Source organism: Bacillus cereus, from assembly GCF_002577405.1.
Classification (GTDB): Bacteria; Bacillota; Bacilli; order Bacillales; family Bacillaceae_G; genus Bacillus_A; species Bacillus_A cereus_AU.
On the sequence record NZ_NULR01000019.1, the window covers coordinates 57,672 to 115,342 of the forward strand.

The window sequence follows — 57,671 nt, forward strand, 5'->3', positions numbered from 1 at the left end:
ATGATATTCTGAAGCCGAATTTCTTTCATAAATAGTTTGTAGTATAGGGCGTTTCCTGCAAAATATAAATTTTTTTAATTACTGCTATGTAGCAATTGGAAGCCTTTACTCTTAGTTATTTAGGGAAGGAGCTTTTTGAACCATGGAGTTCCGTATGTTATAATCAAACTTCTGTTTCGAAGACTTTATAGAAATATAAGGTCTTTTGTTTTGCCTTCTTATTTCAAAAAGCTAGTAAATCAAAATAGATAATAAAAAGAGAGGAAGGTTCTTATTTTGGGGAGCTTCCTCTCTTTTTTATGTCCGCTAAAAGTTTAATTGTATTGGTGGGATTTTTCAAAATATATCCATCCCCCTTGACGGTTACCTTATTATTTTTCGATAATAAAGTGAAGCTATAATTGGTGAGGACTTTTCTGATCCACCACTGATTATCAGCCTACATCAACTGGGATAAAACTGACTAAACAAAAAGGAATGAACCACAGATGCTAAATTTAGTACTTATGATGATTGAACGTGTTGGACTTATTGTTATTTTAGGTTTTTTACTCTCTCATATTAAGACATTCAGGCGCTTACTTCATAGGCAGGATGGATATATAGATAAGTTTAAGCTTATTTGTATTTTTTCAGTGTTTACAATTGTAAGTAATTACACAGGAATTGAAATTGCAGGGAATACGATTATGAATGAAAATTGGCTACAAGGTGTTTCTTCATCGAGTACAATTGCAAATACACGTATTATGGGTGTTGGAATTAGTGGATTTCTCGGTGGTCCTATCGTTGGAATTGGAGTAGGATCGATTGCTGGTATTCACCGTTATATGCTCGGCGGGACAACAGCGGTAAGCTGTGCAATCTCGTCAATTTTAGCAGGAGTGATAGCGGGGTATATCGGATACATTTTCCAGAAACGTAATCGTACAATTACACCTAAATTTTCAGCGATTTTAAGTGTGTTTATCGTTTCTTTAGAAATGATTATGATTCTATTAATTGTAGAGGATGGAATGAGTATTGTGAAAACAATCGCGATACCGATGATCCTTGTGAATAGTTTCGGGAGCTTTATTTTACTTTCTATGATCCAAGCTATTTTGCGTCAGGAAGAGAATGCGAAAGCACTGCAAACGCATAAAGTATTACGCATTGCTGATAAAACGTTACCTTATTTTCGCCGGGGTTTAACAGAAGAATCTTGCAAGTATGTGGCACAAATTATCCACCGCTTTACGGGAACAGATGCGGTATCCTTAACAGATACAGAGAAAATTTTAGCTCACGTTGGATTAGCATCGGATCATCATATTCCTTCACACAGTTTAATAACAGGTTTATCGAAAGAGGTTCTACATACAGGGAAAATAATGAAAGCGAAATCGCGTGAAATTATTAATTGCCAACATGATGGTTGTCCATTGCAAGCGGCAGTTGTTATTCCATTAACTTCACATGGGAATACGATAGGAACATTAAAACTTTATTTTAAAAACGCTAGTCAATTAAGTCGTGTTGAGGAAGAGTTAGCGGAAGGGTTAGCTAAAATATTTTCCACACAGCTTGAGTTAGGTGAAGCGGAGTTACAAAGTAAGTTATTACAAGATGCTGAAATAAAAGCGTTGCAAGCACAAATCAATCCGCATTTTTTATTTAATGCAATTAATACAGTATCAGCTTTATGCCGAACAGATGTAGAGAAGGCAAGAAAATTATTGTTGCAGCTTAGCGTCTATTTTCGTTGTAATTTGCAAGGTGCACGTCAATTGCTTATTCCATTGGAACAAGAGTTGAATCATGTACAAGCATATTTATCATTAGAGCAAGCGAGATTTCCAAATAAGTATGAAGTAAAGATGTACATTGAAGAAGAATTAAAGACAACTTTAGTTCCACCATTTGTGCTTCAGTTATTGGTTGAAAATGCATTGCGTCATGCTTTTCCGAAAAAGCAGCCATTGTGCCAAGTTGAGGTGCATGTGTTTGAAAAAGAGGGGATGGTCCATTTTGAAGTGAAAGATAATGGACAAGGGATTGAGAGTGAACGTCTAGAGCAATTAGGAAAAATGGTAGTTCCATCAAAGAAAGGGACTGGAACAGCTTTATATAATATTAATGAACGACTTATCGGGTTATTTGGGAAAGAGACAATGCTTCAAATTGAAAGTGAATTAAACAAGGGGACGGAGATTATCTTTGTAATTCCGAAAAAAGTAGGGGAGGAAGAACCGAGTGTTAAAAGTATTGGTAGTTGATGATGAAATGTTAGCACGGGATGAATTGAAATATTTATTAGAGCGAACGAAAGAAGTGGAGATAGTCGGTGAGGCGGATTGTGTAGAGGACGCTTTAGAAGAATTAATGAAAAATAAGCCAGACATTGTTTTTCTAGATATTCAACTATCTGATGATAACGGATTTGAAATCGCAAATATATTGAAGAAGATGAAAAATCCACCTTCAATCGTGTTTGCAACTGCATATGATCAATATGCACTGCAAGCATTTGAGGTAGATGCGTTAGATTACATTTTAAAGCCATTTGATGAAGAACGCATTGAACAGACATTGAAGAAATATAAAAAACAAAAACAAGCGAAAATAGAAACGAAGCAAGAAGTAAAGGTGGGCGATGTAACGGCAGAGATGCATAAATTAGCATTGCCAATTGAGGAATCAATTGTACTTGTTAATATTGAAGATATTATTTATGTAGGGCTTGTAGATGGAAAAGTAGCTGTAAAAACAATGAAAGAAACGTATGTAACGCATGATACACTTGTGATTTTGGAAAAGAAATTACCGCAAACAAGTTTTATACGTGTTCACCGTAGTTTTATTGCGAATATTAATCATATTACAGAAATACAGCCATGGTTCAATTCTACTTATAATTTAATCATGAAAGAAGGTTCAAAAGTACCTGTTAGTCGTACATATGCAAAAGAGCTCAAAAAGCTGCTTCGTATTTAAGAAGCAGCTTTTGTATTTCACTGTATAATTTTTGTAATTGGCTGTTTATATTTGACATTCCGCTATGTAAACGCTTTCTTTTACATTTATATCCTATAAAATAAAGGTACCAAATCAAAAGAGGTGGCCAAAATGAGCACAAAAAAAGTATATGGTTTTCTATCACAAATATTCGTTTTTTCAGCTATTATGTTAGTTTCTAATATTATCTCAACCCATTTACCCATTCCGATGCCTGCATCAGTAATTGGGTTAGTCGTTTTATTTAGTCTATTATGTTTAAAGGTTATTAAATTGGAGCAAGTTGAATCATTTGGAACAGCCTTAACAGGTATTATCGGATTCCTTTTCGTCCCATCAGGTATTTCTGTTATTAATTCTCTTGGTGTAATGAGCCAAAATTTTGTACAAATCTTAACTGTAATCGTTGTCGCAACAATTATTTTACTTGCTGTAACAGGTTTATCTGCACAATTAATGTTAGGTAAAGATGACAAAGAAGCAAAAGATACAAAAGAATTGAAAGTTGTAAACAAAGGAAGCAAACACGGAAAAGTCGCGTAACTATTTTAGACCATACATGGTTAGGAGGTAATGAACATGACAAGCACAATGACTCCATATTTCGGAATCGTCGTTTCATTAATTGCATACGGAATCGGAACGTTTTTATTCAAACACTCAAAAGGATTCTTCTTATTTACACCACTATTCGTAGCAATGGTATTAGGGATCGTATTTTTAAAGGTAGGTAACTTTACTTTTGAAGAATATAATACTGGTGGGAAGATGATCAGTTTCTTCTTAGAGCCAGCAACAATTGCCTTTGCAATTCCATTATATAAACAAGTTGATAAGTTAAAAAAATATTGGTGGCAAATTTTATCAGCTATCGTGATTGGATCTATTTGTTCAGTGATTGTTGTGTTCATTGTCGCAAAAGCGATTGGTTTAGATACAGCAGTAATGAACTCAATGTTACCGCAGGCAGCAACAACAGCCATCGCATTACCAATTTCTGAAAGCATTGGTGGTATTCCAGCAATTACATCATTTGCAGTTATCTTTAACGCAGTTATTGTATACGCATTAGGAGCATTATTCTTAAAAACATTTAGAGTGAAACATCCAATTGCAAAAGGTTTAGCACTTGGAACAGCGGGTCATGCATTAGGGGTTGCAGTAGGAATCGAAATGGGTGAAGTAGAAGCAGCTATGGCAAGTATCGCTGTGACAGTAGTTGGTGTCGTAACAGTGGTGGTTATCCCAATGTTTATGCCTTTTATTGGATAATAAGGTGAAACTTTAATCATTGGGGAGTGTCCATCCCAAAATGATTATTAGCCTTCATCAATCGGACTTTTACGAGCAGTTATCTCCCACCTAACTGCATCGTATTCGCCGAATTTTGAGGTAGGAGTCTTACCGCCCGTTAATACGGGATAAAACTTACTTAAAAAAATATAAAAGCAAGCTATTTGTAGGGCGGATTTCTACTGATAGCTTGCTTTTTATGTTACAGTAGTGGTAAGACCTATGTTTAGTGAAATACAAGTTTCTTTAAATCTTCATTAATACTATGGAGAATACGTTTTGAATTAGGTCATTGTATTGTAAAATAAGAAGTAAGCTACTATATGGTTTGATAAGGGCTTATAAGAATCTTAATATAAATAATTAAAGGTAGAAAAGAGAGAGAAATCTACTTATTAACGTTTTACTTTATAGGACAGGAGAGAGTACTCGTCGATTATGCAAATAAAAAACCTGTTTCAAAGCAAAGGATTTCAGAGGTTAATCGTATTAGTATTACTTGCTCTCATATTGTATGGGATGCAAAGTATGTTAAATTTAATTTTAATTACGTTTATGTTGACGTATTTAATGGATCGATTCCAAAAGTTTATTTCTCGTAAATTAGAACATTTCATGCCAATCAATCGGAAAATTATTATAGCGCTTTTATATGTAATGTTAGTGGCGGGAATTGCCATTACGCTATTTAAATATTTACCGGTATTAACAATACAAATTTCGCAATTGATTTATCAATTCAATGTATTTTTAAGAAATCCACCTGATAGTGAATTAATTAAGTATGCAGTTAATGCTGTTAATCATATGGAGCTTTCTAAATATGTAGGGCAAGGCGTAGACATTTTGTATAAATCCATTACGAATGTTGGGAAATTCGGTCTGCAAGTTTTACTTTCTGTAATTTTAAGCTTATTTTTCTTACTTGAAAAAGGGCGTATCGTTGCTTTTACTGCGAAGTTTAAAGAAAGTCGACTTGCAATTTTCTATAACGAAATAGAGTATTTCGGAAAGAAATTTGCACGTTCATTCGGAAAAGTAATCGAAGCACAATTTTTAATTGCAATTGTTAACTGTGTTTTATCTGTTATCGCATTATGGATATTAGACTTCCCGCAATTATTAGGTTTAGGGTTAATGATTTTCTTGCTGGGTTTAATTCCAGTGGCAGGTGTTATTATTTCGTTATTCCCGCTTTGTATGATTGCTTACAATATCGGCGGTATTATGTATGTCGTTTATATTGTAGTTATCGTAACAGTAATCCATGCGCTTGAAAGCTATGTGTTAAACCCGAAATTTATGTCACAAAAAACAAATTTACCGATCTTCTACACGTTTATGATACTAATTTTCTCTGAACACTTTTTAGGTGTGTGGGGACTAATTATCGGTATTCCAATCTTCATTTTCTTATTAGATGTTTTAGATGTGACAAGTGATGAAATGGATCAGGATGTTGGAAAACAATAGAGTAAAGAAAAAGCATCGATATTCGATGCTTTTTCTTTTATAACATGGTGTTTCTTATGCCATACTGTAAGGAGAATATAGAATAGGGGTGAAATAATGACTGTAAATGAAAAGATAGAATTAGCTACATTTGCTGGAGGATGTTTCTGGTGCATGGTTTCGCCATTTGAAGAGATGGAAGGGATTATAAAGGTTGTTTCAGGCTATACAGGTGGCCATACAGAGGATCCAACGTATAAAGAAGTGTGCTCGGAAACAACTGGACATTATGAGGCAGTACAAATTACATTTGATGCAAACAAAATGTCGTATGAAGAGTTATTAACTATATATTGGAGACAAATTGATCCGACTGATATCGGAGGGCAATTCCATGACCGTGGACAGTCTTATGAAACAGTGATTTTTTATCATAATGAAGAACAACATAAAAAGGCAGAAGCTTCAAAAGAAGAGCTTGAGCAGAGTGGGCGCTTTTCAAAACGAATTGCGACAAAAATATTGCCGGTTACTACATTTTATCCAGCTGAAGAATATCATCAAGGATATCATAAGAAAAATACATTCCGCTATGAGTTATATCGTAAAGGCTCGGGACGAGATGCTTTTATTAAGCAACATTGGCCAAAGGATAATGCTCATTTAAAAGAAAAACTAAACGATATGCAGTTTTATGTAACGCAGGAAAATGGTACAGAACCACCATTTCGAAATGAGTATTGGAATCATCAAGAGGAAGGTCTTTATGTAGACATCGTTTCAGGTGAACCATTGTTTACTTCTATAGATAAATTTGATAGTGGATGTGGATGGCCGAGTTTTACGAAACCGGTTATGTCAGCTAGCGTGAAGGAAAAAATGGATGTTAGTCATAATATGACGCGTACGGAAGTGAGAAGTAAAGAAGGAGACTCACATCTTGGGCATGTATTTCCAGACGGTCCAGGACCAAATGGACTTCGTTATTGTATAAATTCAGCAGCTCTTCGATTTATCCCAAAAGAGGAGCTAGAGAAAGAAGGATATGGTGATTTCCTAATCTTGTTTGGAGATAAAAAATAACCTCGCAGTTAGCGAGGTTATTTCTTTTTATTTTACTTTTTTCTTTTTAAATTTGCTTAGTGCTTCATAAACGATTGGAACAATAAGAAGTGTTAATAACGTTGAACTCGTTAATCCACCAATTACGGTTACACCAAGTCCTTTAGAAATTAAGCCACTACCTTCAAAGCCTAATGCAAGCGGGATAAGAGCCCCAATTGTTGCAATTGCAGTCATTAAAATAGGACGCAGGCGTGTTGCACCAGCTTCTAGTAATGCTTCACGTGTTGATACACCTTCATTTTCTTTATGGATAACACGATCGACAAGTACGATTGCGTTTGTTACAACGATACCGATTAACATAAGCGCACCAATCATTGCAGATACACTTAATGTTTCGCCAGAGATTAATAAGGCAACAAGTGCACCAATAATTGTGAATGGTAGCGAGAATAAAATTGCGAATGGCGCAAGTGCACCACCAAATGTAACGACAAGAACGAAGTATACAATAGCAATCGCAGCTAGCATCGCTAATCCAAGTTGCTTAAATGATTCTTGAATATCTTCTGTAACACCGCCCATAGAAACATCTACGCCAGAAGGAAGATCCATTTTATCCACTTCTTTTTGGACTGCAGAAGATGCTTTTGAAACGTCATCAGATGTTAATTTCGCACTCACTTCTGCATAAACTCTGCCATCTCGATGTGTTACTGTGTTAGAAGTTTCGCCTTCTTTTACAGTCATAACATCTTTAACCGCCACTTCATTACCAAGTGGTGTTGTAATTTTACGATTTGTTAAATCTTCGATTGTTTCATAATTCTGTTTCTCAGTTTCTACATATACATTTACATCTTTACCGTCTTTTTTAATTGTTGTTAGAACAGGGCGATCATGTTGATTAGAAAGTCCCATTCCAATTTGGGCAGCGGTTAGCCCCATTTTACTTAACTTCTCTTGATCTGCGACTAAAGTATATTCTGCATATGTTTTTGCAATACTAGAGTCTACATCTTTTAAATCTTTATTTTTCTTCATGATATTTTGAATGTCTTTCACGACAGGCTTAATTTCTTCAGAGCTATCTCCGTAAACGTATAGTTTAATTTCGTTACTACCGCCACTTGCTCCGAAATCTTGGTTTTTCCATTCGCCTTTTCCAGACATTTTTTGTAAATCTTTAATGACTTGCTCTTTTTCTTTTTCGAAGTTTTTCGTGTCGTTATCATATTGAACGAAGAACATTGCTTGATTTGATTGACCAGGACTCATTGGATTCTCTCCACCTAATGAGAACTGAATTGTTTTGACGTCTTTATTATCTTGGAAGTGCTTTTCAGCTTTCGTTGCAATTTTTTCAACGTCTTCTAATGTTTGACCTGGCTCAGGATTGTACGTTGCGATAATCATTTTTTCTTCTTCAGATGGTAAGAAGCTTACACCGATAATTGGTACAAGTGCAAGACTACCAACTAATAGAAGGACAGCAATACTTGATGTAATAATTTTATGATTTAAAGCCCATTCAAGTATACGTTTATAACCGTTTGCTAATTTACTTGGTTTCTCTTCATGATGTACTTCTTTTTCTCTCATGCTCTCTTTTTTAAATAAAGAGTGAGCTAGCATCGGTACGATTGTAACTGCTACTAGTAACGATGCTAATAAAGCGAAGACGATAGTTAAGGCGAACGGTAAGAACATTTCACCAATCATACCTTTTACAAGTCCAAGCGGCAAGAATACAGCAATTGTTACAATAGTAGAAGACATAATAGGAATAAACATTTCTTTCGTGGCTTCACGAATTAAATCTTTTCCGCGTAGTTTCTCTTCTGATAACGACATACGTCGGTAAATATTTTCAATAACAACAATGGAGTCATCGACAACGCGTCCGATAGCGACTGTCATGGCTCCGAGTGTCATAATGTTCAGCGTAATATCCATTTGCTTTATGACTAAAACAGCGATTAATAAAGAAAGTGGTATAGAAACGACAGAGATTAACGTTGTTCGAATGTTGCGTAGGAACAACATAATAATAACAATCGCAAAGATAGCCCCGAAAATTGCTTTGCTCAGCATTGTTTTGACTGATTCCTCAATCGGTGCACCTTGGTCGAATGTTGAAATAATCTCTAAATCTTTATATTTTTTCTCAAGGTCTGTTACTTTATCTTTAACAGCATTTACAACATCAACTGTATTTGCATCAGCAGCTTTCACAATTTGAATTCCAATTGCTTCTTTTCCATTTGTTCGAGAAATCGATTCTGCTTTCCCAACTTCTTTAATATCAGCAATTTCTTCTAATGTAACTGTTGGAATTCCATTCATAGCAGCTGGATTCATTTGCGACGTTTGTGCACTAGCGCCAGCGTTTGGACTACCTTGACCGTTTGGTGATGAAGGGATAGCTGGAATTTTTAATTCTTTTAATGCTTTAATTGTTGTAATGTTACCGTCTACAACAACTGATTTTTCCGTATCTTTAAATGTATATAAGCCAAGTGGTAAAGATACATCTGAACCTTTAATAATATTTTTCACAGTATCTTCACTTAAACCTAATTCTTTCATCTTATCTTGTTTGAAGACAAGTTGTACTTCGTCTACTTGTTGGCCTGCGATTTGAACGGATGCGACACCATCAAGTCCTTTTAAACCGGGAACAATATTTTTTTCAACATTTTCAGTTAAGGTAGCCAAAGATTCATTTTTACTCGCTACGCTTAATGAAATAACAGGGAAGGCATTAAAGTTTACTCGAGAAACTTTCGGATCTTTAACACCGTCGGGCAGTTTCACATTTGTGAGAGCTTCTTTAATTTCTGTTTCGGCCTTTTCCATATTTTTATCAAAATCATATTCTACCTGAATAGAAGATGCGTTTTGAAAAGATGATGAACTGACAACGTTAACACCACTTAAATTTTGTAGTTGCTCTTCCATCGGTTTTGAAACTTTATCAGCTACTTCTTCTGGTGTAGCACCAGGATAAACCGTCGTTACTGTTACAATAGGCGTTGTAATATCAGGAATTGTTTCCAGCTTCATATTGAGTCCAGAATAGATCCCTGCAATAGTAACAATAATGGTTAATAGCCAAACCGCGAACTTATTTTTTAACGAGAAATTGATGATTTTGTTCATGTTTGCGCTCCCTTTTTATTGTATTGACCAATCGGTCAGTCTAATACATAATATAACTGACTGGTTGGTCAGTCGTCAATGAAAAGAGATGGTATAATAAAGTTTTAATAAGTGGGATTTTTACTGCCACAAGTAGCGAGATATATGTAGTATAAGATGCGAGATTAAATTTAGGAGAGAAGATATGAAAGAAAAAGAGCGCTTAATTATAGAGATGGCTATGAAGTTATTTGCGACCAAGGGTGTGAATGCGACATCAGTACAAGAAATCGTCACAGCCTGCGGTATATCAAAAGGGGCTTTTTACTTATATTTTAAATCGAAAGATGAGCTGTTATTAGCAACACTTCGATATTACTATGACAAGATTCAAAATAAAATGATGGATATTGATAAAGAATCATTATTACCACGTGAAAAATTCGCAAAACAATTGTATTGCCAGTTTACTGATATACAGAAGCATAAGGAATTTATTATTATGCATGCGAGAGAAAATGCTATTCCATTTAATAAAGAAGTGGAAGAATTTATGATGCGGATGAAATTAGAGTCTCACGCATTTTATCGGAATAGTTTATTGTCTATTTATGGTGACAAGGTTATGCCATATTTATTGGATTTAGTAATTATAGTGGAAGGGATATGTCGTGGATATTTAGAACTAATTATTTTACAAACACTAGAAATTGATTTGTCCTATGTATCGACGTTTATTTTAAAAAGGGTAGATCATTTAGTAGATGGACTCATAGAATCTTTGGAAGAACCTGTTCTACATGAAAAAAGGCTTGGAGAGTTTTTTTGTAAATCAGAGCTTATTAAGGAACAAGTGAAAGAACATTTTTTAAAAGAAATCATTGTGTTTAAGCGTACATTAGCGGATCAATTAGAAGATGATGAATTGCTTGTTACGCTAGATGTTTTGGAGGCAGAAATGAGATTACCAAATCCAAGAATTCCAGTTATTCAAGGGATGCTGTCTAATTTAGAGGCATATCCAAATTTAAAAGAATTTCGTTTGCGACTTATGGGATATTACAATATAAAAAGGTAACAATGATAGTTTTCATTGTTACCTTTTTTATTATACATGCACTTTTTCTTTTTTCTGTGCAGTTTCTTCTTGTTCAATATTGATTGTTTCTTTTACGATATAAATCGGACGATTTTTACTTTCGTCATAAATACGAGCGATATACTGACCGACGATTCCAAGACCAAGTAATTGAATACCGCTAAAGAATGTAATAGCGACCATAATGGATGCCCAACCTGTTTGAGTATCATTTCCGATAATTTTCACAGTAATTGTATATATTAAGACAATTATGGAAATGAGAACTGATAATAAGCCTAAAGACATAACGATTCGTAACGGTTTTGTAGAAAATGCAATAATGCCGTCTGATGCAAATTTAATCATTTTCTTTAATGGATATTTTGTTTCACCAGCAAAACGCTCATCACGTTCATATTCAACATACGTTTGGCGGAAGCCAACCCAAGACATCATACCGCGAATGAAGCGATTTCGCTCCGTCATTTGATTGAAAACATCGGCAACTTTGCGGTCGATGATTCGGAAATCACCAGTATCTTTTGGGATATCGATATCAGACATATAGTTTAAGAATTTATAGAAGTATTTCGCCGTTAAAAGTTTAAACCAAGTTTCACCTTTACGTTGTTTGCGTTTTGCATAAACAACTTCATATCCTTCTTCCCATTTTGCAATAAGTTCAGGAATAACCTCTGGTGGATCTTGTAAGTCTGCATCGATAATTACAATAGCATCGCCCTTTGCAGCGGCAATCCCAGCTGTAACAGCTATTTGGTGTCCGAAGTTGCGTGCAAAATTAACAATTTTTGTACGGTAATCATTTGCAGCAATTTCTGATAGGATGTCCATTGTACGGTCTGTACTACCGTCGTTTACAAAGACAAACTCGTAATTAATATTATTTTGAAGCATAACGGACTTTAAACGGGTGTAACATTCCTGTGCTACCTCTTCCTCGAAGTACATAGGAACTACAACCGAAATTAATTTTTCCATGTTGTATCCTCCATAGTTTTAAATAAGTTGTGCAAGTTTAATTAGTGGCTTTTTCAGTTTGATTGAATGTCCAAATTTTATTAAGGACAAAATTTATAACCATTCCGACACCAATTGCGAAGATTTGCGCAATAAATGGATTAAAGGCAAGTTTATCTACTAATATAAACAAACATAATGTATTAAAAGCCAATACAATTAAATTTACAGTTAGAAATTTAAAGAACATTGACGTGCTTTTATTATTAGGTTTAAACACCCAATTTTTATTCCAATAGTAGCTATTGGCAACGCCAATTAAATAGGAAATGGTATTCGCAACAAGATAGTTCATTCCGAGTTTTACCAATATCATAAAGCTAATAATTGTAATGAGTGTATTAAAGATTCCTACTAAACCAAACTTTAAGAGTTTCTCCATAATAGTATCCTCATCTTTATAAAATATATAAATAAAATAGGAAATGTAGAAGGGTTATTCATACATAACAAATACTTATTATAGCATATTTTATGCTGAAACGTTATTTATTTTGGTTAGGATAATTTTCTAAACAAAGAATGTGAATTGGATCTAATTGGATAAAATATGAAAAAATCAGGCTGTATATGTAAACTGTAGGTGAATGTATGATATGATTTATTTGCTATCAACAATGAGCAAAGGTATAGTTTGAGAAAAAATAAAATGGGTATTTTAGGTTCTTCGGTATGAATGAATAGTTCTACATATTCATTACGTTTTTGTAAAAGGGATAATGTTATCCTTATATTAATGGTTAAAGGAGTAAATTGTTTTGAAATTATTTTTAAAAGGAATGTCTACTTTCTCTACACGTGCGATATATATCATATACGGATTTTTTGCTTCGGTATTACTTATAAATTACTTTTCAGATACTCAAAAATATAATTATGTAACATTATTAACAGGTGTTTTATTGTTATCTATAGTGGGAAGTTTTATCCTTAGAAAAGGTTCGCTATATCTAGAAAAATTAAATGAAAAAAAATGCTTTTTCGTTTTAGTAGTTGTTTGTTTAGCAGTTAAATTAATATGGGTGCTCAGCTATCAAATTCAGCCATTAGTTGATTATGCTACGTTTTATTATACTGCGGAGGATTTAAGTGAAAACTTCGTTATTCATAATAGATACATCGCATTATTTCCACATATTTTTGGTTATGCTTCATTCTTAAGTATTTTCTTCAAAATTTTTGGGTCTAGTTATATGATACCACCTATTTTGAACGTTATTTTAACTACAATATCAATGGGATTAATATATGCTATAGCTAGAAAAATTGGCGGAGTTAAAACGGCAATAACAGCAAGTATTTTATGGATCGCTTTACCTTCTCAAACTATGTATAATATGTTCGCAATGTCAGAACCGCTCTATTGTACAGTACTGTTGTTGATTTGGTTGATTATGATAATTGTTCATGAGAAAATCTCCAATATAAATATAAAAAGATTATTTGTTTATTCCATTGTAATAGCAGCATTACTTGCATTTATGAACATGGTACGACCAATTGCGGCAGTTCCAATTATAGCCCTAGTGATATGGATCTTTATTATAGATACAAAGCAGATAGGGAATAAAAAAATATGGTTAAACAAGATAACACATGTAGGGGTTATCATTGTTGGATACCTTATTTTTTCTTCAGTGATAAATCAGTATATAACATTACGTTTAGGTGAAGAGATAGCATCAACTCCAGGATATAACATTCATGTAGGATTTAATGAGGAAAGCTCGGGAAAATGGAATCAGCCAGATGCTGAACTTTTGTTTCATTATAGCGATAAGCCAGGATGGACCGCTGATGATGCTCAACAGAAAATGCTAGAAGAAGCAAAAGAAAGGATACAAAGTGGTAATATCGACTTTGTGAAATTATTCTCTGACAAATTCTTTGAGTTTTTAGGTGAGGATAGTGCAGCAGTTTCCTATGCTGATCCTGTATTAGATCATAAAGTACGATATACTGTAGCATCTAATATATTTTATTACTTCTTAATTGTTACCTCATTACTAGGTGTATTAGTAGCTATAAAAAATAAAACTAAAACTGCTCTATTTATTATTTGCTTGTATGCGATAGGGCTAACAATGGCACAGTTGTTAGTAGAAGTGGCATCAAGATATCATTATTCAGCTACAATATCAATGATAATTTTAGCTGCTTTTGGTATAAATCATGCTTACAATAAAAAAGAGAATATAGATATAAATGAAAAGGCATGAGTTCGGTATTGCACCGGGCTCATGCCTTTTTATTTGGTCTTAATTTGTTTTGATGATTAAATCCTCATTGTATTTTATACTTTTGAGGTCTTTCTGTTCGATATAAATCGATAGCATAAATACAGCCCATAGCTTTGAATGATTGTAAAGCTAGGAATGATGAAGTATCGATATCTTGTTTGGTATTCGATTAAGAAATGAACAGTTACGTAACCAATTATTAATAATAAAAATAGTGTGTAATGCGTGTTGTTTTGCTTAGTCAATATGAGATAAAGAAGTGCTACTGTGCTAAGGAGCATAGCTGTAATGTACATATACTTTTCATATTTCGTAAGGCTGTCTTGTAAAGTAATCATATCATTATCTGTGTTCCCTAGTGTTAGTAGACTCCATGATGGGGCGGAATCATAATCAGCCCACATGAGTGTGAACTTATCACCAAATAAAGATAAAACCTTTTGTGGATCAGCTAGTCGTTCTTGAATCAGTTTCTTTTCAGCGGCTTTTCGTTCTTCTCCAATCTCAAAGGACATAATATATTCTGCATCTGCTGCAGAATATCCCCCTTTTGTTTCGTGATTAAACCCTACTGTGAATTTCCAGAGAGGATCACGATTAGATAGTGGGTATTGTGTAATTCCAGCAGATATAAATGAATAACTTATAATGTAGTGAACAAGGTAAAATACGACGAAAATCCCGCAAAGTTTTTTTATAGAAGTGAAAATATCTTGTTTTGATTTTCCTAACATACCTTGTAAAAAGACATAAATAGTTACTGCAATTAGGATGATAGCTCCAAGCGGGCGCATGATATCGCCTAAAGAAAGCGAAATTCCTATGAAAATCCACATATATTTATGGCGTAAGCCTTTTGTAATTAATAAATAAAACCCAAGATAAAATAAGAATGTCGCAAGGTGTTGATTCGTTAGGACTGAGCTCAATACAATACTTGGGATATATAATGCATATATTAATCCAGCCACGCGTCCGGACCACTCATTAAATATATGAGAAGTTATTTTGTAAACGAGTAATGTTGTTCCTGTGCAATATAATACATTTAATAGCTTTAGAAGGAAGGTTCCTTCACCAAATAAATTAATAATAAAAGCTTGGTACATTGTAAATCCAAGTTGATAAACCCATGAAGTATAATATATGCTTTGGGCGAAACTAAAATCTCCTTTAGTCGCTTGCACAGCACTATTGTACATCAGAGCAAAATCGGATTCGACAGGAGTTTGGATATTAAGAACCCAGATTAATCGAATAGAGAAAGCTAAAACGATAAGTGAAACAGTGAATATTAGTTTCGACATGTATTTATTGGAGATATAACCAATTAGTAAAAATAGAAGACCTATTAGAATAATACTTGGGATTATAATAAGTAAACGAGTGTCGGCTTGTTCTCTAACCACAGATACTGATTGCCATGTAATAGCTGCAGAAATAATTAGACATAGTACTAATAAACATTTCACAAAAAATGTATTAAGTTTTAGAAAAAATGTACTTTGCATTATATATAAAAACTCCTTATTGAATTTTATGGCTATTTTAAAGGGAAATCCCTTTACACACTAAGTGATGGTGTAAAGGGATGATTTTGGGGGATTAAGAGTTTTCTTGGGCCCACTTTTCTACATCCCAAGTTTTTGTTACCCAATCTTTATAAAATTCTGGTTCGTGACATACAAGAAGAATAGTTCCTTTATATGCCTTCATTGCTTTTTGTAGTTCTTCTTTTGCTGTAACATCAAGGTGATTTGTTGGCTCATCAAAGAGTAACCAGTTACTTTCTTCACCCATTAGCTTACATAAACGAACTTTTGCCTGTTCGCCACCGCTTAATTGGTTCAGAGGACGAGAGATATGTTCGTTTTTTAAACCACATTTCGCCAACATTGCACGTATTTGATGCTGATCTAAGCTAGGGAATGTATTCCAAACATCATCAATTGGTGTTATATTATCAGCTTTCACTTCTTGCTCGAAGTATGATGGGTTTAAGAAATCACCAAGACTTGTTTTTCCGCTTAATGGTTTGATTTTACCTAGAATCGTCTTTAATAGTGTTGACTTACCTACGCCATTACATCCAACAATTGCAATTTTTTCACCGCGTTCAATTGTCATTGTTAATTTTGGTAATAACGGGTGTGTATATCCAATTTCTACATTTTCTCCTTCAAAGACGAATCGGCTACTTGCGCGACTTTCTTTAAACGAGAATTCAGGTTTAATTGCTGTTTCAGGACGATCAATACGTTCCATACGATCGAGTTGTTTTTGACGACTCTTTGCACGACCTGTCGTTGAGTAGCGTGCTTTATTCTTCGCAATAAAATCTTCTTGTTTTTTTATAAACTCTTTTTGTTTTTCATAAGCATTAATATGTTGATTTTTATTAATTTCCGCTAGCTCTAGGAATTTTTCATATGTCGCTGTATAACGCGTCATCTTTGTGAATTCTAGATGGAAAATAACATCGACACATTTATTCATAAATTCCGTATCATGGGAAATTAATAGGAATGCGTGTGGATATTCTTTTAAATAATTTGTTAACCAATGAATATGTTCAACGTCTAAATAGTTGGTAGGCTCATCTAATAGTAATACTTCTGGTTGCTCAAGTAGTAACTTTGCAAGTAATACTTTTGTACGTTGTCCACCACTTAATGCAGCAACATCACGATCTAAACCAATTGCGTCAATTCCAAGGCCACGCGCTGCTTCTTCAATTTTCATATCTAATAAATAGAAACCACCTGCTTCAAGAGCATCTTGAATTTCTGCCATTTGCTCAAGAAGTTCCTCTAATTCTTCCGGTGTAGCAGTTCCCATTTTTTCTGTAACTTCATTTAAAGCTTTTTCTTTTTCAAATAAAGGTAAAAACGCATCTGCTAATACGTCACGAATTGTGCGACCAGGTGTTAAAATTGTATGCTGGTCTAAGTAACCGTAATTTGTACCAGGTGTCCATTCAACACGGCCTTCATCATGGATAAGTTGACCAGTAATTATATTCATAAATGTTGATTTACCAACACCGTTTGCTCCAACTAATCCAACATGTTCTCCTGCGAGTAAGCGCATGGATACATCTTTAAATAATGTACGATCACCAAATGTATGGCCTAATTTTTCAACAGTTAATAAGCTCATAATGTCCTCCGTTCAATTCTAAATAGTGTCTTGAATCATGATACTAAATTCTTTGATATAATGCTATCATTTCAAAAATGTATATTTTTGAAAATAAGAAGTTGCATTATTTTGTAAAAAATATATAATAATAATTGAACAGTGGTTAATTAAATCGTGAGGTATAAAATATGTCGCCAAGAAGAGCAGTCAAACAAGAGTTAACAAGAGAAATGATTATGAACGTAGCAAGAGATTTATTTGTACAACAAGGCTATCAACACACTTCAATGCGTAAAATTGCGATGGAACTAGGATATAGCCATGGTTCAATTTATTACCATTTTAAAAATAAAGCTGAACTTTTTTATGCGATGGTAGAACAAGACTTTCAATTGCTAAATGAAAAATTAGATGAAATTAGTAAAAGAAATTTATCTCAAGAGGAGCAATTAAAAGCTGTTTTATTTGGCTTTATAGAGTTTGGTTTGAAAAATCAAAGTCATTATGAAATTATGTTTTTAATTAAAGATGATGAGTTAAAGGAATGTTTAGCAGACGGTCCAAATGTTAGTTATGAAAAATTTGCAAAGGTCGTCTCTTCTTTATGTAATAAAAACATAAATGCAATGATAATATGGTCTGTCTTTTTATCATTACATGGGTTTGTAGCACATTATTGCGGAAGTGGGCAAACGTTTGACGAGTTAAAGGGGTTAGCCCAAGTACATGTAGAATTTATTTCAAAATCGCTTCTAATATAAGTGATTTTCTTTTTGTTATTAATTGAACGGTGGTTAATTAATTAAAGGGGGGAATTATGATGAGAAAAGCGTTAGTACTGGGAGCATCTGGATCAATGGGATATGCAATTACAAAAGAGCTATGTAATAGAGGGATTGATGTGGTGGCTTTTGCAAGGAATAAGGGGAAGTTGGAAGATTTATTTCAAGGAGAAGAAAATATACAAACAGTAGCAGGAGATGTATTTGTAAAAGCAGACATCCTAGATGCAGTGAAAGGTGTGGATGCTATATTCCATGCTGTAAATATTCCATATTCAGATTGGGAAGAAAAACAACCTAAATTATTAAGAAATATATTAGAAGTAACAAAAGAGAACGATATTAAGTTAGGGATCGTTGATAATATTTATGCATATGGAAGGCAAAATCAAAGACTTGTTAAAGAAGATGATGAAAAGAAGCCTCATACGAAGAAAGGAAAAATTAGATTGCAACTTGAAATGATGGCAGAGCAGAGTGGTGTCCAAATGTTTATCGCTCATTTCCCTGATTTTTACGGTCCAAAAGCAGAAAGCACACTCGTTCATCATACTTTAAATGGCGTGCTTGCAAATAAAATGTCTAGTTTTGTTGGAGATAAGAGAATTGCACGTGAATATATTTTTACACCAGATGGTGCGAAGGCAATGGTGGAATTATCGTTACATGATGAGGCTTATGGGCAACATTGGAACATACCAGGATGTGGCGTTATTACCGGAGAAGAGATGATTCAACATATACGTGAATTAACGGGATATACAAGGCGAGTAATGAACGTTAAAAGAGGTATGATAAAGTTAATTGGTTTATTTGATAAGCAGATGAAAGAATATGTAGAAATGCTATATTTGACAGAAAAACCAGTGGTGTTAAATGGAGAAAAATATGAAAAGTTTATTGGGCAAGTACCGAAAACACCTTACTATGAAGGATTAAAGGAAACCATTTTATCGATGCAAGGGAAATAAAAAATAGGGTGTAACCATTTAATAAAAGTGGTTACACCCTATTCTTTATTTTAAATATCCACGAACAATCCCGCGTAAGCGATTCGCGTGGAATTTACGCTTATCGTTGGAAATGTTTTGTGTCATGCGGAATGTTGCCGCAGCGACAGCACGTAAGAAATAAGGGAATCCATAATGTAAGCGAATGACCCTGCCAAAACCACCAGCATAAGAAATAGCACGTTTTAATGATTGCTCATTGATAATTTCTTCTTTTACAGGATGGTATACGAACAAATCTTTTCTAAATAAACCAGTGTACTTTTTTTGCATACCGCGCAGTACAAAGTCAGTTTCTTCACCAGCTCCATAAATTGTTCCAGAACCAACACCTAAATCTTCATCAAATGTACCTACATCTTGTACAAATTGTTTTGTGAAGAATAGCGTGAAAGAAGGTCCCATAAACCCATATTTATTATTTAGAATAATGTCTGTATTTGGTGCGTGTATTAAAGAACCCGTTCCTTCAACATTTGTAGTGTTTGTTGATATAAAATGAACATCTGTATTAGAGTTAAATGTTTCTAATATACTTTCTAAAACATTTGTTTCATAAATACAATCATCATCTGGAAAAGCGATGAAATCGCCATTTGCTACTTTTAAGCCAGCATTTCGAGCTCTCGATAATCCTTTAATAGGCGTATAAATGTAGTTAATAGAAAATTTATCTTTATATGCATCGAATAGATCAGAGATTGGAGTATCGTTTTGATCTACTACGATAAGTTCGAAGTTTTTGTAAGTTTGTTGCTCAAGTGATTTTAGTAAGTCAAGAATATCATCACGTCTGCCACAAGTAGCCATGATTAAAGAAAATTTCAAGTTTAACAGCTCCTTTTAGAGATTGCGTTTAAGCTTTTTTGAACCGAGCTAGTATCTTTTCGAGTAGTGAAAAGAGAATTTCATCCTTTGTTATAAAGAGGATAAGGGCATATGTTAATCCACATGTTATTATCACTAAGACAACTTGTAGTATTTGCCCAGATACAATCATTTTAATAACGAATGCTATCGGTACAAATGTTAGTGAATAAAATAGATATTTAAGTTTGTGTATATCGAATAACGTATAGTTCACTTTTAATTTCTTTTTCACATAAATATATTCGAATGTGATTAAGAAACAATTCGCAATTGTTGTTGTGAAAATTGCCGTTGTTGGCGTAAGTATATGGAAGAATATTAGTGCAATATTAGACGCTAAGTTGATAAATCCGCAAATAAATAAAAATCGCACTAAAATACTTTCTTTCTTTTTCACATAGATAATTTGATTCGATAAAATGGACTCGATACCAACTGTAATCATATAAAAAGCAAAAACAATTAATGTATCACCAGCCTTAGCAAATTCTTGTCCACCATAAATAACAACGGCTCCATGAGCAATGAGCATTAAACCGATTGCGGCGGGAAATAGGGTAATGAAATATACTTTTGAAATTTTGTTTAATAACGATTCATACTCCATTTCAGATGCATTTCCTGATAAATAAGACAGCCTTGGAACCGTTACTTGTACAACACTTAACATAAGTGTATTAATAATGGTCATAATTTGAAAAGCCATTACGTAGTATGCGACTTCTACCTTTCCAACATATACCCCTAAAACAAGACGATCTAATTGAGTATATAAAATATTAGCATTTGAAAAAATCAAGACTAATAGTAACGGTTTTAAATGAGGAATAATAGTTAAGTCCGAAAAATCAAATTTAACTTGGCGTTTCACATATACAAAACTAATGGAGTGATTTAAAAATGTCGATAATACTAATAAACCAGCAAATGTTTTATAATCGTCGACCCCATGAACGAAAGAGAAAAGAAGCACAACATAGATTAATCGAACGATAACTGTTTTTTTAGTGATGAAGTCATAATTTTCATATGCCTCATTGAACCATTCCACATAAAACATGTTAGAAATAAAATTGAAACCGAAAATAAGAAGAACAGGAAATAAACTTTCATGTCCGTATCCAATATAACTAAAAAGTAAAAAAGCTAATAAAGCCAAAATACTAGTTGTAAAATTAATTACATAGAGACTTGTAAATAACTTAGAAACTTTTCTTTTATCATTTTTAATTAAGCTAATTTCACGTAGACCATATTGATATACACCAAATACGGCGAACACGAAAAAGTAATTAAAAAAGGTTTCGGCAACGTTAACGGTTCCTATTGAATTTGCTCCTAACGTTCGATATGCGTATGGACCAACTAAAATTGGAAGTATAATATTAAACGTGTTGAGCAGTATTTTATAAAAAATATTTGAAGCAATTGATTTCTGCATAATTTCACCTTTCCATTAAAATAATCCAGCTTAATTAAAATACTTGCTATGTCATATGGAGTTTTTTTAACTAGAGTTAATTCTTTCAATATAATGAAGTGTAAGGTGTTTTCTACACGATTTACAAATCGTTAAATTGTTTTGTTGACCACCCGTATAAGTGTACCCTACATAAACTTTGTAAAGCAACTATTGATGGGATAGAACCGTATTATAAATGAGGGGTATTAAATTAGAAAGGGTTAGTGGTGAATAGATATGTATAAAAATATTACATAATATGTGTGAAAAGTAGTGACGGTTGTATGAAGGGCTAGAATTGTGTATAAAAAATGAGCGAATACATGATAGCTATTCGCTCAGGAGATGTTTTTATAGTGAAAAATTATACACTCCAAGGTTTACTTAAAGTTAGTACTTCGGCCATTTCCTTACTTTTTAACCGCCCTTTTTTCCTATTTTCGGCGCGTTCCGAACCAGTTGTGTGTAGCCAATGTTCCTCTTCAGTTTCAGGAAGTACTTGTGGAACAGATGAAGGTTTTCCGTCTTTTAATGCAACGAATGTAATGAAGCATGTTGCAGCTATTCTACGTTCGCCTGTTAATAAGTTCTCTGCAATTACTTTTACGAAAACTTCCATTGAAGATTTCCCCGTGTAACATACGAACGCTTCATAACAAACAGAATCTGCTTGGTGAATTGGAGTTAAAAAATCAACCGAATCGATAGATGCTGTTACGCAATGCTTACGGCTATGTCTTGCAGCCGCAATTGAGGCAATACTATCAATTTCTGCTAATAATTTCCCTCCGAAAAGTGTTTGATGATTATTTAAATCATTAGGAAAAACACGTGTTGTTTTAATTGCTTTTGATTCTCGCATGAATTTCTTTTCCATATATTCAGCCCCTATTTTCTGTTTTCAATCAGAATGACATGTATTGTAAGTGGCGTACAAAATTATTAAAAATCAATAGATATTTAATGAAGTAAAGAATTCCAGAAGAGGATTATTAAAAATTCTGTATTTGTATGCATGTAACTGAAAGAACATTTATCATATCTAAAATGTAGTGTAAAAGAGGATTCGCTTACATTGCAAGTGAAAAAGTAATGACTCTGTATTTGTCATAGAAATTCCCTATCAGCCTTGTACCTATTCATGATAGAATCGTTTTGTTATGAATGGAAATAGAGGTGCAATGGACATATGAATCATATACAAACAAATTTTTCATCTTTCTTCAGTAAAATAATGATCGGTGCAATGCTCGCATTTTTTGTGTATAGTTGTTGGTCAGCGTTTGAAGCAAGTAAGCAATTTTTTGGAGGAAATACAACAAGTGTAATAATCGTAATGGTGATTTTTGTTATTCTTATGCTGTTAGTGGCATCGATTTTACAGTATCGTTTTACAGATAAACAATTTCTTATTTTTCTTTTAAGTATATCTATAGTTGCGAGACTTAGTGTGGTTCTATTTGTAGATGTTCCGATAATCGGTGATATGAAAGCTATGTTTGAGTCTGCTAAACAGATTGCAATTGGCAATAACGTAGAGAATGTAGCGCAGTTGCCTTTTATTATTTATGAATCAATTATTATTCGTATATTTGGCGATACAGTATTCGCATTGCAATTATTTAATGTTTTGCTCTGCGCGGGGACTGCATTTTTTATTTATCGTATTGCAACTATGGTTTTTGGGGAAGAGTGTGGTCGCATTGCGTCTGTATTTTACGCTTTATATATTCCAAATATATTTATGAGTTCCTTATTAACGCCAGAATCACTTGCAATATTTTTATTTTATTTTGCTTGTTACATACTCTTATATAAAGGATTGGATCATCCTTATATGTGGGTGCTTTCAGCGATTTTATTTGCATTTAGCAATATGATTTTGCCAATGGGATTATTTCTCCCTATTTTTATCACCGTATATGTGTTGTTAATTGAACTCTTTCAATCGGCAACGAAACAAAAAGTGCTATTAAAGATGATAGGGATCCTTATTCTGTTTTATAGCGTTCATTTTGGTGTGAGTTACGGGATTAATACAATGGGAATGTCACAATATACGATTTCGAACGAGACGTATGTTCAATCTGTCTTAATCGGAAAAACTCAAGGTGAGGAAAAAATACCGAAAAATCAAAGTGTAACAGAGCATATTGATCAAAAGTTAAAAGAGATTGAGGGAGAAAGATTTAAAACTTTAAAACCAGTAATGAATCAGTTTTCAAACGAGGGAACAAATTCTATTCTGTTCAAATGTGAAAAGCTTATATATATAGCTGTAACGTTATTTATGGCTATAGCCTTATTGCACTTCCTTATTAAAAAACAACAAAATGAAGGATATATGTTGTTCGTATTGCTAATTAGCGGATATGTATTATTAAGGTTATTCCAAGTAGATGTGGCATATTATAATATTATTATGCCGGCATTGTTTATTTTGCAAAGTTTTGGTGTTTATATGATTTATGTTTACTGTCAAAAAATATTCTTCAGAAAATAAAAAGAATCCGTTTTGGATTCTTTTTTTTGCTAGATGATGAAAATTTGTAGTCAGTGAAGATTGATAATCACCACTGACTTAAATTTCACCTTATCGATTTAGTTCTAGTTGTAAACTATCGGCCGTTAGAGCCATTTGTGAGGAATCGTCTTGAATGTCTTTCATTACTTGTGAAATAGTTTCTAACTCAGTTTCGATTTTTTTATTCTGTTCTTTCGATTTAGACATGTCGTTTACGATTTCTTGGAAGTATTGATCTGTCGCGTACATACTATCTGTTCCTTCAGATACGAGAGAGCTAATTTGCTTCACAGAAGAAGAGACACGGATAATCTGTTCATTTGTTTTTTCAACAAGCTTTGTAACGTTGAATATAGATTCTTTTGTTTGCTCTGATAATTTTCGGATTTCTCCAGCTACAACGGAAAAACCTTTACCAAATTCTCCAGCACGTGCAGATTCAATAGCAGCATTTAATGCGAGTAAATTTGTTTGCTCCGCAATTGATTTTACGATATCTATAATTTCGTTAATTTTGTTAGAAATATCGAGAAGTTCATGAGTATCTGTAATGATAGTTTCCATATTTGTTTGAATGTATTCCATTCGTTTGTTTTGCTGATTTAATTGTTCTTTACCTTTATTCGCTTTTTCTTCCGATGTTGTAGCTAATGATGTACCTGTTTTGGCAATTTCTACAATAGTTTCAGATTTAGCGGTTAATTTTTGAATAGAAGAGCTTGTTTTTTCAGATACAGATGCTAGTTCTGTTGCGATATGCGTAATTGTCATAGCTGTTATTTCTTTTTCTTTTTCATGTTCTTTTTGTATTCTTTCATATTCAGATTCATAAGCCGCAAGAACAAGTTCTTGTTCGAGGGTGAATAATTTATTTATTACGTTTATAGAATAAGAAAAATCCTCGATTGTTGAAATTTTTGTTTGCAAAATCTTCAGGATAGAGCGGAATAATTCTTGATAAGCAGCAGTATACCACTTTCTATGTAAACCAATTTGTACATGCCTTTTGGCAATTCTCACACGTTGTTCAATAAAATCTTCGTGCATATTTCCACTAAATAATTCTTTTATATGTGTTTTTAAAGTTTGTTTTAGTTTTGGAATAGAGCTGTAACGTTCAATAACGGTAATTAAATTAGGTTGTTTTGTAATATTGGCATAGAACTTTTCCGTAATCCAATCTATTTCCGCATAAATAAAAGGCTGTAGTACTTTTACAATTTGTAAATCTTCTTTTGAAATATGTAGCATTTCCATTTGAATTTTCAGTTCAGAATTAGCAGGTACGTTAAAAATTATTTGTTGGTCCTTACTTAATTCAATTATACTGGCGTTTGTTTTATTACTATGTTTTTTAAAAACCCCAAGCATCGTTCTTCCCCCTGTTTGTAAAACGTTTTCATTTTTAGTTATTATATAATTATATATATTTATATACAATTACTCTACATTAGTGTGTAGAATAATATATAAATTAAGAGAATCCTATGTAGGATTCTCTTAATGGCCTTTATTAATCTTAGCATGTGTTTTAAAGAAAACTGGAAAATGTACATTATATATTACAGTGACGACACGAATAACGAATGTTACTAATAAGCAAACATAGAAAGCTAATACGTGCGCCCCCATTGCATATGTGATTAGGAAACTAATTGCTCCTAAGATAGAAGCGATTGCATAAATCTCTTTTCGGAATACGTAAGGGATATCTTGAGCGCAAATGTCACGCAAAATACCGCCTCCAATACCTGTAATGACTCCCATTGAAACTACTAAAAATGAGGCGTCAACGTGATGGGACATTGCCGCATTTGCACCAATAGCTGTAAAAACACCTAAGCCAACAGCATCGGAAAGCATAATAACGACTTGAAGTTTATTAATACGTTCAAAAAACATACAAGTAAATAATGCTGATAATACGCTTACGAAAAAGTAAATAGGTTTTACAAATGCGACAGGAGGCAGGTTACCGATCATAATATCACGAATAATACCGCCGCCGAGCGCAGTAACTACAGCTAAACAAAGGACACCGAATAAATCTAAATCTTTTTTTAAACCAACTAATGTACCAGAAATAGCAGCGGCGATAATGCCAAGAAACGTAAATATGTCGATTAATAACATGGCTGTAATCCCTTCCTCCTAAAGATGTTCCAGAGAAAAAATATACACTAAAGTTATGTAAATAACAATGCATTTTCGTTACATGTAGAAAAAAAGAAAAAATGAGGAAAGAAAGCGCTTGGAAATACAAATTTTCTTTTTTTTTATAAGGTAAGATTGGGTAGAAATGTGAGACGTTTAATTAAAAAATATATGTTATAATAAATATTTGAGATGAGAAAAAATATTAACTATATAGATTGAAATTAGGTAATAGTTATGGAGGTTCTAGATGTTAAGCGAAAATGGTAAAAGTAATAAATTTGAAAATTTTCTACTAATCTTTATTTTGTTGCAACCAATTTTAGATTTGCTCACAGCATTCTGTATCATGGTTTTAAAAATTGATACGACTATTGGAGTTATTACACGCTTATTCGTTATGGTTCTAAGTGGAATATATATTTTAATTCAAACAAAGAACAAGGGAAATATAAAATATATATCGTATATAATCCTAGTGGGAATAGTTTTCACCATCGGATTGATAAATAATAAATTCACAAAAGATCCTATGGTACTTACAGAAGAAATTAAATTTATAGCAAAAGCTTTATATCCGTTTGTTATGCTTACTTGCTATGTGTTTGTTTTTAAGTCTTTAAAAGAAAAAAGCCATTCAAAAATGCGAGATTATATTACGTATGCATCGCTAATTATAGGGGTAGTAATGGTAGCTTCAATTACTACTGGAACAGATTATAATAGTTACGAATGGGTGAAGCTCGGATCACGCGGTTGGTTTTATGCCGGTAACGAGCTAGGATCTATCTTAGCAATTATGTGTCCAATTGTTATTTTGTACTCAATTGAAAAAACAAAAAGTATAGGTAAAGTGTACTATTGGATTCCTTCAATTTTAGTTGTTTATTCATTATTTGCAATTGGGACAAAGGTTGGCGTAGGCGCAATCTTTGGATCAATGGCTATCGCAGTTGTTATGTGCTTTATTCAGGCATTTACACAACGCAAAGATGGAAAGAAAAATGTCTATTTATTAAATGGTTTTATTGCAATGACTGTATTTGTAGGCATATTGGCATATACACCTTTTTCACCATTTATGAAAAATATGGGATTCCACGTCCAATTAATTGAACAAGAACAGAGTGCGAAAAAGGAAGAGAAAAAGAAAGAGGCAGCTAAAGAGCACAAACCTCCTGTAACAGCGCAAGAAAAGGAAAAAGAGAAGGAAAAAGAAAAAGTAGCGGAGAAAAAAGAAGAAACGCAAGCTATTATTTTCAGTGGGCGTCAATTATTTGAACAGATGTATAAAGATTTTTATAATGAAGCCCCAATGTCTCAAAAATTATTAGGAATGGGTTATGCTGGTAACTATAAAGAACAGCCGAAATTAATTGAACGTGATTTCCACGATTGGTTCTATTCTTTCGGAATCATAGGGTTCATTTTACTTATAGTCCCATTCATATACTTTGGTATTAAATTTATTGTATGTGTATTTACTAAATTTAGACAAATATTCACAGTGAAATATGCAATGGTGATTGCAGCAATACTTCTCGGATTAGGTATTTCATTTATGGCTGGTCATATTTTAATGGCACCTGGAGTGAGTTTCTACTTAGTATTAATCATGGCATATTTAATAGTTGATTTGGAAATTGAATGATAGAAAAATAAAAGCTAGCATATGTTAGCTTTTATTTTGTTATAGTAAATAAAAAGAAAAATGGGGGATGTAAGAAATGAAAGTGTTGCATATGAATGCTGGTGCAGAAGAAGGTGGGGGAAAAACACATATTATTTCACTTTTATCTCAATTTTCAAAGGAAGAAGTGGAATTAATGGTATTTGAAGAAGGTGCGATTGCGAGGGAGGCGAGGGCCCTTGGTATTCAAGTACATGTTTTTACTCAATCATCTCGGTACGACCTATCAATTCTTTCAAAAATAAAGTCATTTATTAATAAGAATCAATTTGACATTGTGCATACACATGGCGCACGAGCAAATTTCTATCTCTCCCTCTTGAAAAAAGGTATAAAAGCGAAATGGATAATGACTGTCCACAGTGATCCAACTTTGGATTTTATGAAGAGAGGATTAAAAGGATGGGTATTTACGAAGTTAAATTTACGCTCTTTCAAAAAGGTAGATTTGTTCTTTGCAATTACGGAAAACTTCAAGGAAAATATAATAAAACTTGGTGTACCAGAAGAGAAGATTTGTACGGTTTATAATGGAATTGAGTATGATAATACTCCAGCAAAACCTTATGATAAGAGTGAATTTGGCATCGACGAAGGAGTATTTACAGCCATTCAAGTGGCGCGTCTTCATCCTGTTAAAGGTCATAACATTTTATTTGAAGCGTTACAAAAAACTAAAATTCCAAATATAAAGGTGCTCTTGCTTGGTGATGGACCTATAGAAGCAGAATTAAAAGAGATGGTGAAACAAAAAGGCTTAGAGGATAAGGTGATTTTTCTAGGTTTTCGTACAGATTCGAAAGAATTATATGCATCTGCGCACATTAATTTGTTAACCTCTTATAGTGAAAGTTTCCCTCTCGTTTTATTAGAAGCGGCGAATCAACGCTTAACATCTATTGCAACAAATGTTGGTGACATGAGCAAGTTAATAGTTGATGATACGTATGGCTGGATTGTACCAATTGGTGATGTAGATTCGTTAGCAAGCGCATTAGAAAATGCTTATGAAAAATGGTTGAATAATGAATTAGAAGCGATGGGAAATCGTTTATATAATCACGCATTTACTCATTTTTCGCTAAAGAATTTGTATGAAGATACTCGTAATGCATATAAAAAACTTTTACTGAAATAGAGAGGATAGTTAATTATGGAAGTACAAAAGGTTGATATTCTAGGTGTTCCTTTCTCTACAATGACGATGGATGAAACGGTCCAATATTTAACGAAACAACTAGAAGTGGAGCAAACTCATACTTTTCAGGTAGTAACAGCAAACCCTGAAATTGTTATGTGCGCCAAAAAGGATGAAAAGTTCCATGAAACATTATTAAATACAGATTTAATTACACCTGATGGTATTGGAGTTGTAAAAGCAAGTGGTATGCTTGGTACCCCTTTAAAAGAACGTGTAGCAGGTTTTGATTTAATGTGTAACTTATTTGCGAAGTTATCAGAAGAGAATAAACCAGTATCTGTTTTCTTATTAGGGGCAAAACCGCATGTTGTACAAGCTGCAGCAGATCATTTAACGAAGACGTATTCGGTGGTATCTATTGTGGGTACACAAGATGGGTATTTTAAACAAGAAGAAGAGGAGAATATTGTTTCTCGTATTCGAGAAGCAAAACCAGATCTACTACTTGTTGCGCTTGGCTTCCCAAGACAAGAGAACTTTATCCAAACTAATAAGCATCGTTTAGAAACGAAAATGGCTGTTGGAGTAGGTGGAAGTTTAGACGTATGGGCTGGAGAGGTAAAACGTGCGCCAAAATGGATTCAAGCTATTAACTTAGAATGGTTTTATAGATTATGTAGTAATCCAACACGCTGGCGTCGTCAGTTAGTATTAGCGGAATTTTTAAAAGAAGTAATGCGTTCAAAAAAGTAGCGAAACATCGCTACTTTTTTTATTTGTTCATGTTTAATAAAGTGAAACTTTAATTAGTGGGGGTTCCCAACTAACTTCTGTGCTCCAGCTGGATTTTGAGGTGGGAGTTTTACTGCCCGCAAATAGCGGGATAAATAACTTACTTTTTGGGAATGATGAAGGAGAATTTTTTATACGAAAGTATTTTACTTATACAATTCACACATGTAAAATGATGTGTAAAGACACCTGTGTGAGGAGGACTTCTTGTGGGAAAGGTAAAAGAAATTTCGAAGCGAAAGCTACTTGGTATAGCGGGGCTTGGATGGTTATTTGATGCAATGGATGTTGGAATGCTTTCATTTGTAATGGTAGCACTGCAAAAAGATTGGGGATTAACAAGCCAAGAAATGGGCTGGATAGGTAGTGTTAATTCGATTGGTATGGCAGTAGGGGCACTTATTTTTGGGATATTATCAGATAAAATAGGGCGAAAATCGGTCTTTATTATTACATTATTATTATTTTCTATCGGTAGTGGATTAACGGCTTTAACGACAACACTCGCGATGTTCCTCGTGTTACGATTTGTAATTGGTATGGGACTTGGCGGAGAGCTTCCGGTTGCCTCGACACTAGTATCAGAGAGTGTTGAAGCACATGAACGCGGCAAAATAGTTGTGCTATTAGAAAGTTTTTGGGCAGGTGGCTGGCTAATTGCAGCTCTTATTTCGTATTTTGTTATTCCGAAATATGGTTGGGAAGTTGCGATGATATTGAGTGCGGCTCCAGCACTGTACGCTTTATATTTAAGATGGAATTTACCGGATTCCCCGAGATTCCAAAAGGTTGAAAAAAGACCGTCTGTTATCGAAAATATAAAGTTAGTTTGGTCTGGCGAATATCGGAAAGCAACGGTTATGCTATGGATCCTATGGTTTTGTGTTGTCTTTTCTTATTATGGAATGTTCCTTTGGTTACCTAGTGTAATGGTATTAAAAGGGTTTAGTTTAATAAAAAGTTTCCAGTACGTACTTATTATGACATTAGCTCAGCTTCCAGGGTATTTTACAGCTGCTTGGTTTATTGAACGTCTTGGTCGTAAATTTGTTTTAGTTACGTATTTAATCGGTACAGCGTGCAGTGCTTACTTGTTTGGAGTTGCGGATTCACTAACAGTTTTAATCGTGGCGGGTATGTTACTATCATTCTTTAATTTAGGTGCTTGGGGTGCATTATACGCTTATACACCTGAACAGTACCCAACAATTATTCGTGGTACAGGTGCAGGGATGGCAGCCGCATTCGGCCGTATTGGTGGTATTCTTGGGCCATTATTAGTGGGATACTTAGTTGCTTCACAAGCTTCACTATCACTAATATTTACGATTTTTTGTGGATCAATTTTAATTGGAGCATTTGCTGTAATTGTACTTGGACAAGAAACGAAGCAACGGGAGTTAATATAAAAGGAAAAAGGAAACCGTGGTGGTTTCCTTTTTTCTGTTTTTTTAGATAAATAATGGTATAGTAAGAAAAAGGGATTATTTCTTAGAAAAGCGAATGTATACAACAGGATATACGGACAAAAGAATTAGGTGGTTGAAGAAATGAAAATTTTACTGATCATGGAAAATGCAGAGGAACGAAGAATTTTAGCTGAAAAATTTACTGAAAATATACGAAATGTAGAATGTTTTGAAGTAAATACAGGAACAGAATCGTTATTTATGATGAAAAAACATACACCAGATTTTGTTTTTTTAAATTCAAAATTACTAGATGGTACTGGTTTTGAATATGCTAGTTTATTACGGGAAGTAAATTGTTATACGAAATTTATTTTTATAGGTGAAGATATAGAAGAATCCATTACAGCTTTTCGTTTCCAAGCATTTTATTATTTACTACGACCGTTTCGTGAAGAAGATTTACAATTTCTCTTATATAGAATGAGTAAAGAGCAAGGTGAGAGAGCAAAGAGTTATTTGCGAAAACTACCGATAGAAGGTCAAGAGGGAATTCGTTATATTTTTCCGGAAGAGATTGTATACGTAAGTAAGAATAAGGAAAATAAAACAGTTTCAATTTATACAACAAATAATCAGTATATTTCAACGTACACACTTCAGGAGTTAGAAAATCGACTAAATGCATATGATTTTTTACGTGTGCATAAAAGCTATTTAATTAATATGTCATATGTGCAAGAATTGAAACCGTATTATAATGGCACGTATAATTTGTATTTAGCTAGATATGATGAGCAACCGATTCCAGTCAGCCGTAATTATGTAAAACGCCTTCGAAATAAAATTGAATTATAGCAGGTAGTGAGAGTATTTTGGCATGATAAACTAAAAATCCTTCATGATAAGGAGGATTCAAATTAAATATTCAGAAAATTTAGTACAATCTCCACTAAGAAGTAGTATTGGGGGGATTGTATGTGAAGACATTGAAGTCAATCTTACTTTGGGGAGTTATTGCGGCAATAGGAGCAGGTGCTTTTGGCGTAATAGCTTTATCACAAGGTGAAACTATTAATGCTGTGTGGCTCTTAGTAGCTGCAGTATGTGTGTATGCAGTTGCTTATCGATTTTATAGTAGATTTATAGCGAGAAAGGTTTTTGATTTAGATAATAATCGACAAACGCCAGCCCATACATTAAATGATGGAAAAGATTATGTTCCGACAAATAAGTGGGTATTATTCGGGCATCACTTTGCAGCAATTGCTGGGGCAGGGCCTTTAGTTGGACCGATTCTGGCAGCACAAATGGGCTATTTACCAGGTACCATTTGGATTATTGTTGGGGTAGTTGTCGCTGGAGCTGTACAAGATTTTGTCATTCTATTTGCTTCGATGAGACGTAATGGTAAATCATTAGGTGAAATGATTAAAGATGAGATTGGTCCTGTTACAGGGCTAATTGCAATGATAGGTATTTTAGGCATTATGATTATTTTATTAGCCGTATTAGCTTTAGTAGTTGTAAAGGCGCTTGTTGGAAGTCCATGGGGAATGTTTACAATCGCAGCAACAATCCCTATCGCTATTTTAATGGGAGTATACATGCGCTACATTAGACCTGGACGTGTAGGGGAAGGATCAATAATTGGTATTATTCTACTTATTCTATCTCTTATTGGAGGGCAGTATGTAGCAGAAAACCCAACACTTGCAAGTATGTTCACGTTTAGTGGTGAAACGATTGCTATTATGCTTATCGTATATGGATTCATTGCATCAGCATTACCAGTTTGGATGCTTCTTGCACCACGCGATTATTTAAGTACATTTCTAAAAATAGGAACGATACTTGGATTAGCAATTGGTATTTTAATTGTAGCACCAGATTTAAAAATGCCAGCAGTTTCTCAGTTTATTGATGGAACAGGTCCTGTTTTCTCAGGGAACTTATTCCCATTCCTATTTATTACGATTGCCTGTGGTGCTGTGTCTGGATTCCATGCTCTCGTCTCATCAGGTACGACGCCAAAAATGATCGAACAAGAGGGACATGCAAGGCCGATTGGTTATGGTGCAATGTTAATGGAGTCGTTTGTAGCAGCTATGGCTATGATCGCAGCTTGTGTATTGACACCAGGAACTTATTTTGCGATTAATAGTCCGGCAGCACTTATCGGTACGGATGTAACGCAGGCAGCTCAAGTTATTTCTTCATGGGGATTTGCTATTACACCAAATGAATTAAAAGACCTTGCTGTAAACGTTGGAGAGCAAACAATTTTATCACGTACAGGTGGAGCACCAACGTTAGCGATAGGTATGGCATATATTTTCTCACAAGTATTAGGTGGAACAGCAATGATGGCATTTTGGTATCATTTTGCGATTCTCTTTGAAGCGTTATTTATTTTAACAACAATTGATGCAGGAACGCGTGTAGGACGATTTATGATTCAAGATATTTTAGGGCATGTATATAAGCCGTTTGCGAAAACGGATTCTACAATAGCGAATGTAATAGCTACAACGTTATGTGTATTAGGATGGGGTTATTTCTTATATCAAGGGGTAGTAGATCCGCTTGGTGGAATTAATACATTATGGCCACTTTTTGGTATTGCAAACCAAATGTTAGCAGGTATTGCATTGTTACTTGGTACGACAATTTTATTCAAAATGGGGAAAAAGGCATATGTTTGGGTGACACTTATTCCAACTGTTGGCTTGCTTATTGTAACAATGACAGCTGGTTACCAAAAGCTATTTCATGAAAATCCTAAAATAGGATTTTTATCCCACGCAAAGGTTTTTCAGGGAGCATTAGACGAGGGAAAAGTGTTAGCGCCAGCTAAAAATGTCGCCCAAATGAAACAAATTATTTTTAATGATTATATTGATGCAGCACTTTGTGGGATTTTTATGATAGTTGTAATTGCTGTATTAATTTCTGCACTTCGAATTTGGATTCAAGTATTAAAAAATAAGCCGATGCCGTTAAAAGAGGCGCCATATATTCCTAGAGATGAAAGTGAGTCGAGGAACTATGCTTAAAAGAATGCGGCAAGTATGGGGAAAAAGGAAACAATTTATTAGTTTACTTGTTGGAGTACCAAGCTACGAAACATATGTAGCCCATATGAAAAAGCATCATCCAGAAGAAGAGGTTGTATGTCAAAAGCAATTTTTTGCTGAGGCACAAGAAGCTAGATTTAACGCAAAAGGTGGAAAGATATCACGCTGTTGTTAATAAAAAAGGACGAATTTTCGTCCTTTTTTATTTTTTTGCTGTTTCACGTGGAACAGCAAAAAATAAACAAAAACCTTTGGGAATTATAGGCATTTCGTATACAATAAAATAAGGAAAGGGATAGATGGAAAAGTAGGGAGATTATTTTATGTTAAGAGATCTATTTGTAAACACAACAATTATTCTTTCCTTTATTTTTATTGGAGGTCAGCTTTTAAGAGATAAGCCATTAAAAGAAGGATTCTCTTTTTGGCAGAAATGTATGGTAGGTATTTTCACAGGAATATTGAGTGTACTGTTGATGCATTTTGGTGTACATATTGAAGCTATTATGTTGGATCTACGTTATTTAGCTGTTATTTTGGCAATTATAATTGGAGGACCGATAGCTAGTAGTATAACAGTTACTGTTATTTTAATTACTCGGCTAGTATTTACTGAGCACTCTTTAGCTTCTGAATTGGCCTGTTATACTATTGTATTGATAGGTATTGGAATTATCTTTATTTGGAGGATGAGAGTTTCTATATTTACAAAATGGATATGGTTTAATGTATATAGTTTATCTATTTTAGTAGTACCACTTTCTATTTTATTTAAGGATATATCTATAGTGGCATTATATTTAGTTTGTAGTAGTGTTGCAGCATATATCACATTTATAAGCGCAAATTACGTATTGCAATCCAATGAATTATTCCAAACGATGAGACAATATGCAACGATAGATGCATTAACAGGTTTAGGAAACGTAAGGCAGTTTGATTTAGAGATGAATCGTCATATTGTTAATAAGAACATGAAAAATGATTCACTTTGTTTACTACTTATAGATATCGATCATTTTAAGTATGTAAATGATACGTATGGGCATCTTGCAGGAGACGAAGTGTTAAAACAAATGGGGCGTATTTTACGAGAAATTTCAACATTTCCGGATTTGGTTTTTCGAAAAGGTGGAGAGGAGTTTGTGCTTTTGATACCGGAGGAGGGACTAGCTTATGGAAGTCGTCTTGGGGAACAAATTCGTAACGCTGTTGAAAAACATTCATTCCAATTGTTAAATGGAACAAAAATAAAAATTACAGTTTCAGTAGGGATTTCAGCGTATAAAGAATCCACGGAACAGTTTATTCAAGCAGCCGATGACGCGTTATATTACTCAAAAAGAAATGGTAGAAATCAGGTCAATTCTGCATCTTAAAGATAAGATGACCAGAAGATGTAAAGATTATTCAAAAACACCCACAGAGACAATGTATGAACGCTGTGGGTGTTTTTATTTATATATTAGACAAGTTCTTTTGATACAACGAATTTACGATATGCACCATGATGAGTTGGGCCTACGTATTCGTTAATTTTGAATGAGTAACGAATAGCCGCTGTGATAAATTCTTTAGCAGTTTTTACTGCTTCTTTCACAGATTTTCCTTTTGCAAGTTCTGCTGTAATTGCAGCAGAATATGTACAACCTGCGCCATGTGTATTTGTCGTATCAATTTTTTCTGATTCTAGAAGGTCGAATGTTGTTCCATCATATAGGACGTCGATTGCAGTTTCTGTACCAAGCTTACTTCCGCCTTTAATTAGAACGTATTTTGCACCTAAAGCATGGATTTTCTTCGCTGCTTCTTTCATGTCCTCAAGAGAATTAATTTTCACACCACTTAGTTGGTAAGCTTCAAATAAGTTTGGTGTTACAACTAGTGCCTTTGGAACAAGAACGTCACGTAAGCAATCATTTGTTTCAGGATGTAATGCTTCGTCTGCACCTTTACATACCATAACAGGATCAACTACTACATTTTTGAAATTGTGCTTTTCGATTGTTTCAGCAACCATTTCAATAATTTCTACTGATCCAAGCATACCCGTTTTTAAAGCATCTACTCCAACACCCTCAATTGTTGTTTCTAATTGTGGCTTTAATGTAGAAGCCGCGATTGGGAATACGTTATGTGCCCACCCGTTATGTGGGTCCATTGTTACGATTGTCGTAAGAGATGTCATTCCATATACGCCAAGTTCTTGGAATGTTTTTAAATCTGCTTGTATACCAGCACCGCCACTTGTGTCAGAACCAGCGATTGTAAGTGCTTTATTTAATGTCATTATGAAAGCCCCCTCAAGTGATATAATGAAAACTATGTTTTCACCATTATATCAATGTTACGAATAAGTACAAAGTGAAAAGTAGATGATTTACTTGAGAAGTGATTTAAAATCTTGTATGTAGGAGACTTGGAATGTTTCGAGATAATCGTACAAATGAATTAGTTATATTAAAAGAAATTGCAGAAACGCTAAATACATCAAATGATACTTACCATGTATTGCAAGCAGTCCTAGAAAAATTACTTAGTGTAACAGGTTTAACGACAGGATGGATTTTTCTTGCAGATGAAAATGGAAGGTATACAAAGCTAATTGACTATCAGTTACCAGAGGCACTTACATATGAAAATAAACGCCCAATGTGTGAAGGTGAGTGTTGGTGTTTACGTGGTTTTGTAGATGGGAAATTAGAACGAGCGGTTAATATTATTGAATGTAAAAGAATTAATAATGCAATCGAATATAATTGGGGAGATACGGAAGGGATTCTTCATCATGCCACGGTTCCTTTAAAGGCCGGAGGAGAAAAATTTGGGGTATTAAATGTTGCAAGCCCAGGTAAAACACATTTTTCAGAAGAAGAATTGGTTTTGCTCCAATCCGTTGCTTTTCAAATTGGGACGGCTTTAAAGCGAACTAAATTATATGAAAATGAAAAGCGAAGAGCACATTATTATGTGAAATTGGAACGTTTTATTCAAGCGTTAAAAACGATTCATAAGTTTAATGTATTACCTGAGAAAGTGGTAAATCACGTAGGTGAAGTATTTCAATGGAATCAAGTGGCGTTTTTTATTAGAGAAGAAACAGAATTATCTTTGCGAGCGTCTTATGGTCAGGAAGAGTTACAAGACGATGTGAAAGAAGCAGCAAAGAAGGCATTAGAAAAAGATGAGCCTGTTTTATTAAAACGTCAAATAGGGCATAGCGTACATCCAAATAGGGCCGTTATTGCTACGCCGATACATATTCAAAGTCATATATTTGGTGTCTTGTGTGTTAGTTCAAATAATGGGGAGTTTGATGTTAATACAATAGATGTAATCCAAGCTCTATCGAATCATATTTCGTTAATAATAGAGAATTTAAGATTAAATGAGCAACGACGTGAACTTGTACGAATGGAAGAAAGAAATCGGTTAGCAAGGGATTTACATGACTCAGTTTCACAAAAATTATTTTCATTAACCTTTATGACGAAAGGCGCTGAAGCGGTTTTAAAAGGTCAAAATGAAAAGGTAGATGGATCTTTGCATGAGATGCGTGAACTGGCGCAAGGGGCTTTAAAAGAGATGAGGACATTAATCTGGCAGCTTCGTCCGGCGGGGTTAGAGAAAGGGTTATTACCAGCTTTAAAGCAGTACGGTGAAAATTTAGGATTGAAAATTAGGGAACAAGTTACAGGTGTTCGCGATTTACCACGTGTGGTAGAAGAAACATTATGGCGTATTGGGCAAGAAGCGCTAAACAATGTAAGTAAGCATGCGGGTATAAAAGAAGCGACGATTTATTTTAAAGTGACTGAGAAACATGTATCGTTAGAAATAGTAGATCAAGGCAATGGGTTTAGAGAAAAAGACATAAAAGAGAAGAAGTCACTTGGCATGACAACGATGCGTGAAAGAGTAGAATTGATTGGTGGAACAATTAAAATTGTAAGTGAAAAAAAACGAACGAGTATACAAGTAAATGTGCCATTATGATGTGAAAATGAGGGAAGTTTGTGAAAATAAAAGTATTGTTAGTTGATGATCATACAGTTGTTCTAAAAGGATTAGCATTTTTCTTAAGTACACAGGAAGATCTAGAGTTAGTCGGAGAAGCAAATAACGGAAAAGAAGCGTTGGTGAAAGTGGGAGAAACAAACCCTGATGTTGTACTAATGGATTTATATATGCCCGAAATGGATGGCGTTGAGGCAACAGCGTGCATAAAAAAAGAATATCCGAATGTGAAAGTGATAGTATTAACTAGCTTTTCTGATCAAGCACATGTACTGCCAGCATTGAAGGCAGGGGCAAGTGGTTATATTTTAAAAGATGTAGAACCAGATCAACTTGTTGAAGCTATTCGAAGCGCGTACAAAGGTAATATTCAATTACATCCTGATATAGCAAATGCACTTCTTTCTCAAACATTACCAGAGGAAGAGAAAGAAGCGGAAAATCTCATTCATGTAGATGTATTAACGGCAAGAGAAAACGAAGTGTTACAGTTGTTAGCAAAGGGAATGAGCAATAAAGAAATCGCTTCTGTTTTAGTTATTACAGAAAAAACGGTTAAAGCGCATGTAAGCAGTATTTTGAGTAAATTAAACTTATCCGATCGCACACAAGCAGCATTATATGCAGTGAAGAATGGGATTGTATAAGACGAAAGTCGTAAGACCTAGTTCGCCTTTAGGAGGTGGACTTTTTTTATGGAAAAATACGCCTATGTGAGGACGAAATTACTTTGATATCAAGATAAAATGTATTTGTAAGCAACAACAATTACAAGGGAGTAATCCTTTTTCGTAAGTAATATATAACAATGTAAGAGAGAGTAGTAGGAGGAAAAAATAATGGCAACAGTTTTATTCGTAAAAGCGAACAACCGCCCAGCGGAACAAGCAGTAAGTGTGAAATTATACGAGGCATTTTTAGCAAATTACAAAGAAGCACATCCAAATGATACAGTAGTAGAACTTGATTTATATAAAGAAGAATTACCATATGTAGGCGTAGACATGATTAACGGTACATTCAAAGCAGGTAAAGGATTTGATTTAACAGAAGAAGAAGCAAAAGCAGTAGCAGTTGCTGATAAGTATTTAAATCAATTCCTAGAAGCTGATAAAGTTGTTTTTGGTTTCCCGTTATGGAACTTAACGATTCCAGCAGTACTACACACGTATATTGATTATTTAAACCGTGCTGGTAAAACGTTTAAATATACGCCAGAAGGTCCAGTTGGTCTAATCGGAGATAAGAAAATTGCATTATTAAATGCACGCGGCGGCGTATATTCTGAAGGCCCAGCAGCAGAAGTTGAAATGGCTGTTAAATATGTAGCAAGCATGATGGGCTTCTTCGGTGCAACAAACATGGAAACAATCGTTATTGAAGGTCATAACCAATTCCCAGACAAAGCAGAAGAAATCATTGCAGCAGGTCTTGAAGAAGCTGCTAAAGTAGCAAGCAAATTTTAATTAAAATTATAATCGTCATTCAAAGAAACAGCATTAACGTTTATGTTAATGCTGTTTTTTTATTAATTTGTATTTTCGTTATGTTTAGGAAGCGGAAATGCATTACCGATAGCTGCTGCTCCGAGCATCGGCAATAGTAAATTAAGCGGGAAAAACATAAGTAATAATAATGTTATAGCTATCGGTTTTCTTAATGCATAGCTTGAGATTGCTGTCGTTACGATGGCCACAGATGCTATTGGATCTATAGGAAGGATGGAAGCCATCGCGAATCCGATACTTGAACCAGAAAATATAATTGGGAAAATATGTCCGCCGCGCCAACCTGTATTTAAACAAACGGCAGTAATACATAATTTTAAAACTCCTGAAAGAAGTAATACCCAGAAAGATAAATGGCTCCATTCAACGACTAAATCTTTTAATTGATGTTCCCCAGAAAATAATGTGTATGGGAGAAAAGTCCCCGCAATTCCTAATAAAATACCACCTATAATTCCAAGTGTTAGTTTGTATTCGCGGAAAGGATGGATGATTTTCTCTAGTGTAAATTCTACTTTGAAATACAAGAAACCAACGAGAGCACCGATGCAAGTAAGAGGGAGAAAGGCGATCCATTCATTGATTGAAAGGGATCCTTCCCCAAAATCAACAATAAAGGATCCACGATTATCGAGTTTACTAAGCAATAAATAAACGGAAAAACCAGCAAAAGTAGTAGTTAAATATACAATTGCTTTCTTTCTTTTAGAAAACCCGGCAATTTGTTCACCCTCATTTTCATTCGGAGCTAAATAACCGAATAATGGTGCATTAAAAATGACGCTTAAAGTAGCACCAATTCCAACCTCTGTTAGTTCGTTCATTCCCTTTAAAGCGAAGTTAAAGCGATCCCCTACCCATGTACAAAGTCCGCCGATAATTCCGACAAGTGCTGCCTCTGGACCGAGACTAGCTCCAAATATTAAAACAATAAGCGCAGTTAAAGTAGCTTTATGTACAAAACGGTATTCAATTCTACCTGTATTTTTATATTCCCCCATTACTTCTGGCATGAGACGTGGATATGTACCGAAGTATTTTTGTGTTAAACCAACGAGGATACCACCGATGATTGTTACACAAAGAGTGTAATAAGGGGGAGAAGAGAAAATGTTAGGTAAATATCCCCAAATAAAGTGGATTCCGATATTTAGCGTAACTAAAAATAACCAAACTGTAGCCCCTACTATAGAGCCTAAAAGAATGCCATATAGAGCGAGTATATAGTGCATGTCCTTTTTATTTGTCATGTTATACCTCCGTTATGTAAGTTGTAATAGAGAAAGGATTATATATGCTAGTGTGAAATGAATGGAATATATATAGTATCTTTGTGAGAGGTTGGCTTATTCAACATATATATTGGGATTTCATTAGAGCTTGGGTCCTATAAAGTTAACCACTTATTTAATTCTATATATTGATTGGAACTTTTTAAAGGTCTTTTTTGAATAAATATGGAATATACTTCTTTTGTTGTTTTATATGAAACTGTTGACGTTTATTTTAGAACATTCAGAAAAAATGTTTGACATTAGGAAATTATTGCTATAAAATCAACGGTAATTGCATAGTCTTATCAAGAAAAGGTGGAGGGACAGGCCCGATGAAACCTTGGCAACAGCCGAATAACGGAATTGTGCCAAATCCTGCAGGTAATAGCCCTGAGAGATAAGAAAGAGATTTTAGAGCGTGTTTTCAAACTGCTTCTTTCTTATTTAGGAAAGGAGCAGTTTTTTATTTTGCATAAAAAGAAAGGAGAATGAGAGATGGGAGAATCATGGGGAAAGGGAACAATTTGTGTGCAAGGTGGCTATACGCCAAAGAATGGTGAGCCACGAGTTCTACCGCTTTATCAAAGTACAACGTATAAATATGATACGTCGGATGATTTAGCAGCATTATTTAACTTAGAGGCAGAGGGCTATATTTATACACGTATTGGGAATCCCACACTAGCTGCATTTGAACAAAAGTTATCAGATTTAGAAGGCGGTGTAGGAGCTGTTGCAACGGCTTCAGGGCAAGCAGCTATTATGCTCGCAGTTTTAAATATTTGTAGTAGTGGAGATCATCTTCTTTGTTCTTCAACTGTTTACGGGGGAACGTTTAATTTATTTGGAGTAAGCTTACGTAAGCTTGGTATTGATGTTACGTTCTTTAATCCCAATTTAACGGCAGATGAAATTGCGGCACTTGCTAACGATAAGACGAAACTCGTTTATGCAGAATCGTTAGGAAATCCGGCAATGAACGTTTTGAATTTCAAAGAACTTTCAGCTGCAGCAAAAGAATTAGAAGTACCTTTTATCGTTGATAATACATTAGCGACGCCTTATTTATGCCAGGCATTTGAACACGGGGCAAATATCATTGTCCATTCCACAACGAAATATATTGATGGTCATGCAAGTTCTCTAGGCGGCATTGTAATAGACGGAGGGAATTTCGATTGGACAAATGGAAAATACCCTGAGCTTGTCGAACCTGATCCGAGTTATCATGGTGTGAGCTATGTTCAAAATTTTGGAGCGGCAGCTTATATTGTGAAAGCGCGCGTTCAATTATTAAGAGACTACGGAAACTGTATGAGCCCATTCAATGCCTATATTAGCAACATTGGTTTAGAAACACTGCATTTACGAATGGAGCGTCATAGCGAAAATGCTCTCGCAGTTGCTAAGTGGCTTGCTAATCATGATCGTATTGAATGGGTGAATTATCCGGGATTAGATAGTAATGAAAATTACTCGTTAGCACAAAAGTATTTGAAGAAAGGTGCTAGTGGCGTTTTAACATTTGGTATTAAGGGCGGATTAGAAGCAGCAAAAGAATTTATTGCAAATGTGAAACTAGCGACGCTCGTAACGCATGTAGCTGATGCGAGAACTTGTGTTATACACCCTGCTAGTACGACGCACAGACAATTAAGCGCAGAAGATCAGCGTTTAGCTGGTGTTACATCTGATTTAATCCGTTTATCGGTTGGTATAGAAGATGTTTCTGATATTATTGCAGATTTAGAAGCTGCGCTAGTCGGAGGCAAACAACATGCCGATCATAATTGATAAAGATTTACCAGCTCGCAAAGTATTGCAGAAGGAAAATATTTTTGTAATGACGAAGGAGCGAGCAGCAACACAAGATATTCGTGCTTTGAAAATTGCTATATTAAATTTAATGCCTACAAAGCAAGAAACAGAGGCGCAATTACTGCGTTTAATTGGAAATACACCGTTGCAATTAGATGTTCATTTACTTCATATGGAATCGCATCTGTCCCGCAATGTAGCGCAGGACCATTTAACGAGCTTCTATAAAACATTCCGTGATATTGAGAATGAAAAATTTGATGGACTCATTATTACAGGAGCACCAGTTGAAACTCTTTCTTTCGAAGAAGTAGATTATTGGGAAGAGCTTGGACGTATTATGGAGTATTCAAAAACAAATGTAACATCTACGCTTCATATTTGCTGGGGGGCACAAGCAGGTTTGTATTATCACTACGGTGTGCCGAAGTATCCTCTTGCGGAAAAAATGTTCGGTGTATTTGAACATGAGGTTCGCGAGCAACATGTGAAACTATTACAAGGATTTGATGAGTTATTTTTTGCTCCGCATTCTCGTCATACAGAAGTGCGAGAGAGCGATATTGAAAAAGTGAAAGAATTAACGTTATTAGCTAATTCTGAAGAAGCGGGTGTTCATCTTGTTATCGGGCAAGAAGGAAGGCAAGTTTTCGCACTCGGACATAGTGAATATAGTTGTGATACGTTAAAGCAAGAATATGAACGGGACCGCCAAAAAGGGTTAAATATTGATGTGCCTAAAAATTACTTTAAACATAATAATCCAAATGAGAAGCCGCTTGTTAGGTGGAGGAGTCATGGGAATTTACTATTCTCTAATTGGTTGAATTATTACGTGTATCAAGAAACCCCTTATGTATTGTAAATAATGATTGTGTAACACGTGGTAGCGTTTTCTTTGTAAAGAATATCCTTTATTTTTCCGAATGTTCAAAATACATTGTTTTTCTGATTTTTTACTCATATAATTTCATCTAAACACAATTTTTGAGGGGTGGACAGTATTATGAAAGAAATTCAAGTGGGGTTATTAGGTCTTGGGACAGTTGGGAGTGGTGTAGTTCGTATCATTACAGATCATCAAGAGCGACTTATACACCAAGTTGGATGCCCAGTAAAGGTAACGAAAGTGTTAGTGCAAAACATTGAGAAAGAGAGAGAGGTCGAAGTGCCTTCTACTCTATTAACACAAAATGTGAATGAAATTTTAGATAATCCTAATATTGATGTTGTCATCGAAGTTATGGGTGGTATTGATGATGCGAAAGCATATATTTTACAAGCTTTAAAAGGCGGGAAGCACGTTGTGACTGCAAATAAAGATTTAATGGCGTTACACGGAGCGGAACTCTTAGCGGTAGCAAAAGATAACAATGCTGATTTATTTTACGAAGCTAGTGTAGCTGGAGGGATTCCAATTTTACGAAGCATCGTAGAAGGGCTTTCTTCAGATCTTATTACGAAGGTAATGGGAATTGTAAATGGAACGACAAACTTTATTTTGACGAAAATGTCAGACGAAGGGAGAGCGTATAACGACGTGTTAAAAGAAGCTCAGCAGCTTGGATTTGCAGAAGCAGATCCAACATCAGACGTAGAAGGTTTAGATGCAGCAAGGAAAATGACGATTTTGGCTACTCTTGGTTTTTCTACAAATGTAGAGCTTGGAGATGTGAAAGTAAAAGGGATTACTTCTATTACAGCAGAAGATATTGAATATAGTAAGAGCTTAGGCTATACAATTAAATTAATTGGTCTTGCAAAGCGAGATGGCGAGAAATTAGAGGTTACAGTTGAGCCAACTTTACTTCCAAATACACACCCTCTTGCGGCAGTGCAAAATGAATATAATGCTGTCTATGTGTATGGTGAAGCAGTAGGAGAAACGATGTTTTATGGACCGGGAGCAGGAAGCTTACCGACAGCGACAGCTGTTGTTTCAGACCTAGTTGCTGTAATGCAAAATATTAGGTTAGGCGTAAACGGAAATAGTGCGGTTTCTCCTCAGTATAAAAAAGTATTAAAAGAGCCAGATGAAATTGTTGTGAAAAAGTTTTTAAGATTGCATGTGAAAGATGAGATTGGTGTATTTGCAAAAATTACAGCATTGTTCTCTGAGCGCGGTGTTAGCTTTGAAAAGATTATTCAAATGCCACTTGAGGAGAAAGGGAAAGCAGAAATTGTAATTGTAACGCATCGTGCTTCTCTTGCGGATTACGAGTACATTCTACATACATTGCAATCGTATGAAGAAATAGATTGTTTGAAAGCAAACTATCGAATTGAAGGAGATGCTAAGTAGTATCTTTTCTAATAAAATGAAAAAACCTATTAAGCGGCTTGCTTAATAGGTTTTTTTCTATTTAAAATCTGCGTACCAACTTGAATAAATGCTTGAATAATCCAACCTGTTGTAAAGGATAAGATAATTGTTCCAAAATAGATTGGTCCATCTAATAAGAAGCTTAATGTTAAAAATAAAAAAGCTAATGAAATTTCTGTTCTTCTAAATGTCCATTTCTTTTTCTCAGCAACAGTTAAAACGAAAGCCTCTTGAGGTGCCGCGCAAAGGTTTGTAGAGACATAAAGACCGATTCCGGCTCCGACGAATAGATTTCCGCAAATAAGTGTTATATATTTTGGAAGAGAGCGGATAGCGTCCATAATAGTTGTAATGGAACCAACCCAGTCAACGAAAAGAGAAATAAGAATCATCGTTACAATTGTGCCGATTGTAATTTGTTTTTTGTTCCAAAAGAGTACGATAAGGGTAAAAACAAAGTTAATCATGAAAAGCCAAAAACCAATACTTATCCCGAAATTTTGATATAGTGCAATAAAGAAGGAATCATAAGGGCTAAGTCCAAAGGAAGTAATTGTCGTCATCATATTAATACCGATGGCGAGAATGAGTAGACCACCAATGAAAAATATATATTCTAATTTGAATCGAAGCATAGTTGTATATCCTTTCAAAATGTATTTGCTAGGAAAGGATATATTGTGGAAAGCTTACCAGGTCAAGGGAGAATTTTTGCGAGAAGGGGAGAATGAAATGACAAATATAAGAAAGATTGCTGAACTCGCTGGTGTATCTGTTTCGACTGTTTCACGTGTACTGAACAATCATCCGTACGTAAATGAACAGAAACGAAAAGAAATTTTGGCGATTATAGAGGAATTAAATTATACGCAAAATGTGAATGCAATTCATTTAGTGAAAGGTAAAACAAATGTAATCGGTGTTTTATTACCACACGTAAATGATCAATATTACAGCGCGATTATCGGGGGAATATCAAAGGAAACCGCAAAGAACAATTATAATATGATGCTCTGCCAGACAAATTATAGTGAAGAAAAAGAACTTGAAATTTTACATATGTTAAAAATGAAAAAGCTTGATGGAGTAATTATATGTTCAAGGACAAATAGTAAAGAAAAACTTGAAGAATATACGCAGTTTGGTCCAATTGTTATGTGTGAGGAAATAGATTCGAATTTCATTTCAAGTGTACACATCGATTACTATAAAGTGTTTTCACAAGGGATGAAAAGCTTAATAGATGATGGTCATACGCGTATCGGATATTGCATCGGAAGAAGTAATAGTATTAATAGCCAAAGACGAAAACAAGCGTATGAAGATTCGCTTCAACAGATTGCTGTCACACCGTTAGAGACCTGGAAATTTAAAGGCTGTTTTACGGTGGAAGATGGGCGTAATGTAGTTAGGGAATGGGCTCATATGTCTGTAAAACCGACGGCGTTTCTTGTATCTTGCAACCATATTGCTGCAGGAATGGTAACAGAGGCGAAAAAACAAGGAATTCGTATTCCAGAGGATATTACGATTATCGGATGTGATGATCAAGAGGTGGCAGATATATTAGACATTACGACGATTTCATATTCTAGTAAAAATGTTGGTGTAAAGGCATTTGAATTATTATATGAAAAGATTAATGACGAAAAAATAGATGTGCAGCATGTAGAGTTATTACCAGAGTTGGTAGAGAGGGAAACGACATAATAGAGAGTGTGTGAAAATCGCTTTTCAAAATTTCGTTTGGTATAATTATGGACAATCTATGAGGGGTAAAAGGGGTTTTGATATGAGATCAAAAGTGGTAAAAGTAATCCTACTCATTACAATTTCATCTTTCTGTTTATTTGCATATGGCTTTGTTTCGGGTGTAAATGAGGTATTAAATCCAACAGCTTCAAACTTAGTTAAGAAAAACGATGTAGTGGCAAAAGAGAAAAAGAAAACAGGAACGTTACAAATAGTTAGTTTGGGTGATTCGTTAACGCGCGGCGTTGGTGATAAAGAAGGAATTGGCTATATTGGACGAATGAAAGAAGATTTACAAAAAGATTATAAGCAAAAGGTTGCATTAACAAATTTAGCAGTTAGTGGTGCGAAAATGCCTGACTTATTAAAACAGATTGAGAGTAGTGGCGCTCAATATTCAATTAAGCAAGCGGATGTAATCGTTTTAACGATTGGTGGGAATGATTTATTTCCAGGTTGGGAGTCGCTCGGGAAAATAGATTTAGAGACGTATCGCCCTGATACGGAAACATTTCAGAATGAAGCGAAGAAAATTATAGACGAAATTCGTAAATTAAATCCGGATAGCCCTATTTTTTGGCTCGGTTTATACAATCCTTTTGAAGATGTAGAAGATTTAAAAGGATCTTCAAGCATTGTTGTAGACTGGAATGCAGCTTTAGAGAAATTAGCGCTAAACGATAAAAATGTGTATATTACACCGACATTTGATCTATTCCAAAACCGCGGAAAAGATTTATTATACTCTGATCATTTTCATCCGAATGAAGTAGGGTATACATATATGGCAGAACGCTTAGTTCAAAATGTTGCAAGTAAATTAAAACTAGAACAAGGAGGGGTAAAATGACAACGATACTTTCTGTACGAGACTTGAAGAAGGTAATTGGGAAGAAGACACTTGTAGAGAATATTTCCTTTGATGTGAAGCAAGGAGAAGTGTTTGGATTCTTAGGGCCAAATGGTGCAGGAAAAACGACTACGATTCGAATGTTAGTCGGATTGATTAAAGCAACAGAAGGTACGGTTTCTATCGGTGGCTATTCGATTAAGGAAAATTTTAGAGAAGCAATGCGTCAAATTGGGAGTATCGTTGAAAACCCAGAGCTGTATGCCTATTTAACGGGATGGGAAAATTTAAAGCAATTTGCTCGTATGTTAGGTAATATATCTGATGAACGTATTGTTGAAATTTCCAAAATGGTTCACTTAGACGAAAGAATTCATGACAAGGTAAAAACATACTCGCTTGGTATGAAGCAACGCCTTGGAATTGCACAGGCGCTTCTTGGGAATCCTAAGTTACTTATATTAGATGAGCCAACAAATGGTTTAGATCCGGCAGGGATTCGAGAACTAAGGGAATTTATACATAAGCTTGTAGAAGAAGAAAATATGAGTGTGTTTATTTCAAGTCACTTATTAAGTGAAGTACAAATGATATGCGATCGTGTCGCTATTATTCATAAAGGAAAAATGATAACAGTTGCCAAGGTCGAAGAGTTAATTAAAACGGCAAGCGATCGTGTAGAATGGATTGTTACACCGATTTCTAAAGCAAAAGATATGCTAGAAGATGCTGAAGAGGTAAAAGAAGTGAGCATAGAAGGTGAACGGCTACTATGTCGTATGGATGTTGCATCTATTAATGTTTGGAATAAACACTTTGTAGAAAACGGGATAGATGTACATAGCGTGAAAGAGCTTGTATTTACGCTAGAGGATTTATTTATTGAACTCACAAGGGGTGAGCAGCATGCGTGAATTTGCGAATCTAGTTTTAAATGAATCGGAAAAAATTTATCGTAAGAAACGTATTTTTGTTGTCATGCTTATTTTAGCAATCTTAATCCCACTTTTTGTGTATGCTCAGTATCGTGAAATCGAAACGACACAAAAAAGGCTTGGTACAACTGATTGGAAAGTTTCATTACAACAGCAAATTGTAGATTCTCAAAATCGTTTGAATAATTCCAGATTGCCAGAAGAATGGCGTGATTGGCTAAAAGTAAGAGTGGAACAGCAACAATATTATTTAGATCATGATATTAACCCGATGGCACCAGGAGCGCCGACATTTGTAAGGGCATTTATTGAACAGGGGATTACATTATTTATCCCACTTCTTGTAATGATTGTCGCCATCGATATCGTTTCAGGTGAACGGAGTGATGGGACGATGAAGATGCTTCTTACGAGGCCGATTCGGCGCTGGAAAATACTCCTTAGTAAATACGTGACGATGTTATTTTTCATTTCGCTCATCTTGCTTCTCGTCGGTGCGTTTGCTTACGTATTATCGGGGCTTGTATTTGGATACTCAGGATGGAATTTGCCTATTTTAACAGGATTCGTCATTGATAAGGAAACACTAAATACGAACTTTGTACATCTTATTCCGCAGTGGCAGTATATCTTAATGGCGTACGGATTAGCTTGGTTTGTTGCTATCGTTGTCGGAACTATATCATTTATGGTCTCTGTTTTAATACGTAATACACCAGCTGGTATGGGAGTTATGCTAGCCGCATTAATTGCGGGCGGTATTTTAACCTCATTTGCAACATCTTGGGAAGGCGCGAAATATATTTTTAGTGTGAATTTATCATTAACGGATTATTTATCAGGGAAATTGCCTGCATTACAAGGGTTATCAATGGGATTTTCTTTAATGAATTTAACGGTTTGGGCAGTCGTTTCTCTTATCATTTCATTTGTAGTATTTACAAGGCAGGATATGGTGAATTAATTGGACAGGAAGTGAAAGCATGGAAAATGTTTTAAAGAATGATTGGGGACCATTATTGGCATCAGAATTTGAGAAAGAATATTATCGTACGCTAGCTGGCTTTTTGAAGGAAGAGTACAGTACACATGTTGTTTATCCAAAGGTAGAAGATATTTTTAATGCCCTATCGTATACAAGTTATGAAAATACGAAGGTTGTTATTTTAGGACAAGATCCGTATCACGGGCCTAATCAAGCACATGGCTTAAGCTTTTCTGTACAACCGGGTGTAAAAACGCCACCGTCGCTGTTAAATATGTATAAAGAACTTCGAGATGAATATGGTTATGAAATTCCGAATAACGGTTATTTAGTAAAGTGGGCGGAGCAAGGGGTATTATTATTAAATACTGTATTAACCGTTCGTCAAGGTGAGGCGAATTCTCATAAAGGAAAAGGATGGGAGCATTTCACGGATCGTGTAATTGAGCTATTAAATGAACGTGAAAAGCCGGTTATTTTCATATTATGGGGACGCCATGCACAGGCGAAGAAAAAGTTAATTACGAATACGAATCATCATATTATTGAATCTGTGCATCCGAGTCCGTTATCAGCAAGACGTGGTTTCTTTGGCAGTAAACCGTATTCCAAAGTAAATACGATTTTAGCTAATATGGGCGGGAGAGAAATTGATTGGGAAATTCCAAATATATGAACGCAAAAAAGGTAGCTAACAATTGTTAACTACCTTTTTACTATTACCGTTCATTTTTTAGTTTTGCATCTAGTACAAAAGTACCAAATGGGATAACTGATGCAGCAAGTGCGCCAAGTGCCCATAAAATTGATTTACGGTGTACGATTGTTACTTGAATTACCGCAAAGATAAATAGTATAAATAGAACTCCGTGAGCCATACCTGTAATTTTAACAGCTGTTGCAAACCCTGCGAAATATTTTAACGGCATTGCTACAAATAATAGTAATAGGAAAGAAATCCCCTCAACTAAGCCGATTGCTCTCAGTCGTCCGATTGGTGTAGATAACATGAAGTAGCCTCCTTTAACGTCTGCTTGTTTATAGTAAATTTGTATTCTTTTTCAAAATAAAATAGTCTATTTTATTCCATTATATACAAAAAGAAAGTTTACACTACGAGAATAGTGCAAAGTTCAAAATATAGTCACAAAACTATGGTGATTTAAATAAAAACCTATTTGAAGTATTTGACTTCAAATAGGTTTTATGAATGAAAATATTAAACAAGTACTTCGCTTTTTAATACGAATTTCTCTACAACTTTCGCAACGCCATCGTTCATATTTGTATCTGTTACGTAATTTGCAATTTCTTTAATATCATCTGGTGCATTGCCCATTGCAACGCCAAGACCAGCGAATTCAATCATCGCTTGGTCATTATAGCTATCGCCCATTGCAATAACTTCTTCACGTTTAATACCAAGAGTTTGAATTAGTTGATTTAAGCTTGTCCCTTTTGTAACGCCATATTCAGTGAATTCTAAGAAGAATGGTTTTGAACGCATCACGCTTAATTGTCCTTCTAGTTGTTTTTGTAGCTTTGTTTCTACCGTTTGTAAGTGTTCAGGATTCCTTACCATTAGTACTTTTACAACGGGTTGTTGCACAGCCTCTTTCAGGTTGTTTACTTCTCTGATTGGCATACCAGTAATTTGACCTTCAATTTCTGTATAAGAGTTATTCTCTTCAGTTATAATATCGTCACTAATATATGTGTGAATCCATACATTTTCTTCTTTACTAATATCGTATAAGCTGTGAACGGTTTCAGGAGATAATGTACTACTAAATAATTCTTCATCTGTTTTACAGTTAATAATTTTTGCACCATTGAATGAAAGAATGAAACTACCGTATTCTTCTAAGCGTAATTCTTTTGCAATTGCGCGCATTGCGAATGTTGGACGTCCAGAAGCTAGTACAACTTTTACTCCTTGTTCTTGTGCAGTCATTAAAGCTTCTTTCGTGCGAGGTGAAATGGTATGGTCATCACGTAATAAAGTATCATCTAAATCTAAAACAATCATTTTATAAGTCATATCAAAAATTCCCTTCTTTATTTAAATAGAAATACATGTTAATGAAGATGTTAAGGAATAGTAGTAAGACATCGAACTTCTTTGGGAAGAAGTAGATAAATTATCATGAGCGTATTGTCCATGATAATTTATCGTAACAACTCTACAGATAGAGTGCAATAATGGAAGTTTTCCAATTTACGATAGTTGTTTTTCTGAGGAACGAGAAAATAGTATTTCTAGCAAGATCGCCATTACAGATCCAAGAACCAGACCGTTACTTAAAAATGATGCTAGAAATGGTGGGAGCGTAGAAAATGCTCCTGCTGGAATGAACATAACCCCGATTCCTGTAAAGATTGAAAGACCTGCTACTTTAAATAATCGTTCTTTATCCTGTACGGTTTCGTATTCGCGAAAAGCGAGACCGATCATACTTGCAAATACAGGATAAATCGCAGCATACCCAACAGCAACAGGAATTGCTGCAAAAAATGAAGTAATCTTTGGGAATATACTAACGAAAATAATAAAGCTCGACCCTAACATAAATGGAAGGCGTTTATAAATATTTGTCGTTGCGATAAAACCTGCTGATCCAGAAATGGCAACAGGACCAATAGCTGAAAATAGACCACCTAGCAACTGATTTATTCCTGTTATAATGCCAGCTTGTTTGAAACGATTCTCTGCGGCACCTTCTTCATATTTAGAAACAACCTTTTGTACAACGCGAATACTTGCTAACATATTTGTTAGAAGTAGTAAGGTGACAAAAACGACTGTAATCGCCATGTTCCATTCAACACGAGGCATCCCGAAAACAAATAGAGACGGAAGACGGATTATGTCTGTCACAGGTGTTATTGGATTAGATAATCCGAAGCACGCGAATAGTATCCAGCCACAAACAATACTGAAAAGAACAGAATATTGTCCAATAATAGGTAGCTTCATGATGAAAAAGGATAGTAAAATAACAATAAGTGAAAGAATAAATACGTCGGCCTGAACTTCTGTATGTTTTCCATCGAGGCCGAACATTCCTTTTAAGAAGGAGCCACTAAGTTGTGCAACAAGAAGAAATAAATACGTTCCAATGACTGTGGGTGTGAAATAGCGAACTAGTTTATCGATAAGTCCAAAAACGCTAAGAAGAATGCAAATAATGCCACTTAATAAGAAGGCGTATTGAAGAACTTTAAGCGTTTCATTGCTTGATCCAAATAATACGACGCCTAAACTTGCATAAAGGGAGAAAATTCCCCACCACAGGCCTGCAGGACCTTCTTGAATAGGGAGCTTATGACCAAATATAGCTTGCAGTAGGCCGGCAAAGCCAAGAACAAATAATGTTCTTTGTACAAATGCAATAGCTTCAGAACCATCGAGACCATAACTAGTTGCGACACTAATTGGTACAATAAGGCTTCCGGCTAAAATAAATAGTGCCCATTGTAAGGCGGAAAGGAATGTCTTCATTATATCAACCTCTTTCATAGATTCCGTATCTAGTATATATGTATTTCATTTCCACTGGCAAAGATTGTAGATAGAGAAAAGAGTTGAAACACGATATGAATGCACGTAAACAATTATTGATAGCAGTTATATGTATGACTTTTGTCGTAATGCTAGGAACACTAGGATTTATGATAATTGAAGAAATTAGTTTGTTTCAAGCATTTTGGATGACGATGATCACTGTATTAACTGTTGGATACGGAGATGCCGTTCCTTTAACGCAGGCGGGGAAAGTATTTGCACTTCTTATTATCCCTGTTGGCGTCGGTATCGTTACGTATGCAATAGGGGTAGTAGCAGCTATGATTATTGAAGGGAATTTATTTCATGCAGTGCGGAGGAAGAAGATGGATAAACAAATAGCACAGTTACAAAATCATATTATAGTATGTGGTTGCGGTAGAGTTGGGCTTCAAGTTGTACATGAATTACAGGAGAAGAAAATTCCATTTGTCGTTGTGGATAAAGATGAAAGTATATTCGAACAGGAAAAGCTTTTATATGTACATGGGGATGCAACGGAAGATCACGTATTACATAACGCGGGAATCTCGGAGGCGGCTGGTCTAGTCGCTATTGTAGCAAATGATGCTGAAAATGTATTCATTACATTAACAGCAAGAGGATTGAACGATACAATTAAAATTTTAGCAAGAGCTGAAAAACCAGAAACCGAAGAGAAGTTACGTCGTGCCGGCGCGAATAAGGTTATTAATCCGTCTAGTATGGCAGGAATTCATATTGCAAAAGGTATTGCGAATCCATTAACAGTTCATTATATTGATACAGTGTTATACGGAGTAGAACAGTCATTTGTCATTGAAGAAATTTTAGTCGGCAAAGATTCTATATTAGTCGGTAAAACATTATTAGAGAGCGATGTGAGAAATCAGTTTGATGTAACAATTTTGGCTATTTTAAGGAATGGAAATATTATTCATAATCCAACGGGGCAGGAAAAACTGCAAGAACGTGATATGATAATAGTATTTGGTTCAGTAGAGAAACTGGGGCAATTTGAGAAAGAATTACAAAGTGCGAGGTGATAAGGGATGCAAATATCTAGCGATAAGATTTTAAATAAAATGGCGAATGAAATTGCAAAGGCAAAAAGTAGTGAAGGGCAAAAGTCGAAAGAACATTTATTAGTTGTGCGAGCATTATGTGATTTATTATTAGATGAACAAGTTGAATCGCATACGTATAGAGAGCCACAAGTTCAATCACAAATAATCGGCTCTCAGCCTATGACAACAGTTCAACCGGTTATGCCGATTTCTGGAGAGCCAGTATATATAAAAGAAGATGATGCAAACGGTAACTCTTTATTGGATTTTTAAAAGCAAAATCGTTTGGCTTATATGAAAAAATTGCTTATGATAAAAGTAAAAAAGGGGAATTAAGATGAAAATTTTCTTTTTACTAGGTTGTATTGCAGCGGGGCTATCTGTTGCGTTAGGGGCATTTGGAGCACACGGTTTAGAAAATAAAATTTCTGCAAAAATGTTAGAGGTTTGGAAAACAGGTGTTACATATCAAATGTTTCATGCAGGTGGACTATTCGTAGTTGCTTTATTAATGGATAAGATTCAATCATCACTTTTAACTACTGCTGGTTGGCTAATGGTAGCTGGGATTATTATGTTCTCAGGTAGTTTGTATGCATTAAGTACGACAGGTATTAAGTTCTTTGGCCCAATTACACCTCTTGGTGGTGTAGCATTTATTGTGGCGTGGATTCTAGTAGGAACTGCAGTTGTAAAAGGGTTATAAAAAACAAAAGCTGGCAGGAGCCAGCTTTTTTTTATGGTCTTGGAGGATAAGTTGCTTGTTGACTAGGTAAATACGTAATTTCTCCTGGGAATTCTACATAATCTAAGTAAATCATTAGTAGCAAATAGCGCTTTCCAGATTTCGGTTCACTAATAACGATATGATCACGTCCAGCTGCCTCGATGATCCCTGTATAAGATTGTGTACCAAGCGAACTACCACGTTCATAAGTCATTACAACTGTAGCTGGCTTACCCTTGTTTAAACGAAGGATGTTTTCAATATATGATTGCTCTAGTGGTAGCATCCCTTGAGAAGCTGCAAGCTGAGCCTGAGCAACTTGTTGTTGCATCGCTTGTTGCTGTTGCTGTTGCCCAGGAGTCATTTGTTGCGGTTGCACATAAGTTCCAGATGGTTGATAAAAACCTGTTCCATAGTATGGGTTTTGTTGCTGTGCCATTCAAAAATCCCTCCTCATTTTCATTCCTTAATATACGCCAGGACAATCCTCACCAGATGGTTGGAAGAAGCAGTGCTTTTTAAAGCGACCAGAATTTTGTTGGTCATACCAAGTTGGTGGGCAAGGGCCTTCGGGTCTAAAAAACCATAAGGAAAAGTTGGCAGGCCAAAAACGTTGTCCTTGAATGGTTCGTCTTGCTAAGGCGATATCTTGTTCCCTTGCTCGTTGATAAAAATACCCTTTTTGCGTTGCCTCAAAACCACCAGGATTTTGATAAACCATTTGACGTAAATTACGTATTTTTTTAAAATCTAAACAATTTCCGCGGACACGATTCACCCCAACGTTTCCGACCATCAACATTCCTTGTTGCCCTTCTCCTTCGGCTTCAGCACGCATCAGTCTAGCTAATAACTTTACATCTTCTTCGTTATAAGCAATAACACCCATTATGTGTCACCTCTCTTTTTGGAATACCTTTTGGAAAGAGGTTATTTCTAGATGGAGTGTGGAACAATTACTAGTTCATACGTATGAGAAAAAGGACTCAGATATGACAACCAAACGAAGTTTTACATTTTGTGAGGGAAAGAAAAAAAGCTAGCGTGGGCTAGCTTTTTCATTAGAATATTTTAGACCATAAATTTGAGAAGAAATCACCAATTGAACGTGTTGTTAATACGAACCAATTTGCTTTTTCAACCTCTTCTGTCGTTTTTGCAGCAACTTTCATACTTTTACTTCCGTCTAAGAAACCGTATTTATCAGTTGATTCTAAAACGATGGAACCAACCTTTGCATCTTTCTTAATAGGAGCAACTAAATGTCCATCTTCAGCAAGAGATTTATCTGCTTCAGCTGAAATTTTGTAAGGTGATTTGCTACCTTTTGCAGTAACTACTGTCACTTCTTTTTCTGGTGCAACTGTCACGTAGTCTTCTTTACCTTTTACTACAGAAATTTTGTTATTTTTATCTACTTTTAATTTCTGTTTTTCGAAGTTATTAAATCCATATTCAATTAATGCGCGAGATTCTGTGAAACGTTCGTCCATTGATTTTGTCTTAATAATAACTGAAATCAGGCGCAAATCACCACGTTTTGCTGTAATAGTGAATCCATATCCAGCAGTATCAGAACTTCCTGTTTTTAAACCATCTGCTCCTTCATAAGCGAAGGCAGCTCCTGGTAACATCCAGTTCCAGTTTTCCATACGAATTGGTTTTGGATGATTGTCTGGGAAGTTTCTAAATCTTTGTTTTGTATCCTCTAGCATTTCTGGATACTTTGTAATAATTTCTTTTGAAAGAATACCCATATCGCGGGCTGACATAGAGTTTTCTCCGTTCGGATCAGTTCCTTCAGGATGTTTCCCTTTTAAATCAGCATTATTTAAACCGGTAGAATTTACAAATTTATATTTCTTTAACCCTAGTTTTTTCGCAAGATCATTTGCGAGATTTAAGAAGTTTTTCTCACTTCCTGCAAGAAGTTCTGCTAAAGCAATACTAGATCCGTTTGCAGAGAAGATAATGATAGAATGATATAATTCTCTTACGGTATATTGACGTCCTTTCTCAAATGGTACGTTAGAGAATTCGTTATTACGAGAGACTTCATAAGCGTAATCAGAAATATTTACTTTCGTATCCCAAGTAATTTTACCTTCTTTAATTGCTTCTAAAACAGCGTAAACAACAATTAATTTTGACATACTAGCAATAGCTAGCAATTCATCTGGGTTTTGTTCATGCAGTATTTTTCCTGTATCTGCATCAAATAAAAGTGCAGCAGCTGCCTCTATATGTATTTTTTCTTCCGCATGGGATGTTGTTACTCCTAAGGAAGAAAATGACAATAGAAACGCTAGTAAAATAGACAAGATTTTCCTCATATAAATTATCACCTTCGCATCGTTATTAGCATATAGCTCGTACCATTTTAGCATAACTTTACATATAAAAAGGTTACAATTTTACAAGAAATTTGAAAGTGATTTTTCGATTTTTGTTCAAAATCGCAGAGAAAAGAGGTTTTTTGAGGGGAAATATAGAGGATAATAAAAAAAGGAAC

General features: G+C 34.8%; 53 protein-coding genes, 1 pseudogene and 1 riboswitch (1 of these 55 only partly in view). Of the genes and pseudogenes, 34 read left to right on the forward strand and 20 right to left on the reverse strand.

Annotated features, from left to right (window positions below; all coding sequences use genetic code 11):
* From COC96_RS22140 to msrB, 7 genes are all read left to right on the forward strand, one after another.
* On the forward strand, positions 1-35 hold the final stretch of the coding sequence (locus COC96_RS22140; RefSeq protein ID WP_098268575.1) for a nitric oxide synthase oxygenase. Its footprint begins 1,036 nt before the window's first position; 35 of the gene's 1,071 nt are visible here — the last part of the coding sequence; its start codon lies off the left edge, out of view; its stop codon occupies positions 33-35.
* A 453-nt stretch (positions 36-488) separates the two neighbouring features.
* A complete protein-coding gene (gene lytS / locus COC96_RS22145) occupies positions 489-2,258 on the forward strand; it encodes a two-component system sensor histidine kinase LytS (protein WP_098268576.1) in 1,770 nt (589 codons plus the stop codon).
* Positions 2,236-2,976 carry a LytR/AlgR family response regulator transcription factor gene (locus COC96_RS22150; protein ID WP_098268577.1) on the forward strand — a complete coding sequence of 247 codons (741 nt, stop codon included), beginning with the start codon at positions 2,236-2,238 and terminating at the stop codon, positions 2,974-2,976. The genes lytS and COC96_RS22150 overlap by 23 nt, the downstream gene beginning before the upstream one ends.
* 132 nt (positions 2,977-3,108) lie before the next feature.
* Positions 3,109-3,540: an antiholin-like murein hydrolase modulator LrgA gene (gene lrgA / locus COC96_RS22155; RefSeq protein WP_098769367.1), complete on the forward strand. Its 432-nt coding sequence runs from the start codon at positions 3,109-3,111 to the stop codon at positions 3,538-3,540.
* 36 nt (positions 3,541-3,576) lie between these two features.
* Entirely contained in the window at positions 3,577-4,269 is a 693-nt protein-coding gene (lrgB, locus tag COC96_RS22160) for an antiholin-like protein LrgB (RefSeq protein WP_097902491.1), read from the forward strand.
* A 459-nt stretch (positions 4,270-4,728) separates the two neighbouring features.
* Positions 4,729-5,763, forward strand: a complete 1,035-nt coding sequence (locus tag COC96_RS22165) for an AI-2E family transporter (RefSeq protein ID WP_097902490.1) — start codon at positions 4,729-4,731, stop codon at positions 5,761-5,763.
* 96 nt (positions 5,764-5,859) lie between these two features.
* Entirely contained in the window at positions 5,860-6,825 is a 966-nt protein-coding gene (msrB, locus tag COC96_RS22170; RefSeq protein WP_098268579.1) for a peptide-methionine (R)-S-oxide reductase MsrB, read from the forward strand.
* Positions 6,826-6,852: 27 nt separating this feature from the next.
* Here the strand turns inward: msrB and COC96_RS22175 are convergent, their stop codons facing one another.
* Positions 6,853-9,969, reverse strand: a complete 3,117-nt coding sequence (locus COC96_RS22175) for an efflux RND transporter permease subunit (protein ID WP_098769369.1) — start codon at positions 9,967-9,969, stop codon at positions 6,853-6,855.
* 184 nt (positions 9,970-10,153) lie between these two features.
* On the opposite strand from COC96_RS22175, the gene COC96_RS22180 reads away from it, so the two are divergent.
* Positions 10,154-11,026: a TetR/AcrR family transcriptional regulator gene (locus COC96_RS22180; protein ID WP_098769371.1), complete on the forward strand. Its 873-nt coding sequence runs from the start codon at positions 10,154-10,156 to the stop codon at positions 11,024-11,026.
* Positions 11,027-11,056: 30 nt separating this feature from the next.
* Here COC96_RS22180 and COC96_RS22185 read toward each other — a convergent pair whose 3' ends face one another.
* Positions 11,057-12,028, reverse strand: a complete 972-nt coding sequence (locus tag COC96_RS22185) for a glycosyltransferase family 2 protein (protein ID WP_098268582.1) — start codon at positions 12,026-12,028, stop codon at positions 11,057-11,059.
* Positions 12,029-12,065: 37 nt separating this feature from the next.
* Entirely contained in the window at positions 12,066-12,449 is a 384-nt protein-coding gene (locus COC96_RS22190) for a GtrA family protein (RefSeq protein WP_097902485.1), read from the reverse strand.
* 376 nt (positions 12,450-12,825) lie between these two features.
* On the opposite strand from COC96_RS22190, the gene COC96_RS22195 reads away from it, so the two are divergent.
* Positions 12,826-14,286, forward strand: coding sequence for a glycosyltransferase family 39 protein (locus COC96_RS22195; RefSeq protein WP_098769373.1), 1,461 nt, complete (start codon positions 12,826-12,828; stop codon positions 14,284-14,286).
* 74 nt (positions 14,287-14,360) lie between these two features.
* On the opposite strand, the gene COC96_RS22200 is transcribed toward COC96_RS22195, so the two are convergent.
* Positions 14,361-15,818: an ArnT family glycosyltransferase gene (locus COC96_RS22200; RefSeq protein ID WP_098769375.1), complete on the reverse strand. Its 1,458-nt coding sequence runs from the start codon at positions 15,816-15,818 to the stop codon at positions 14,361-14,363.
* Positions 15,819-15,912: 94 nt separating this feature from the next.
* The gene (locus COC96_RS22205) at positions 15,913-17,466 is read right to left on the reverse strand and encodes an ABC-F family ATP-binding cassette domain-containing protein (RefSeq protein ID WP_098268585.1); all 1,554 of its coding nucleotides are present in this window, start codon (positions 17,464-17,466) and stop codon (positions 15,913-15,915) included.
* Positions 17,467-17,636: 170 nt separating this feature from the next.
* On the opposite strand from COC96_RS22205, the gene COC96_RS22210 reads away from it, so the two are divergent.
* Both COC96_RS22210 and COC96_RS22215 read left to right on the forward strand, forming a co-directional pair.
* On the forward strand, positions 17,637-18,209 hold the full coding sequence (locus COC96_RS22210; RefSeq protein WP_098268586.1) for a TetR/AcrR family transcriptional regulator: 573 nt from the start codon (positions 17,637-17,639) through the stop codon (positions 18,207-18,209).
* Positions 18,210-18,268: 59 nt separating this feature from the next.
* Positions 18,269-19,201 carry an SDR family NAD(P)-dependent oxidoreductase gene (locus COC96_RS22215; RefSeq protein ID WP_098769377.1) on the forward strand — a complete coding sequence of 311 codons (933 nt, stop codon included), beginning with the start codon at positions 18,269-18,271 and terminating at the stop codon, positions 19,199-19,201.
* A 45-nt stretch (positions 19,202-19,246) separates the two neighbouring features.
* Here the strand turns inward: COC96_RS22215 and COC96_RS22220 are convergent, their stop codons facing one another.
* The 3 genes from COC96_RS22220 to COC96_RS22230 form a co-directional block, all read right to left on the reverse strand.
* Positions 19,247-20,068 (reverse strand): glycosyltransferase family 2 protein, encoded by an 822-nt coding sequence (locus COC96_RS22220; protein ID WP_098268588.1) that lies wholly within the window; start codon positions 20,066-20,068, stop codon positions 19,247-19,249.
* 28 nt (positions 20,069-20,096) lie between these two features.
* Positions 20,097-21,551, reverse strand: a complete 1,455-nt coding sequence (locus tag COC96_RS22225; RefSeq protein ID WP_098268589.1) for an oligosaccharide flippase family protein — start codon at positions 21,549-21,551, stop codon at positions 20,097-20,099.
* Between the two features lie 385 nt (positions 21,552-21,936).
* On the reverse strand, positions 21,937-22,449 hold the full coding sequence (locus COC96_RS22230) for an acyl-CoA thioesterase (protein ID WP_098268590.1): 513 nt from the start codon (positions 22,447-22,449) through the stop codon (positions 21,937-21,939).
* A gap of 312 nt (positions 22,450-22,761) precedes the next feature.
* On the opposite strand from COC96_RS22230, the gene COC96_RS22235 reads away from it, so the two are divergent.
* Positions 22,762-24,075 carry an ArnT family glycosyltransferase gene (locus COC96_RS22235; RefSeq protein WP_098268591.1) on the forward strand — a complete coding sequence of 438 codons (1,314 nt, stop codon included), beginning with the start codon at positions 22,762-22,764 and terminating at the stop codon, positions 24,073-24,075.
* A 90-nt stretch (positions 24,076-24,165) separates the two neighbouring features.
* Here COC96_RS22235 and COC96_RS28560 read toward each other — a convergent pair whose 3' ends face one another.
* The 3 genes and pseudogenes from COC96_RS28560 to COC96_RS22245 form a co-directional block, all read right to left on the reverse strand.
* A complete protein-coding gene (locus tag COC96_RS28560; protein WP_373604891.1) occupies positions 24,166-24,867 on the reverse strand; it encodes a methyl-accepting chemotaxis protein in 702 nt (233 codons plus the stop codon).
* 102 nt (positions 24,868-24,969) lie between these two features.
* A pseudogene (locus COC96_RS28565) lies at positions 24,970-25,467 on the reverse strand (protoglobin family protein); the annotation flags it as partial.
* A 129-nt stretch (positions 25,468-25,596) separates the two neighbouring features.
* Positions 25,597-26,229 carry a trimeric intracellular cation channel family protein gene (locus COC96_RS22245; protein WP_097902475.1) on the reverse strand — a complete coding sequence of 211 codons (633 nt, stop codon included), beginning with the start codon at positions 26,227-26,229 and terminating at the stop codon, positions 25,597-25,599.
* Between the two features lie 271 nt (positions 26,230-26,500).
* Between COC96_RS22245 and COC96_RS22250 the strand changes: the two genes are divergently transcribed.
* The 8 genes from COC96_RS22250 to COC96_RS22290 all read left to right on the forward strand — a co-directional run bounded on the left by COC96_RS22250 (position 26,501) and on the right by COC96_RS22290 (position 35,738).
* Positions 26,501-27,901 (forward strand): O-antigen ligase family protein, encoded by a 1,401-nt coding sequence (locus COC96_RS22250; RefSeq protein WP_098268593.1) that lies wholly within the window; start codon positions 26,501-26,503, stop codon positions 27,899-27,901.
* Positions 27,902-27,977: 76 nt separating this feature from the next.
* A complete protein-coding gene (locus COC96_RS22255; RefSeq protein ID WP_097902473.1) occupies positions 27,978-29,078 on the forward strand; it encodes a glycosyltransferase family 4 protein in 1,101 nt (366 codons plus the stop codon).
* Positions 29,079-29,093: 15 nt separating this feature from the next.
* Positions 29,094-29,834 (forward strand): WecB/TagA/CpsF family glycosyltransferase, encoded by a 741-nt coding sequence (locus COC96_RS22260; protein WP_098769381.1) that lies wholly within the window; start codon positions 29,094-29,096, stop codon positions 29,832-29,834.
* A 248-nt stretch (positions 29,835-30,082) separates the two neighbouring features.
* Positions 30,083-31,282 carry an MFS transporter gene (locus tag COC96_RS22270; protein ID WP_098268596.1) on the forward strand — a complete coding sequence of 400 codons (1,200 nt, stop codon included), beginning with the start codon at positions 30,083-30,085 and terminating at the stop codon, positions 31,280-31,282.
* A 141-nt stretch (positions 31,283-31,423) separates the two neighbouring features.
* Entirely contained in the window at positions 31,424-32,140 is a 717-nt protein-coding gene (locus COC96_RS22275) for a LytR/AlgR family response regulator transcription factor (RefSeq protein WP_098268597.1), read from the forward strand.
* Positions 32,141-32,262: 122 nt separating this feature from the next.
* Positions 32,263-34,338 (forward strand): carbon starvation protein CstA, encoded by a 2,076-nt coding sequence (gene cstA, locus COC96_RS22280; RefSeq protein WP_097902469.1) that lies wholly within the window; start codon positions 32,263-32,265, stop codon positions 34,336-34,338.
* Positions 34,331-34,534, forward strand: a complete 204-nt coding sequence (locus COC96_RS22285) for a YbdD/YjiX family protein (protein ID WP_141436229.1) — start codon at positions 34,331-34,333, stop codon at positions 34,532-34,534. Before cstA ends, COC96_RS22285 begins: the two co-directional genes overlap by 8 nt.
* Before the next feature lie 148 nt (positions 34,535-34,682).
* Complete coding sequence (locus tag COC96_RS22290) at positions 34,683-35,738, forward strand: GGDEF domain-containing protein (protein ID WP_098769383.1); 1,056 nt, start codon at positions 34,683-34,685, stop codon at positions 35,736-35,738.
* An 86-nt stretch (positions 35,739-35,824) separates the two neighbouring features.
* On the opposite strand, the gene pdxK is transcribed toward COC96_RS22290, so the two are convergent.
* The gene (gene pdxK / locus COC96_RS22295) at positions 35,825-36,649 is read right to left on the reverse strand and encodes a pyridoxine/pyridoxal/pyridoxamine kinase (RefSeq protein ID WP_098268599.1); all 825 of its coding nucleotides are present in this window, start codon (positions 36,647-36,649) and stop codon (positions 35,825-35,827) included.
* A gap of 134 nt (positions 36,650-36,783) precedes the next feature.
* Between pdxK and COC96_RS22300 the strand changes: the two genes are divergently transcribed.
* From COC96_RS22300 to COC96_RS22310, 3 genes are all read left to right on the forward strand, one after another.
* Complete coding sequence (locus COC96_RS22300; RefSeq protein WP_097902466.1) at positions 36,784-38,355, forward strand: GAF domain-containing sensor histidine kinase; 1,572 nt, start codon at positions 36,784-36,786, stop codon at positions 38,353-38,355.
* Between the two features lie 20 nt (positions 38,356-38,375).
* Entirely contained in the window at positions 38,376-39,023 is a 648-nt protein-coding gene (locus COC96_RS22305) for a response regulator (RefSeq protein ID WP_098268601.1), read from the forward strand.
* A 192-nt stretch (positions 39,024-39,215) separates the two neighbouring features.
* Positions 39,216-39,842, forward strand: a complete 627-nt coding sequence (locus COC96_RS22310; RefSeq protein WP_050844766.1) for an FMN-dependent NADH-azoreductase — start codon at positions 39,216-39,218, stop codon at positions 39,840-39,842.
* Between the two features lie 62 nt (positions 39,843-39,904).
* On the opposite strand, the gene COC96_RS22315 is transcribed toward COC96_RS22310, so the two are convergent.
* Positions 39,905-41,134 carry a chloride channel protein gene (locus tag COC96_RS22315; protein ID WP_098769385.1) on the reverse strand — a complete coding sequence of 410 codons (1,230 nt, stop codon included), beginning with the start codon at positions 41,132-41,134 and terminating at the stop codon, positions 39,905-39,907.
* Between the two features lie 323 nt (positions 41,135-41,457).
* A riboswitch (SAM riboswitch) is annotated at positions 41,458-41,562 on the forward strand.
* A 91-nt stretch (positions 41,563-41,653) separates the two neighbouring features.
* Here COC96_RS22315 and COC96_RS22320 point away from each other — a divergent pair.
* The 3 genes from COC96_RS22320 to COC96_RS22330 all read left to right on the forward strand — a co-directional run bounded on the left by COC96_RS22320 (position 41,654) and on the right by COC96_RS22330 (position 45,278).
* On the forward strand, positions 41,654-42,952 hold the full coding sequence (locus COC96_RS22320; RefSeq protein WP_098268603.1) for a bifunctional O-acetylhomoserine aminocarboxypropyltransferase/cysteine synthase: 1,299 nt from the start codon (positions 41,654-41,656) through the stop codon (positions 42,950-42,952).
* A complete protein-coding gene (gene metA / locus COC96_RS22325) occupies positions 42,936-43,841 on the forward strand; it encodes a homoserine O-acetyltransferase MetA (RefSeq protein ID WP_097902462.1) in 906 nt (301 codons plus the stop codon). Before COC96_RS22320 ends, metA begins: the two co-directional genes overlap by 17 nt.
* Positions 43,842-43,982: 141 nt before the next feature.
* On the forward strand, positions 43,983-45,278 hold the full coding sequence (locus COC96_RS22330; protein ID WP_098268604.1) for a homoserine dehydrogenase: 1,296 nt from the start codon (positions 43,983-43,985) through the stop codon (positions 45,276-45,278).
* 29 nt (positions 45,279-45,307) lie between these two features.
* On the opposite strand, the gene COC96_RS22335 is transcribed toward COC96_RS22330, so the two are convergent.
* On the reverse strand, positions 45,308-45,934 hold the full coding sequence (locus COC96_RS22335) for a YczE/YyaS/YitT family protein (protein ID WP_098268605.1): 627 nt from the start codon (positions 45,932-45,934) through the stop codon (positions 45,308-45,310).
* A gap of 97 nt (positions 45,935-46,031) precedes the next feature.
* Between COC96_RS22335 and COC96_RS22340 the strand changes: the two genes are divergently transcribed.
* From COC96_RS22340 to COC96_RS22360, 5 genes are read left to right on the forward strand one after another with little or no spacing between them, the layout of a single operon-like run.
* The gene (locus tag COC96_RS22340) at positions 46,032-47,009 is read left to right on the forward strand and encodes a LacI family DNA-binding transcriptional regulator (protein WP_098769387.1); all 978 of its coding nucleotides are present in this window, start codon (positions 46,032-46,034) and stop codon (positions 47,007-47,009) included.
* A 10-nt stretch (positions 47,010-47,019) separates the two neighbouring features.
* A complete protein-coding gene (locus tag COC96_RS22345) occupies positions 47,020-47,901 on the forward strand; it encodes an SGNH/GDSL hydrolase family protein (protein ID WP_141557873.1) in 882 nt (293 codons plus the stop codon).
* Positions 47,898-48,815: an ABC transporter ATP-binding protein gene (locus tag COC96_RS22350; RefSeq protein ID WP_098268608.1), complete on the forward strand. Its 918-nt coding sequence runs from the start codon at positions 47,898-47,900 to the stop codon at positions 48,813-48,815. Before COC96_RS22345 ends, COC96_RS22350 begins: the two co-directional genes overlap by 4 nt.
* Positions 48,808-49,800: an ABC transporter permease subunit gene (locus COC96_RS22355; RefSeq protein ID WP_097902456.1), complete on the forward strand. Its 993-nt coding sequence runs from the start codon at positions 48,808-48,810 to the stop codon at positions 49,798-49,800. Before COC96_RS22350 ends, COC96_RS22355 begins: the two co-directional genes overlap by 8 nt.
* 19 nt (positions 49,801-49,819) lie before the next feature.
* Positions 49,820-50,497, forward strand: coding sequence for a uracil-DNA glycosylase (locus COC96_RS22360; protein ID WP_098769391.1), 678 nt, complete (start codon positions 49,820-49,822; stop codon positions 50,495-50,497).
* A 43-nt stretch (positions 50,498-50,540) separates the two neighbouring features.
* On the opposite strand, the gene COC96_RS22365 is transcribed toward COC96_RS22360, so the two are convergent.
* The 3 genes from COC96_RS22365 to COC96_RS22375 all read right to left on the reverse strand — a co-directional run bounded on the left by COC96_RS22365 (position 50,541) and on the right by COC96_RS22375 (position 53,323).
* Positions 50,541-50,831 (reverse strand): DUF3817 domain-containing protein, encoded by a 291-nt coding sequence (locus COC96_RS22365; protein WP_098268610.1) that lies wholly within the window; start codon positions 50,829-50,831, stop codon positions 50,541-50,543.
* Positions 50,832-51,040: 209 nt separating this feature from the next.
* Complete coding sequence (locus COC96_RS22370; protein ID WP_098769393.1) at positions 51,041-51,862, reverse strand: Cof-type HAD-IIB family hydrolase; 822 nt, start codon at positions 51,860-51,862, stop codon at positions 51,041-51,043.
* Between the two features lie 177 nt (positions 51,863-52,039).
* Complete coding sequence (locus tag COC96_RS22375) at positions 52,040-53,323, reverse strand: purine/pyrimidine permease (protein WP_142340028.1); 1,284 nt, start codon at positions 53,321-53,323, stop codon at positions 52,040-52,042.
* A 95-nt stretch (positions 53,324-53,418) separates the two neighbouring features.
* On the opposite strand from COC96_RS22375, the gene COC96_RS22380 reads away from it, so the two are divergent.
* From COC96_RS22380 to COC96_RS22390, 3 genes are all read left to right on the forward strand, one after another.
* A complete protein-coding gene (locus COC96_RS22380) occupies positions 53,419-54,411 on the forward strand; it encodes a potassium channel family protein (protein ID WP_141536009.1) in 993 nt (330 codons plus the stop codon).
* 6 nt (positions 54,412-54,417) lie between these two features.
* Complete coding sequence (locus COC96_RS22385; protein WP_097831424.1) at positions 54,418-54,705, forward strand: YwdI family protein; 288 nt, start codon at positions 54,418-54,420, stop codon at positions 54,703-54,705.
* Between the two features lie 64 nt (positions 54,706-54,769).
* Positions 54,770-55,138: a DUF423 domain-containing protein gene (locus COC96_RS22390; protein WP_000688311.1), complete on the forward strand. Its 369-nt coding sequence runs from the start codon at positions 54,770-54,772 to the stop codon at positions 55,136-55,138.
* A 31-nt stretch (positions 55,139-55,169) separates the two neighbouring features.
* On the opposite strand, the gene gerQ is transcribed toward COC96_RS22390, so the two are convergent.
* The 3 genes from gerQ to COC96_RS22405 all read right to left on the reverse strand — a co-directional run bounded on the left by gerQ (position 55,170) and on the right by COC96_RS22405 (position 57,498).
* Positions 55,170-55,598 carry a spore coat protein GerQ gene (gerQ, locus tag COC96_RS22395; RefSeq protein ID WP_098268614.1) on the reverse strand — a complete coding sequence of 143 codons (429 nt, stop codon included), beginning with the start codon at positions 55,596-55,598 and terminating at the stop codon, positions 55,170-55,172.
* A gap of 27 nt (positions 55,599-55,625) precedes the next feature.
* A complete protein-coding gene (gene cwlJ, locus COC96_RS22400) occupies positions 55,626-56,048 on the reverse strand; it encodes a cell wall hydrolase CwlJ (protein ID WP_000538162.1) in 423 nt (140 codons plus the stop codon).
* A gap of 172 nt (positions 56,049-56,220) precedes the next feature.
* Positions 56,221-57,498, reverse strand: a complete 1,278-nt coding sequence (locus tag COC96_RS22405; protein ID WP_142340030.1) for a serine hydrolase — start codon at positions 57,496-57,498, stop codon at positions 56,221-56,223.
* Positions 57,499-57,671: the final 173 nt, after the last annotated feature.

What these genes read in the sequence shown, in the direction of transcription:
- lytS (WP_098268576.1), top strand. Translation starts at nt 489, where the DNA reads ATGCTAAATTTAGTACTTATGATGATTGAACGTGTTGGACTTATTGTT.
- lrgA (WP_098769367.1), top strand. Translation starts at nt 3,109, where the DNA reads ATGAGCACAAAAAAAGTATATGGTTTTCTATCACAAATATTCGTTTTT.
- lrgB (WP_097902491.1), top strand. Translation starts at nt 3,577, where the DNA reads ATGACAAGCACAATGACTCCATATTTCGGAATCGTCGTTTCATTAATT.
- COC96_RS22165 (WP_097902490.1), top strand. Translation starts at nt 4,729, where the DNA reads ATGCAAATAAAAAACCTGTTTCAAAGCAAAGGATTTCAGAGGTTAATC.
- msrB (WP_098268579.1), top strand. Translation starts at nt 5,860, where the DNA reads ATGACTGTAAATGAAAAGATAGAATTAGCTACATTTGCTGGAGGATGT.
- COC96_RS22175 (WP_098769369.1), bottom strand. Translation starts at nt 9,969, where the DNA reads ATGAACAAAATCATCAATTTCTCGTTAAAAAATAAGTTCGCGGTTTGG.
- COC96_RS22180 (WP_098769371.1), top strand. Translation starts at nt 10,154, where the DNA reads ATGAAAGAAAAAGAGCGCTTAATTATAGAGATGGCTATGAAGTTATTT.
- COC96_RS22185 (WP_098268582.1), bottom strand. Translation starts at nt 12,028, where the DNA reads ATGGAAAAATTAATTTCGGTTGTAGTTCCTATGTACTTCGAGGAAGAG.
- COC96_RS22190 (WP_097902485.1), bottom strand. Translation starts at nt 12,449, where the DNA reads ATGGAGAAACTCTTAAAGTTTGGTTTAGTAGGAATCTTTAATACACTC.
- COC96_RS22200 (WP_098769375.1), bottom strand. Translation starts at nt 15,818, where the DNA reads ATGCAAAGTACATTTTTTCTAAAACTTAATACATTTTTTGTGAAATGT.
- COC96_RS22205 (WP_098268585.1), bottom strand. Translation starts at nt 17,466, where the DNA reads ATGAGCTTATTAACTGTTGAAAAATTAGGCCATACATTTGGTGATCGT.
- COC96_RS22210 (WP_098268586.1), top strand. Translation starts at nt 17,637, where the DNA reads ATGTCGCCAAGAAGAGCAGTCAAACAAGAGTTAACAAGAGAAATGATT.
- COC96_RS22215 (WP_098769377.1), top strand. Translation starts at nt 18,269, where the DNA reads ATGAGAAAAGCGTTAGTACTGGGAGCATCTGGATCAATGGGATATGCA.
- COC96_RS22225 (WP_098268589.1), bottom strand. Translation starts at nt 21,551, where the DNA reads ATGCAGAAATCAATTGCTTCAAATATTTTTTATAAAATACTGCTCAAC.
- COC96_RS22230 (WP_098268590.1), bottom strand. Translation starts at nt 22,449, where the DNA reads ATGGAAAAGAAATTCATGCGAGAATCAAAAGCAATTAAAACAACACGT.
- COC96_RS22235 (WP_098268591.1), top strand. Translation starts at nt 22,762, where the DNA reads ATGAATCATATACAAACAAATTTTTCATCTTTCTTCAGTAAAATAATG.
- COC96_RS28560 (WP_373604891.1), bottom strand. Translation starts at nt 24,867, where the DNA reads ATGACAATTACGCATATCGCAACAGAACTAGCATCTGTATCTGAAAAA.
- COC96_RS22245 (WP_097902475.1), bottom strand. Translation starts at nt 26,229, where the DNA reads ATGTTATTAATCGACATATTTACGTTTCTTGGCATTATCGCCGCTGCT.
- COC96_RS22250 (WP_098268593.1), top strand. Translation starts at nt 26,501, where the DNA reads ATGTTAAGCGAAAATGGTAAAAGTAATAAATTTGAAAATTTTCTACTA.
- COC96_RS22255 (WP_097902473.1), top strand. Translation starts at nt 27,978, where the DNA reads ATGAAAGTGTTGCATATGAATGCTGGTGCAGAAGAAGGTGGGGGAAAA.
- COC96_RS22260 (WP_098769381.1), top strand. Translation starts at nt 29,094, where the DNA reads ATGGAAGTACAAAAGGTTGATATTCTAGGTGTTCCTTTCTCTACAATG.
- COC96_RS22275 (WP_098268597.1), top strand. Translation starts at nt 31,424, where the DNA reads ATGAAAATTTTACTGATCATGGAAAATGCAGAGGAACGAAGAATTTTA.
- COC96_RS22285 (WP_141436229.1), top strand. Translation starts at nt 34,331, where the DNA reads ATGCTTAAAAGAATGCGGCAAGTATGGGGAAAAAGGAAACAATTTATT.
- COC96_RS22290 (WP_098769383.1), top strand. Translation starts at nt 34,683, where the DNA reads ATGTTAAGAGATCTATTTGTAAACACAACAATTATTCTTTCCTTTATT.
- pdxK (WP_098268599.1), bottom strand. Translation starts at nt 36,649, where the DNA reads ATGACATTAAATAAAGCACTTACAATCGCTGGTTCTGACACAAGTGGC.
- COC96_RS22300 (WP_097902466.1), top strand. Translation starts at nt 36,784, where the DNA reads ATGTTTCGAGATAATCGTACAAATGAATTAGTTATATTAAAAGAAATT.
- COC96_RS22310 (WP_050844766.1), top strand. Translation starts at nt 39,216, where the DNA reads ATGGCAACAGTTTTATTCGTAAAAGCGAACAACCGCCCAGCGGAACAA.
- COC96_RS22315 (WP_098769385.1), bottom strand. Translation starts at nt 41,134, where the DNA reads ATGACAAATAAAAAGGACATGCACTATATACTCGCTCTATATGGCATT.
- COC96_RS22320 (WP_098268603.1), top strand. Translation starts at nt 41,654, where the DNA reads ATGGGAGAATCATGGGGAAAGGGAACAATTTGTGTGCAAGGTGGCTAT.
- metA (WP_097902462.1), top strand. Translation starts at nt 42,936, where the DNA reads ATGCCGATCATAATTGATAAAGATTTACCAGCTCGCAAAGTATTGCAG.
- COC96_RS22330 (WP_098268604.1), top strand. Translation starts at nt 43,983, where the DNA reads ATGAAAGAAATTCAAGTGGGGTTATTAGGTCTTGGGACAGTTGGGAGT.
- COC96_RS22335 (WP_098268605.1), bottom strand. Translation starts at nt 45,934, where the DNA reads ATGCTTCGATTCAAATTAGAATATATATTTTTCATTGGTGGTCTACTC.
- COC96_RS22340 (WP_098769387.1), top strand. Translation starts at nt 46,032, where the DNA reads ATGACAAATATAAGAAAGATTGCTGAACTCGCTGGTGTATCTGTTTCG.
- COC96_RS22350 (WP_098268608.1), top strand. Translation starts at nt 47,898, where the DNA reads ATGACAACGATACTTTCTGTACGAGACTTGAAGAAGGTAATTGGGAAG.
- COC96_RS22355 (WP_097902456.1), top strand. Translation starts at nt 48,808, where the DNA reads ATGCGTGAATTTGCGAATCTAGTTTTAAATGAATCGGAAAAAATTTAT.
- COC96_RS22360 (WP_098769391.1), top strand. Translation starts at nt 49,820, where the DNA reads ATGGAAAATGTTTTAAAGAATGATTGGGGACCATTATTGGCATCAGAA.
- COC96_RS22365 (WP_098268610.1), bottom strand. Translation starts at nt 50,831, where the DNA reads ATGTTATCTACACCAATCGGACGACTGAGAGCAATCGGCTTAGTTGAG.
- COC96_RS22370 (WP_098769393.1), bottom strand. Translation starts at nt 51,862, where the DNA reads ATGACTTATAAAATGATTGTTTTAGATTTAGATGATACTTTATTACGT.
- COC96_RS22375 (WP_142340028.1), bottom strand. Translation starts at nt 53,323, where the DNA reads ATGAAGACATTCCTTTCCGCCTTACAATGGGCACTATTTATTTTAGCC.
- COC96_RS22380 (WP_141536009.1), top strand. Translation starts at nt 53,419, where the DNA reads ATGAATGCACGTAAACAATTATTGATAGCAGTTATATGTATGACTTTT.
- COC96_RS22385 (WP_097831424.1), top strand. Translation starts at nt 54,418, where the DNA reads ATGCAAATATCTAGCGATAAGATTTTAAATAAAATGGCGAATGAAATT.
- COC96_RS22390 (WP_000688311.1), top strand. Translation starts at nt 54,770, where the DNA reads ATGAAAATTTTCTTTTTACTAGGTTGTATTGCAGCGGGGCTATCTGTT.
- gerQ (WP_098268614.1), bottom strand. Translation starts at nt 55,598, where the DNA reads ATGGCACAGCAACAAAACCCATACTATGGAACAGGTTTTTATCAACCA.
- cwlJ (WP_000538162.1), bottom strand. Translation starts at nt 56,048, where the DNA reads ATGGGTGTTATTGCTTATAACGAAGAAGATGTAAAGTTATTAGCTAGA.